Origin of the sequence: Acinetobacter brisouii CIP 110357, from assembly GCF_000488275.1 — a bacterium.
Classification (GTDB): domain Bacteria; phylum Pseudomonadota; class Gammaproteobacteria; order Pseudomonadales; family Moraxellaceae; genus Acinetobacter; species Acinetobacter brisouii.
Window position 1 is genome coordinate 223317 of the sequence record NZ_KI530762.1, and the last position, 44119, is coordinate 267435.

General features: G+C 41.2%; 42 protein-coding genes, 1 tRNA gene and 1 pseudogene. 22 read left to right on the top strand and 22 right to left on the bottom strand.

All coding sequences use genetic code 11. The features are described from left to right. The 12 genes and pseudogenes from P255_RS01015 to P255_RS01070 all read left to right on the top strand — a co-directional run. Window positions 1–394: pseudogene (locus tag P255_RS01015) on the top strand (hypothetical protein); the annotation flags it as partial. A 1-nt stretch (window position 395) separates the two neighbouring features. Next, window positions 396–1289 (top strand): prepilin-type N-terminal cleavage/methylation domain-containing protein, encoded by an 894-nt coding sequence (locus tag P255_RS01020; RefSeq protein ID WP_004899139.1) that lies wholly within the window; start codon window positions 396–398, stop codon window positions 1287–1289. Next, window positions 1289–1990 carry a pilus assembly PilX family protein gene (locus P255_RS01025; RefSeq protein ID WP_004899140.1) on the top strand — a complete coding sequence of 234 codons (702 nt, stop codon included), beginning with the start codon at window positions 1289–1291 and terminating at the stop codon, window positions 1988–1990. The genes P255_RS01020 and P255_RS01025 overlap by 1 nt, the downstream gene beginning before the upstream one ends. A gap of 18 nt (window positions 1991–2008) precedes the next feature. Then, window positions 2009–6058: a pilus assembly protein gene (locus P255_RS01030; protein ID WP_004899143.1), complete on the top strand. Its 4050-nt coding sequence runs from the start codon at window positions 2009–2011 to the stop codon at window positions 6056–6058. An 11-nt stretch (window positions 6059–6069) separates the two neighbouring features. Beyond that, the gene (locus tag P255_RS01035; protein WP_004899145.1) at window positions 6070–6534 is read left to right on the top strand and encodes a type IV pilin protein; all 465 of its coding nucleotides are present in this window, start codon (window positions 6070–6072) and stop codon (window positions 6532–6534) included. Beyond that, window positions 6534–6971 carry a type IV pilin protein gene (locus P255_RS01040; RefSeq protein WP_004899146.1) on the top strand — a complete coding sequence of 146 codons (438 nt, stop codon included), beginning with the start codon at window positions 6534–6536 and terminating at the stop codon, window positions 6969–6971. Before P255_RS01035 ends, P255_RS01040 begins: the two co-directional genes overlap by 1 nt. Window positions 6972–7118: 147 nt before the next feature. Beyond that, the gene (gene rpsP / locus P255_RS01045) at window positions 7119–7376 is read left to right on the top strand and encodes a 30S ribosomal protein S16 (RefSeq protein ID WP_004899148.1); all 258 of its coding nucleotides are present in this window, start codon (window positions 7119–7121) and stop codon (window positions 7374–7376) included. A gap of 19 nt (window positions 7377–7395) precedes the next feature. After that, complete coding sequence (rimM, locus tag P255_RS01050) at window positions 7396–7944, top strand: ribosome maturation factor RimM (protein WP_004899150.1); 549 nt, start codon at window positions 7396–7398, stop codon at window positions 7942–7944. A 46-nt stretch (window positions 7945–7990) separates the two neighbouring features. Then, window positions 7991–8731, top strand: a complete 741-nt coding sequence (trmD, locus tag P255_RS01055) for a tRNA (guanosine(37)-N1)-methyltransferase TrmD (protein ID WP_004899152.1) — start codon at window positions 7991–7993, stop codon at window positions 8729–8731. Between the two features lie 208 nt (window positions 8732–8939). Beyond that, window positions 8940–9308 carry a 50S ribosomal protein L19 gene (rplS, locus tag P255_RS01060; RefSeq protein WP_004899156.1) on the top strand — a complete coding sequence of 123 codons (369 nt, stop codon included), beginning with the start codon at window positions 8940–8942 and terminating at the stop codon, window positions 9306–9308. Window positions 9309–9475: 167 nt separating this feature from the next. Further along, entirely contained in the window at window positions 9476–10387 is a 912-nt protein-coding gene (truB, locus tag P255_RS01065; protein ID WP_004899159.1) for a tRNA pseudouridine(55) synthase TruB, read from the top strand. Between the two features lie 10 nt (window positions 10388–10397). Beyond that, window positions 10398–11168 (top strand): sulfite exporter TauE/SafE family protein, encoded by a 771-nt coding sequence (locus tag P255_RS01070; protein WP_004899160.1) that lies wholly within the window; start codon window positions 10398–10400, stop codon window positions 11166–11168. A gap of 180 nt (window positions 11169–11348) precedes the next feature. Here P255_RS01070 and P255_RS01075 read toward each other — a convergent pair whose 3' ends face one another. Continuing rightward, window positions 11349–12257, bottom strand: coding sequence for an EamA family transporter (locus P255_RS01075; protein WP_004899161.1), 909 nt, complete (start codon window positions 12255–12257; stop codon window positions 11349–11351). A gap of 83 nt (window positions 12258–12340) precedes the next feature. Beyond that, window positions 12341–13573 carry a phosphoglycerate dehydrogenase gene (serA, locus tag P255_RS01080; RefSeq protein WP_004899162.1) on the bottom strand — a complete coding sequence of 411 codons (1233 nt, stop codon included), beginning with the start codon at window positions 13571–13573 and terminating at the stop codon, window positions 12341–12343. 89 nt (window positions 13574–13662) lie between these two features. On the opposite strand from serA, the gene P255_RS01085 reads away from it, so the two are divergent. Together P255_RS01085 and P255_RS01090 are read left to right on the top strand one after the other, a co-directional pair. Further along, a complete protein-coding gene (locus P255_RS01085; RefSeq protein ID WP_004899163.1) occupies window positions 13663–15072 on the top strand; it encodes an FAD-binding oxidoreductase in 1410 nt (469 codons plus the stop codon). 75 nt (window positions 15073–15147) lie between these two features. Further along, the gene (locus P255_RS01090) at window positions 15148–15912 is read left to right on the top strand and encodes a nucleotidyltransferase domain-containing protein (RefSeq protein WP_004899164.1); all 765 of its coding nucleotides are present in this window, start codon (window positions 15148–15150) and stop codon (window positions 15910–15912) included. Window positions 15913–16012: 100 nt separating this feature from the next. Here P255_RS01090 and pstB read toward each other — a convergent pair whose 3' ends face one another. The 4 genes from pstB to pstS form a co-directional block, all read right to left on the bottom strand. Next, window positions 16013–16891, bottom strand: a complete 879-nt coding sequence (gene pstB, locus P255_RS01095; RefSeq protein WP_004899167.1) for a phosphate ABC transporter ATP-binding protein PstB — start codon at window positions 16889–16891, stop codon at window positions 16013–16015. A 1-nt stretch (window position 16892) separates the two neighbouring features. Continuing rightward, entirely contained in the window at window positions 16893–17735 is an 843-nt protein-coding gene (gene pstA / locus P255_RS01100; RefSeq protein WP_004899168.1) for a phosphate ABC transporter permease PstA, read from the bottom strand. A 2-nt stretch (window positions 17736–17737) separates the two neighbouring features. Continuing rightward, the gene (gene pstC / locus P255_RS01105) at window positions 17738–18688 is read right to left on the bottom strand and encodes a phosphate ABC transporter permease subunit PstC (RefSeq protein WP_004754413.1); all 951 of its coding nucleotides are present in this window, start codon (window positions 18686–18688) and stop codon (window positions 17738–17740) included. Window positions 18689–18789: 101 nt separating this feature from the next. Beyond that, window positions 18790–19815 carry a phosphate ABC transporter substrate-binding protein PstS gene (pstS, locus tag P255_RS01110; RefSeq protein ID WP_004899170.1) on the bottom strand — a complete coding sequence of 342 codons (1026 nt, stop codon included), beginning with the start codon at window positions 19813–19815 and terminating at the stop codon, window positions 18790–18792. 615 nt (window positions 19816–20430) lie between these two features. Here pstS and craA point away from each other — a divergent pair. Beyond that, window positions 20431–21657: a chloramphenicol efflux MFS transporter CraA gene (gene craA / locus P255_RS01115; RefSeq protein WP_035364916.1), complete on the top strand. Its 1227-nt coding sequence runs from the start codon at window positions 20431–20433 to the stop codon at window positions 21655–21657. Window positions 21658–21735: 78 nt separating this feature from the next. On the opposite strand, the gene yccS is transcribed toward craA, so the two are convergent. The 4 genes from yccS to P255_RS01135 all read right to left on the bottom strand — a co-directional run bounded on the left by yccS (window position 21736) and on the right by P255_RS01135 (window position 26430). Further along, entirely contained in the window at window positions 21736–23874 is a 2139-nt protein-coding gene (gene yccS / locus P255_RS01120; protein WP_081401993.1) for a YccS family putative transporter, read from the bottom strand. Between the two features lie 76 nt (window positions 23875–23950). Next, window positions 23951–24499 (bottom strand): superoxide dismutase family protein, encoded by a 549-nt coding sequence (gene sodC, locus P255_RS01125; RefSeq protein ID WP_004899175.1) that lies wholly within the window; start codon window positions 24497–24499, stop codon window positions 23951–23953. Between the two features lie 123 nt (window positions 24500–24622). Next, window positions 24623–25708, bottom strand: coding sequence for an AI-2E family transporter (locus P255_RS01130; protein WP_004899178.1), 1086 nt, complete (start codon window positions 25706–25708; stop codon window positions 24623–24625). Window positions 25709–25785: 77 nt separating this feature from the next. Next, complete coding sequence (locus tag P255_RS01135; RefSeq protein WP_004899184.1) at window positions 25786–26430, bottom strand: AAA family ATPase; 645 nt, start codon at window positions 26428–26430, stop codon at window positions 25786–25788. A 121-nt stretch (window positions 26431–26551) separates the two neighbouring features. Here P255_RS01135 and P255_RS01140 point away from each other — a divergent pair, with 121 nt between their 5' ends. Beyond that, entirely contained in the window at window positions 26552–27019 is a 468-nt protein-coding gene (locus tag P255_RS01140; RefSeq protein WP_004899186.1) for a Holliday junction resolvase-like protein, read from the top strand. 124 nt (window positions 27020–27143) lie between these two features. Further along, window positions 27144–27713: a hypothetical protein gene (locus tag P255_RS01145; protein WP_004899187.1), complete on the top strand. Its 570-nt coding sequence runs from the start codon at window positions 27144–27146 to the stop codon at window positions 27711–27713. A 47-nt stretch (window positions 27714–27760) separates the two neighbouring features. Here the strand turns inward: P255_RS01145 and P255_RS01150 are convergent, their stop codons facing one another. Both P255_RS01150 and P255_RS01155 read right to left on the bottom strand, forming a co-directional pair. Continuing rightward, window positions 27761–28291, bottom strand: a complete 531-nt coding sequence (locus P255_RS01150; RefSeq protein WP_004899188.1) for a hypothetical protein — start codon at window positions 28289–28291, stop codon at window positions 27761–27763. 32 nt (window positions 28292–28323) lie between these two features. Then, window positions 28324–29097: a class I SAM-dependent methyltransferase gene (locus P255_RS01155; RefSeq protein WP_171063615.1), complete on the bottom strand. Its 774-nt coding sequence runs from the start codon at window positions 29095–29097 to the stop codon at window positions 28324–28326. A gap of 142 nt (window positions 29098–29239) precedes the next feature. Here P255_RS01155 and P255_RS01160 point away from each other — a divergent pair, with 142 nt between their 5' ends. Further along, window positions 29240–30088 (top strand): aldo/keto reductase, encoded by an 849-nt coding sequence (locus P255_RS01160; RefSeq protein WP_004899190.1) that lies wholly within the window; start codon window positions 29240–29242, stop codon window positions 30086–30088. On the opposite strand, the gene P255_RS01165 is transcribed toward P255_RS01160, so the two are convergent. Together P255_RS01165 and P255_RS01170 are read right to left on the bottom strand one after the other, a co-directional pair. Then, window positions 30085–30369 (bottom strand): hypothetical protein, encoded by a 285-nt coding sequence (locus P255_RS01165; protein ID WP_004899191.1) that lies wholly within the window; start codon window positions 30367–30369, stop codon window positions 30085–30087. The two genes, P255_RS01160 and P255_RS01165, sit on opposite strands and share 4 nt — an antisense overlap. A 60-nt stretch (window positions 30370–30429) precedes the next feature. Next, window positions 30430–31101: a hypothetical protein gene (locus tag P255_RS01170; protein WP_004899192.1), complete on the bottom strand. Its 672-nt coding sequence runs from the start codon at window positions 31099–31101 to the stop codon at window positions 30430–30432. A gap of 310 nt (window positions 31102–31411) precedes the next feature. On the opposite strand from P255_RS01170, the gene P255_RS01175 reads away from it, so the two are divergent. After that, the gene (locus tag P255_RS01175; protein WP_004899194.1) at window positions 31412–32677 is read left to right on the top strand and encodes a hypothetical protein; all 1266 of its coding nucleotides are present in this window, start codon (window positions 31412–31414) and stop codon (window positions 32675–32677) included. A gap of 165 nt (window positions 32678–32842) precedes the next feature. After that, window positions 32843–33802 carry a 2-hydroxyacid dehydrogenase gene (locus tag P255_RS01180; RefSeq protein WP_004899195.1) on the top strand — a complete coding sequence of 320 codons (960 nt, stop codon included), beginning with the start codon at window positions 32843–32845 and terminating at the stop codon, window positions 33800–33802. Here P255_RS01180 and P255_RS01185 read toward each other — a convergent pair. The 5 genes from P255_RS01185 to glyQ all read right to left on the bottom strand — a co-directional run bounded on the left by P255_RS01185 (window position 33799) and on the right by glyQ (window position 39203). Then, window positions 33799–34206, bottom strand: coding sequence for a hypothetical protein (locus P255_RS01185; RefSeq protein ID WP_004899203.1), 408 nt, complete (start codon window positions 34204–34206; stop codon window positions 33799–33801). The genes P255_RS01180 and P255_RS01185 overlap by 4 nt on opposite strands. Window positions 34207–34462: 256 nt before the next feature. After that, on the bottom strand, window positions 34463–35521 hold the full coding sequence (locus P255_RS01190) for a sensor histidine kinase (RefSeq protein ID WP_004899205.1): 1059 nt from the start codon (window positions 35519–35521) through the stop codon (window positions 34463–34465). 2 nt (window positions 35522–35523) lie between these two features. Next, the gene (locus P255_RS01195) at window positions 35524–35937 is read right to left on the bottom strand and encodes a hypothetical protein (protein ID WP_155756900.1); all 414 of its coding nucleotides are present in this window, start codon (window positions 35935–35937) and stop codon (window positions 35524–35526) included. A gap of 219 nt (window positions 35938–36156) precedes the next feature. After that, a complete protein-coding gene (gene glyS, locus P255_RS01200) occupies window positions 36157–38226 on the bottom strand; it encodes a glycine--tRNA ligase subunit beta (protein WP_004899209.1) in 2070 nt (689 codons plus the stop codon). Next, the gene (gene glyQ, locus P255_RS01205) at window positions 38226–39203 is read right to left on the bottom strand and encodes a glycine--tRNA ligase subunit alpha (protein WP_004754373.1); all 978 of its coding nucleotides are present in this window, start codon (window positions 39201–39203) and stop codon (window positions 38226–38228) included. Before glyQ ends, glyS begins: the two co-directional genes overlap by 1 nt. 249 nt (window positions 39204–39452) lie before the next feature. Here glyQ and P255_RS01210 point away from each other — a divergent pair, with 249 nt between their 5' ends. Beyond that, complete coding sequence (locus tag P255_RS01210) at window positions 39453–40544, top strand: HPP family protein (RefSeq protein ID WP_004899212.1); 1092 nt, start codon at window positions 39453–39455, stop codon at window positions 40542–40544. Window positions 40545–40590: 46 nt separating this feature from the next. Here the strand turns inward: P255_RS01210 and P255_RS01215 are convergent, their stop codons facing one another. Continuing rightward, window positions 40591–40851, bottom strand: a complete 261-nt coding sequence (locus P255_RS01215; RefSeq protein WP_004899216.1) for a PspC domain-containing protein — start codon at window positions 40849–40851, stop codon at window positions 40591–40593. Window positions 40852–41275: 424 nt separating this feature from the next. On the opposite strand from P255_RS01215, the gene P255_RS01220 reads away from it, so the two are divergent. Then, complete coding sequence (locus P255_RS01220) at window positions 41276–41719, top strand: hypothetical protein (protein ID WP_228127501.1); 444 nt, start codon at window positions 41276–41278, stop codon at window positions 41717–41719. A 95-nt stretch (window positions 41720–41814) separates the two neighbouring features. On the opposite strand, the gene P255_RS01225 is transcribed toward P255_RS01220, so the two are convergent. Both P255_RS01225 and P255_RS01230 read right to left on the bottom strand, forming a co-directional pair. Continuing rightward, window positions 41815–41890 (bottom strand) — tRNA-Lys (locus P255_RS01225). Between the two features lie 120 nt (window positions 41891–42010). Beyond that, window positions 42011–43849, bottom strand: a complete 1839-nt coding sequence (locus P255_RS01230) for a long-chain-acyl-CoA synthetase (RefSeq protein WP_171063616.1) — start codon at window positions 43847–43849, stop codon at window positions 42011–42013. Window positions 43850–44119: the final 270 nt, after the last annotated feature.

Genomic DNA, 44119 nt, shown 5'->3' on the forward strand with positions numbered 1-44119 from the left:
CAATAACGGCAATAACGGCAATAACGGCAATAACGGCAATAATGGCAATAATGGCAATAACGGCAATAACGGCAATAACGGTAATAACGGCAATAACGACAACCAGACTACTTCAGGTAACAAGTGTTATAGAGGTTTTTGTACGCCAACAGAAAAAGCGGAATTTGATGTTGATGAAGCTTCTGTACAGGCAACCAATGCAGGTATGACTTTGAATATGATCACTTGTCCAGGTACAGCAAATGGCCGTCGTTGTATTTATGTTGCTTGGGGTAAAACAGACCCCGTAGATACAACTGCGACAACGACAGGGCATATTGCATGTACCAAGAGTACAAGTTCAGGGTTTTCTTACAATGAGCATTCGACCTGTATTGTGATGGAGGCATATTAAGATGCGATATTCACAACGAGGGTTTACGCTTATTGAACTCATGGTGTCATTGGTTTTGGGCTTAATTATTGTGGCAGCAGCGGTTATGCTTTTTATTGCAGGGCAAAAAAGTTTTGCGCTACAACAAGGTGCTGCTGATATTCAGGATAATGCCAATTTTGCCTTAAATTACATGACCAAAGATATTCGGATGGCAAATTTAAATGCTGTAACCGCAACCATGACCGCGAGTTCTGCAAATGGTGGCATTGTTTTTAGCACGGCAAACTTGGCAGATGTCGCATCTTCTGCTGTCAGTCAAAGTGAGGTCAGCAATACATCGAATGTGAATGTTGGTAGTGACCAACTGGTTATTCAATATTTGCCAACACAAGCCCAAATTGACAGTGGTTTATTCGATTGTGAAGGAACACAAGTGACAGATACCTCTGTTTATGTGATTGAGCGTTATTTTGTGCGTCAGGATGCCAATATCAATAACAATGAAACGTCCGCGACAGCATTAGCGTTAGCATGTGCTGCTGGTCGCTCAAATAATTTGACAGCCTTTAATAGGGATAATGGTCAAATCATTATGAAGCGTGTGGATTATTTTCATGTCTTGCTAACCGTTCAAAATAGCTCGGGTAATTTTAGAGACATGACGATTGCTCAATACACAACCAATGCACCAACTGCTCGGATTGTGGGGGTTAAGTTGGGTATTTTGGCACGTTCGAATCAGTCTGTAGGTGTAGATTCAAATATTAACTTAGCTAAACCATTTGCTATTTTAGATCAGTCACCAGATCAGTCAGTGACTTTAAATAGCACAATACAATCTGCCCAGACTAAAAATTTACGTCAGGTAATTACACAAACCGTTGCAATTCGTAATGCTTTAGGAGGACGTTAATGATGAATCAGCGTTCTCAACAAGGTGCAACTTTAATCGTTGTATTAATCATCTTGTTATTTATGACGATTATTGGAACATTAGCTATTCGTCAAAGTTTGGTGTCATTAAATATTGCAACCAATGGCCAAGCACAGCAGTTAATGTTTGAAAATTCAGATGCCGCATTATTTAAAATTGAAGACCCTACTCAAGTCGAAAACCAACTTGCAACGAATGGTATGTTTGCTTATTTTGACTCGGATGATCATAAAACAGATGAGTTAGTTTTTTGTTATAAGGGGGCAAACTCAACATTTTTTAATTTGCAAAATGCGAGTGTGATTTCATCAGATGGAACTACAACAAAAAATGGAGTAGCAGGCTATTGTCAATCTACTTGGTTTTCAACAGGGCGATCAGCGATTTTGACGCAAGTTTATTTGACACAAGTTGCTAGTAACTCTAAGCCATTAGCTAATTTTACATTAGGTACAAGTGCTGGACAAAGCACGAATGTATCAAATACAACAAAAAGTATTTCTGTGACAGTGATTTCAGTGTTGCCAAGTTTTTCTAGTGCATCTTCAAGTGATATAGAAGATTGTTTTAAAAAGAATAAAGATGAGGTTGGTACGTGTTTTGGTGACCTTAATATTCCCTACAATGTCCAGCGCGCAGATTATACAGTTGGCGCCATACCAACATTGAAAACATCGTAAGAGATTGAGGATTTAAATATGAATAAATTATATCAGAAAATGCTTACTTTTACGGTGTCAGCATTTGTATCTTGCATGGTTTGTCAAAGTGTATCCGTGCAAGCAAGTGATATTGAAGTTTATGCCAATGCTGCAGCTGGGAAAACCTCAATTTTATTGATGCTAGATACTTCAGGGAGTATGGGAATTAGTTCGTTAGTTTTACCTAAAACGAACTTATATGGTAGTCCTGGAGATGTAGATAACTCATTGTGTGATCGTGTCAGTGTTTCAGAATATCAAAGCAATAGATCATCAGCATCAAATTTTTATGAGTGGGCATATAATTTAAAAGATACCAATGCGAGTAGCCCAACCTATAATAAAACCTCGATTTATAAATCAGTTACAATTGGTACGACTACTATTCCTTATTATGTTCGTGGGTGCACAAGTGGGGGAGTTACACAATATGATAGGTTGTCACGGTTAAAAGATGCAATTTTACCTTTACTGGCAGACACATCAAGTGCGGGACTATCTAATGACACCATTATGGGGCTGGGGCAGTTTTCTTCTAAAACAGAGCTTATTGTTGGTACAGCGAGTAATCGTTTAACAGATGGTCATTCTGGTCGGATTTTAGTACCAAATGGTGCATTAACTAGCACTCAACGGATTAATATTGCTCAGCAGATTGCAGCCATTAAGTCCCTAGATACTACGACAAATGAAGATGGGACTCCAAATTCTGATTTAAAATTATCGAGTAATAGCTATCCTAATGTAACAAAAGCATCCAGTGGTACGCCCACTGCTCAAGCCTATGCTGAAGCTGGTGCTTATATGATGGGAACAGGTACAGGTACAGGTGGTACAAATAGTGGTCAAGTTTCCACTATTTATGATGGTTATATGGTGATGCAAAATGGTTCAGAACAAGTTTATTTTGTTTGTATGGGATTAGGGAGTGGGACCACAAGTGCTTTAGGGGCGACAGTTAAGCAATGTAATAATAATTGGCCTTCCTATGATAGTGCAAATAAAACAATTGGAACGGGTACGATTTCTGGAGGGGTATATAAACCAGATGGGAGTGGCGGTTGGACTCAAATCACTTCACAGAGTAATTTCAAGACACAGTCTGGCATTACCATGGCTAATGGCTGGGAGACCTTTAGTAAACTACCAGTTGGATGGCGTTATGGTGGCTGGATGAAAGTTGCGAATGAGCCGATGGATATTGAGCCGATAGTTGGCACAGTCTGGACAGGATATGCTGGTAAAAATGGAAACGATACAATCGGTCTTGTATCCTATCGCACAAATCCATTTTTAGTTGGGGGGACAACGGACAGCTTAATTGGTGGTTTTGCTTTTTCTGCTGATGCATCTAAAAATGGAAATGTTTATAGAGCAGGTGGAAGTGCATCTTCTTGTGATGGTAATGGTATTTACTTTTTAACAGATGGTGCACCAAATTCAACTAAAGACACAATGGCACAAACCATTATGAATCTTACATTGAATAATAATAGCAATTATACATTTACCGCTAAACCATCTGGTACCAATGTATTGGTTTCCCCAACATTACAATCAGGGTTATTTACTGGTGAAACAGGTGGTTGGGAATATATTGGTGAGTACTCTAAGAAATTGTTAGACAGAACTAAAAACCCAGCAAATATGTCAATTAAAACTGCAGTAGTCGGGTTCGGTTCATCTTTTTCAGGGATTCCAAAAAATGCAGATGGTACATATAACTGTGCCTCAGTACAAACAACAAATCAGGATGCTTATAATGCATGTAAGTGGGGTGGAGCTGATTTTGGTAAAGGAGGATTCTATTATGCTGAGAACTCTAATGATATTAAAAATAGTATCACAAACTTTGTAAAAAATGTTACACCTACATTTCAATCAGTTACTACAGGTTCTCCGACTTTACCACAAGATGCTTTAAATCCATTGCGTATTCAACCGTATGGTTATTATGCTTCATTTGTTCCGACTCCGCAGGATTCTACGCAACTTTGGGTAGGAAATTTAAATAAATATAATTTACTTAATGGTCAGCTATATGGTGCAGATAAAACCACTAAATTATTTAATACAGATGGTTCTTTGAACTCCAGTGTTTCAGGTATTTGGACGGATGGTGTAAAAGGTCAATTACCTTTAGGGATTGTTACTGGTTCTAAAGTAAATCGTACCATTTATACCAATCGAAAAATTACAAATAGCGTAGCATCGGAAGATAAAACCTTAAATCAAATTACTTTTACAAGTGATTACTTGAATTCAGATCCACAACGTAATTATTGGTTAAATCTACTCGGTTATAATGTGGCGGCCAATGATCAGTCAGACTTAAGTACTTATATTGGAAAAACACCAGATTTACGTCAGCTTGGTGCTACCATGCATTCTACCCCAATATTACTGACACAAAGTGGGACAATTACAAGCACGTTAGATACAACAACACGTCAAGATTATTTGCTTTTTGGAAGTACGCAAGGTTTACTCCATGTTGTAGACAAAGATGGTAAAGAGGTCTTTGCATTTGTACCGAATGAGATGATGAATAATACTAATCAGCGCAATGCATTTTTGAGTACAACTTCTAGCACGGCTGGTAGCAGTAATTTATTTTATGGTATAGATGCACCTTGGGCAGCATATACTCAATATGTTGCAAATGCAGATGGCTCCTTGACTGTTGGTAGCTCTGATCGAAGCACGACTGCTAATCCGATTAAAGGCAAGCAATGGGTGTACGGTGGCTTACGTATGGGAGGGCGTAGCTATTATTCGCTAAATCTCACCAATATCTCTAGCCCAAGTTTAAAATTCCATATTAGCCCTGATGACTCCAGTATTACCAATTCGACAGAAACAACATCGAATGTCTCTGCACTAAGTTTTATGGGGCAAAGCTGGTCTAAACCAACGATTGCACGCGTGAAATTTGCAGGTCAGTCAAAATTAGTGATGATCGTTGGTGGTGGATATGATGCTGGTTATGAGTCGCCAAATTATGATCAAACCAATCAAAAAGGTGCGGGCATTTATATGTTCGATGCAGATAATGGTCAGTTACTATGGTGGGCAAGTGCCAATGCATCAAGTGCGACTGATGTGCAGGGTGCACAAGCAGTTACGGTAAATTCTAACTTAAAATATAGTGTTGTCAGTCAAATTAATGCAATTGACCGAGATGGTGATGGCTATGTCGATAACTTGTATTTTGGCGATTTGGGGGGACAGGCTTTTCGGATTGACTTAAATAATGCTACTTCAACAACAACACAAAAAATTGATGCTCGTGTTGTACGTCTTACTAATCAGCATGTGACAGGTGGAGCAAGTCCTCGCTTTTATGAAATGCCAAGTTTTTCTGCCCAAAATGATTCTTCTTTAGGTTTATTTGGTGTGGTGGCTTTTAGTTCTGGTAATCGTAGTTCCCCATTATCTGGTGTAACAGGTACAAATAATTTAACGGCTACAACTAGTGCAAATGACGGCGTATTTGTAATTTATGACAAAGATATTAGTAAGAGTGATTTATATAAATCGACTTATTCGTTACTGACTCAAGATGTAACATTGCAGTCATTAAATACAAATTATAGCAATGGTGTTGCTGTAACAAATGGTGGCTGGGTCTATCGATATGGAAATGGTGCTGGTGTTGGAATATGGAAGGGTATGAATAGCCTTTATGCAGTGGATAGTATCTTATATACCAATGTTTATTATCGTGATGGTGTTGGTATAGGTGGCTCTTGTGGAGCAGGTGTAAAAGGAGATTCCTATCTATACCGTTTCTGTTTGCCTACAGGAAAGTGTGATCGATTTACTTCATCAGTTAATACAGATGGTACTCCAGATCGTGTGAAGCTTGGTGCTGGGATATTGGGAGCAGGTTTAGGTGCATCTAATGCGACAGGTAATGAGGTAAAAAGCACCATTACAACATCAACGGATTGTACGCAAGCTGCTAATAAAAATAAGATTGAATGTCAAAGTTTTAGCAATGCAGGCACCATTCGAACTTTACGTTGGTACGAAGCCAATCAATAAAGGAGTTGACTATGCAAAAAGCTCCTTTATTTTTAAAAAATCGAGGATTTACTCTTATTGAAATGATGGTTGTTGTTGTAATAGTTGCTATTTTGGCGGCTATTGCGATACCCAGTTATCAGGAATATGCGCGGCGCTCACGTGCAGCTCAAGCACAACAGGAAATGCAGCGTTTGGCGGTATTACTTGATCGCTGGAAAGCACGTAATTTTAATTACAAAGGCTTTTCAACCGCCAGCACAACTGTTGCATCTACAACAAGTTATCCCTATACCGTTACGATTGTAGATCCCGATGCGAGCAATGCTGCTTTAACAGATAACTCGGCAGTGGGTCGCAATTGGGCGATTAAAGCAACCACAACGGATCCGAAAAATTATAATTTTTTGCTGACCAGCAGAGGTCTGCACTGTAAAAATAAAACAAGTTTTGATTCATACGGTGACTGTGGTTCAAGCGGTTCAGAGAATTGGTAATGAAAATAACAAAACGCGGTTTTACTTTAATTGAACTGATGATAGTGGTTGCGATTATTGGAATTTTGGCGGCAATAGCTTATCCAAGTTATAAACAGTATAGAGTCAAGACCAATCGTGTTGATGTCCAGACAGAACTGATGCGCGTGGCAGGGCGTTTGCAAAGTTATAAACTGATCAATAACAGCTATGCAAGTGCAACTCTAACAGGTGTTGGCGGTACTGCAAATTATCCTAGTACAGGAACGGCTTATTATACGGTTGCCCTAACACTTGATGATGATAATCAAGGGTATAAGTTATCAGCTACACCCGTAAATACAACTGTGCAGAAAGGCAATGGTGTTGTGTGTTTAAATCAAGACGGGCAAAAGTATTGGTCAGAAGGTTCAGTAAGCTGTGTTTTAAGTAGTTCTTCAACGTGGGACAGTAACTAAAAATAAATTTTAAACGGTGGATAACTTAAATTTTGATCTTTCATTTGGGGTGAATATCACGTAAAATACCGCCCTCTATGAAAGGGGTTTGAAGTGTTGCCGATGGTCGGCGCAGGGATAATCCGTAAGAATTATAAGGCTTTTATCATGGTAGTTATTCGTTTAGCGCGCGGTGGTGCAAAAAAACGTCCATTTTATCAAATCGTTGTGACTGATAGCCGCAATGCACGTGATGGTCGTTTCATCGAACGTATCGGTTTCTTTAACCCAACTGCTCAAGGTCAAGCGGAAAAACTTCGTTTAGATACAGACCGTTTTGCACATTGGGTTGCTCAAGGCGCTCAAGCTTCTGAACGTGTTGCTTCTTTAGCTGCTCAAGCTAAAAAAGCTGCAGCCGCTGCATAATTTTTGTAGTAGGTAGCCCATGACACCAACACAGAATGTACCCGAAGATCGTATTCAGATTGGACAGTTACGTTCAGCTTATGGATTGAATGGGTGGCTCTGGGTCTATTCCAATACAGAACCCATGAGCAATATCTTTGACTACCTGCCTTGGTACATTGAAACCAAAGCAGGTTGGCAAACAGTCGATGTAAAACGCTGGAAACCACATGGTAAAGGCTTGGTTGTTGCGCTTAAAAGTGTGAGTGATCGCACGGCAGCCGACAGCTTGGTTGGTGCTAATATCTGGATTTCAAAATCGCAATTACCTCAACCAGGCGTGGATGAGTATTACTGGTCAGATTTGAAAGGCTTAACTGTGTTGGGTCTGGATGATAATGAACAGGAAGTCAATCTCGGTCAAATTCACGAGCTGTTTGAAACAGGTGCTAACGATGTCATGGTGGTTCGTGCCACAGCTGACAGTGTTGATGCCGAAGAGCGAATGATTCCATGGCATAAAGATGTGGTACAGCGCGTTGATCTTGAAGCTGGTCGAATTTACGTGAATTGGGGCGTAGATTACTGATCCTTTTTGCGAAGGACGAACGCAGCAGGAAATAGAGGAATCTGTAGTGTTTTTTGCAGTGATTACGCTTTTTCCTGAAATGTTTGAAGCGATTACAGCTTACGGGATTAGCGGACGTGCAGCAAAGCGCGATATTGTACAAGTCACTTGTATTAACCCGCGTGATTTTGCTGAGGGCAACTACAAACGAGTGGATGAACGTCCATTTGGTGGTGGTCCGGGTATGGTGATGATGGCTGAGCCGTTGGCAAAAGCAATCTCTCATGCCAAACAGCTTGCAGAGCAAGCGGGAGCAGTTCATGTACCTGTGGTGTATATGTCACCACAAGGTAAAACCTTAAATGAACAGGCAGTACAGCAGTTTGTTGAATATGACGGATTGATTGTATTGTGTGGACGTTATGAAGGGGTTGATGAGCGGTTACTCCAAAAATATGTCGATCAAGAATGGTCGATTGGAGATTACGTTTTATCAGGTGGTGAACTTCCTGCGATGGTTTTGCTTGATAGCATCATTCGTCGTTTGCCGAATACGATGTCAGATGAGCAATCTGCGATACAAGATTCTTTTGTGGATGGTCTTTTAGATTGTCCACAATATACCAAGCCAGATCATTTTGAAGGATTGGACGTCCCAGAGGTCTTAAAATCTGGGCATCATGCCAATATTGAAAAATGGCGGTTTTTGCAGCGTTATCAACGCACACTTGAACGTCGTCCCGAGTTGGTCGAGCAGGTGGAGTTGACCAAGCAGCAAAAAAAATGGCTAAAAGATGAGCGAGGATAAACAGACATTAATCATGTTTGTCTGAGCACAAGATAGAAGCAATGCTTCGAGTTGAGATTTAAACTTATGTTTAAGTCTTCTTTAATAGGCTCTTTATGCATTGAAGTGGTCAAACATAAAGAGAAAGATAATCGGGTCTATGCGCTTTAGCCTCTATACCCAGTGGATATCAGACCTCTTCTGACCCACACATCATTGGAGATACCCCATGAGCGGTAAGCATCCTTTAGTTCAAGCTGTTGAAAATGCACAGTTAAAATCTGACATCCCTGCTTTTGCACCAGGCGACACTGTTATTGTCCAAGTAAAAGTAAAAGAAGGTGATCGTGAACGTCTTCAGGCTTTTGAAGGTGTTGTCATTGCTAAGAAAAACCGTGGTTTGAACTCTGCGTTCACAGTACGTAAAATTTCTAGCGGTGTTGGTGTTGAGCGTGTTTTCCAAACTCACTCTCCAATCGTTGCTAAAATCGAAGTGAAACGTCGTGGTGACGTTCGTCGTGCTAAACTTTACTATCTTCGTGACTTGTCTGGTAAAGCTGCACGTATTCGTGAAAAATTGCCAGCTCGTAAAGCTTAATTCGCTTTATTTGAGTCAAAAAAATGCGCCGAATCAGGCGCATTTTTTATGCCTGTGATTATTCCAAGAGATAAAAATTCGACTGTTGAGAATAAGTACACAATCCTGCTGAAGATTGTTTAGGCTTTTGTTAAGATGGCGTGTCATTTTTTTTGATTACTGCATGTATGTCTGTTGCTAAGCCTAAAATTCAGCGTCGTCCAATTAGCGGTGTTTTTTTACTGAATAAACCGCTGGATATTAGTTCTAATGCCGCATTACAAAAGGTGCGCTGGTTATATCGGGCAGAAAAAGCAGGGCATACTGGTGCACTTGACCCCTTGGCAACAGGTTTATTGCCAATTTGCTTGGGCGAGGCCACCAAATTTTCGCATTATTTGCTTGAGTCGGTGAAACGCTATCAAACGACTGTGAAGCTTGGGCAAACCACCACCACAGGCGATGTGGAAGGGGAAGTTTTACAGCAGCGTCCTGTACCTGAACTGACTCCAGAAAAAATTGAACAAATCCTTGAGCAGTTTCGTGGTGATATTCAGCAAGTTCCACCGATGTATTCAGCCTTAAAAAAACACGGCAAACCATTATATGAGTTGGCACGCCAAGGAATCGTGGTTGAGCGAGAAGCACGTCCGATTACGATTTATCAATTACAATTAATTGAATTTACTCAAGATAGTTTAACTTTAGATGTGATTTGTTCTAAAGGCACATACATTCGTGTATTAGGGGAAGATATTGGTGAAGCACTGGGCTGTGGGGGGCATTTAAGTGCATTGCATCGAACGGCAACAGGTCATTTTGATTTAATTCCAAGCTATACCTTGTCCTATCTGGAAAGTTTAACCGAGGCTGAGCGCGAGGCATTGTTATTGCCTGCGTATGCACCTGTTGAGCATTTGCCACAGGTTCAAGTTCCTGAGGGGCGTAGCAAGTATTTCTGTAATGGTTTGGAAAGTAACATTGATCATGCTGCCGCAGAGCAAGTTTTGGTATTTGATGGTGAACGCTGTTTAGGTTTGGCACAAATTACCGATAAAAAGCGCTTAGTTCCTAAGCGAGTCCTTCATTTAGAAAAGTGATGATTACTGCATGGATACAATAACGATCTTAAGTCTGCTTGGGTTTGCATTTACCGCAGGAGCCATCGATGCTGCTGTAGGTGGCGGTGGACTGATTCAGATTCCAGGGTTGATGAGCACTTTCCCCTCAATGTCAACTGCTACGGTCATCGGAACCAATAAGGTTTCTTCTATTTTTGGTACAGCATCGGCAGCCTATACATTTGCACGTAAGGTCAAGTTGCAGTGGAAATTACTGCTGGTGATTGCAATTTGTGCCTTGATCAGCTCTTTTGCTGGTGCAGCATGTTTATCTCTCATTCCCCAATCTGTTTTACGCCCTTTTGTGTTGGTCATGCTGATCATCATTGCCATTTACACATTTATGAAAAAAAGTTTTGGGCAAGTGGCAGTCGATTTGCACATTACCCCAAAATTGCTGGTGTTGGCTGCTATCGGCAGTTTGGCAATTGGTTTTTATGATGGGGTTTTTGGTCCAGGAACGGGAAGCTTTTTTATTTTCTTCTTTATCCGTTTTTTGGGTGTGGATTTTCTACATGCTTCAGCCTTGTCGAAAATTGGCAATTTTATGACGAACCTTGCCGCATTAAGCTTTTTGATTCCAACAGGACATGCAATCTTACATATCGGTTTAATGATGGCTGCTGCCAATGTAGTCGGGTCTGTGGTTGGTGTACGAGCGGCCATGAAGTATGGTAGTGGCTTTGTGCGTAAGATTTTCTTGGTGTTGGTGACGATTTTGATTTGTCGAATTAGTTATCAGACTTTTACAGCGAGCTAACTTCGTCGCATATTGTTTTTGGATCATTAGACTTCTTTTATAAGTCCTTTTTATTTCTCCCTATGGGAGGAAAATAAAGAGTGTGTAGGCAATTATGAAAGAAGTCTATTGTTTAAAAATGCTGGTCTGAATCCAAATATTTGGCAGGTTTTGAAAAAGTGGCAGAGATTGCCACTTTTTTTATGCTTGGTTTTGCTTGAGAGAGTTGAGTTGTTGCTCTATCTTCTGTTTGCCGAGTTGAGTGGTAAATGTACAGCCAATTGATGCAGTCATAATGGTAGCGAGTGCGAACCACTGTGTCCAAAGTAAATGCTCCGATAAAAACAGCGCGCCAGAGAGTGCTGCAAAAGCGGGCTCCAAACTGGTCAGCGTACCAAATAGCAACGGACTTAAATGGCGCAATGCCACCATTTCTAAAGAAAAAGGCAAAGCGCTGGCGAGGAAAGCCAAGCCAATAAAATACAGTAGATAAGGCAGTTCTAAGACTTTGATTGGTGTTCCAATCCATAGTGCTATCGGGAGCAACACACAAGAGCCGATCAACATGCCTAAACACACGGTATGATTGCCTGAAATTCCTGAAGGACGATTGCCTGTTAAAATATAAACGGCCCAACAGGCACCAGCACCAATCGCCAGAAAAATTCCAACAGGATCGAGAGCCTGCTGGGTTTGATTCCACGGAAATAACAGTAACAAGCCTACAATTGCCAAGCCGACCCAGATCAGGTCGTAACGATGTTTGGCATGCAGTAATGCGACACTCAAAGGCCCAATAAACTCAAAAGATACCGCTATACCCAACGGTAGGCGATTTAAAGATAAGTAAAATAAGGCATTCATACCTGCAAGTGCCAAGCCATAACCGAGAATGGATACCCAGCGAATCTGTTGCCATGCCACACGCCAAATTTGAAAAAATACAGCAAGAAGGGCAAAACCCAAAAATAACCTTAATGCGGAAATACTGAGCACAGGAAATGAAGCAAATAAAATTTTGGCGAGAGAGGCGCTGGCTTGTACACTGACAATCGCAATCATGAGTAGGGCAATTGACTGGACAGTATGATTATTTCTGAAAAAGCCCATGTTGTAATTATTGATCAAATGGTAAAAATATAACGATAAAAAAGCCACAACACAAGGTTGTGGCTTTTAAAGTCTGTTGAGGCTTAGAACAATACGCGAACGCGGATTGTGCCTTCAACGTGGTTCAACATCTCAAGTGCTTCGTGAGATGCAGAAGCGTCAACGTCCATGACCAAGTAACCAACATCACCTTTGGTCATTAAAGTCTGACCAGAGATGTTAATGCCTTGTTCAGCAAACAAGTTATTGATTTTTGACAATACACCCGGAATGTTTTTGTGGATGTGTAGTAAACGGTGTTTACCTTCAGTCAATGGTAATGCGATTTCTGGGAAGTTCACCGCAGAAAGTGTCATACCTTTGTCAGAGTAAGCCACAAATTTCTCAGCAACTTCTAAACCGATGTTGGCTTGCGCTTCCATGGTTGAACCACCAACGTGAGGTGTTAAGATCACGTTGTCTAAACCACGAAGTGGAGAAACGAATTCTTCACCATTGGCTTTAGGCTCTTTCGGGAATACGTCAACCGCAGCACCTGCAAGGTGACCTGATTTGATCGCATCTGCCAAATCTTCAATGATCACACATGTACCACGTGCAGCATTTAAGAAGATTGCACCTTCTTTCATTTTGCTGAATTGTGCTTTACCGAAGAAGTTACGTGTCGATGGAACATCTGGTACATGTAGTGTTACAACGTCAGCAGTTTCAAGTAATTCGTCTAAAGAACCGACTTGGCGTGCATTACCCATTGGTAATTTAGTCACTGCATCATAATAAATCACGTGCATACCCAAGCTTTCTGCAAGTACAGAAAGTTGCGAGCCAATTGAACCGTAACCAACAATACCTAAAGTTTTTCCGCGAGTTTCAAAAGAACCTGCTGCAGATTTGTTCCAGCCACCACGGTGACAGCTTGCTGATTTTTCTGGCACGCCACGAAGTAACAGGATGGTTTCTGCAAGAACAAGTTCAGCAACTGAACGGGTATTTGAATATGGTGCGTTAAATACTGGAATACCACGAAGCATTGCTGCTTTAAGATCGACTTGGTTTGTTCCAATACAGAAGCAACCGACTGCGATAAGTTTGTTTGCAGCAGCAAACACTTCTTCAGTCAATTGAGTACGAGAACGAATACCAATAAAATGCGCATCTTGAACGGCTTCTTTCAAAGCTTCGCCTTCAAGCGCAGTTTTACGATAGTCGATGTTGGTATAACCCGCAGCATTTAAAGTGTCGATGGCATTTTGATGCACACCTTCTAACAATAAGAAACGAATTTTATCTTTAGGTAGTGATAGATGTTGGCTCATTACCGCTCCGCTACATAAGGCCAAATTTGGTCGCAATATGATAACATAGTGAGCAACAACTTGTTTATTTCTTGCTAGGCGTGTACACGATGAATGCTTCTGTCACTTTATCACCTGAATTACTGAATCAACTGACGGCAATTGTAGGTGAAAATCGCATCAAAACTGATGCCGATAGCTTAGGAAACTGGGGGAAAGACCATACTAAGCACTTTGACCCAAACCCTTCGGTGATTGTATTCCCATCGAGTACTGAACAAGTCCAGGCGATTGTTCAGCTTGCCAACCAATATAAGGTTGCCGTGACACCATCGGGCGGTCGTACAGGCTTGTCTGCGGGTGCTGTTGCAGCCAATGGTGAAATCGTGGTGAGCATGGACAAGATGAACCAGATTCTGGAATTCTTGCCCGCAGATCGTATGGTGCGTGTTCAGGCAGGCGTAGTGACAGAGCAGCTGCAAAACTATGCAGAAGAACAAGGCATGTATTACCCAGTCGATTTTGCATCGTCAGGCTCAAGTCAGATTGGCGGTAACATTGGTACCAATGCTGGCGGTATCAAAGTGATTAAATACGGCATGACCCGTAACTGGGTGTTGGGCCTCACTGTCGTGACAGGAAAAGGCGATATATTGCACCTGAACAAAGGCATGATTAAAAATGCAACAGGTTATGCATTGCAACATTTGTTTATTGGTAGCGAAGGCACATTGGGCTTGGTGACTGAAGCTGAAATCAAGCTTGAGCGCAAACCACAAGACTTGCAAGTGATGGTGCTGGGTGTACCCGATTTTGATGCGATCATGCCATTGTTACATGCATTCCAAAGCAAGATTGACCTGACTGCATTTGAGTTCTTTGGCGAACTTGCCATGCAAAAAGTGTTAGATCATGGTCATGTACAACGCCCATTTGAAACGCCATGCCCATTTTATGTGTTGCTTGAGTTTGAAGCGCCATACGAGCCAATCATGGAAAAAGCCATGGAAATCTTCGAGCACTGCATGGAACAAGGTTGGGTGCTTGATGGTGTGATGAGCCAAAGCCTCGAACAAGTACAAAACTTATGGCGTTTACGTGAAGATATTTCGGAATCGATTGCACCGTTTATTCCGTACAAAAACGACATTTCAGTGCTAATCACGCATGTACCTGCATTTATTAGAGAAATTGATGCGATTGTGACTGAAAACTACCCAGACTTTGAAATCTGCTGGTTTGGTCATATTGGTGATGGCAACTTACACTTGAATATCTTAAAACCTGCGGATTTGACCAAAGATGAATTCTTTGCCAAATGTCAGGTGGTGAACAAGTATGTGTTCGATACCGTGAAAAAATACAACGGTTCAATTTCGGCTGAACATGGTGTGGGTATGACCAAAAAACCATATTTGGAATACAGCCGTTCTGCTGAAGAAATTGAATATATGAAAGCCTTGAAGAAAGTATTTGACCCGAATGGTTTAATGAACCCAGGGAAACTATTTGATCTTTAAGACTTGATTGAATAGAAAAATTTCTGCTAAAAGCGTATCGAAAGATACGCTTTTTTTATATTGAGAATAGATAACATGAACATCGAAAAAAATATTCAACAACTTTTTGAACAGCGTCAGGACATTCCACTGTTTTATATTGAAAGTGGCAGTCGCTTATGGGGTATGGCAAGCCCTGACAGCGATTATGATGTACGTGGTTTTCACTTGCCCAGCAAAGCACAATATTTTGATTATAAGAAACATCGTGATCTGATTGAAATCATGGACGGTGATTTTGACTTTGTATCCTATGACCTCGACAAAATGTTTGGACTCTTAGCAAAAAGCAATCCAACTGTTTTGGAGTGGGTACGAGCGCATATCGAATATCTCAATGCTGTTCCTGAATGGGATGAGTTTAGACAGGGATTGCTTGAACGCATTGACTATAGTGCCTTGTATTATCATTATTTGTCTTTGGCTGAAAATGGCATGAAAGTCATGCAAGTCGCAGATAACTTTACTTATAAAAAAGTATTTTACTCGATTCGTGGGTTGTTGTCGGCTGAGCTAGCATTGCAAGAAAATATGCCTGCATTGCTGATTACCGATTTGTTTGCCCAAATTGATCCAAATGATCCTTTACGAAATTGGGCTGAAAATTATTTAGAAATTAAAAAACAACAGAAAGAAAAAGCATTGCTATCTGAAAATGAGCAGTGTGAAATTTTAAAGCAGCTAGAGTTAAAACAAACACAATTGGCAGCGCAAAATATACAAAAAGCCAATCGGCGTGAGCAGCTAGATCAGTATTTGACTGATTATAGCCAGTATTTAAAACAGCATTTTTATGGTTGATTAGGATGCTAAGTATCAAGACCTCCCATAAGCTCCTCAAATAAAAAAAGACGATATTTAAATCGTCTTTTTTTCGGAACTTTAAAAAACAGAGAAAAACTTAACCGAAACGTCCAGTAATATAGTCTTCTGTTTGCTGTTGTTTTGGATTGGTGAAGATATTGTTAGATGTATCTAACTCAATCAACTTACCTAAAAACATAAAGCCTGTATAGTCAGAAATACGCGCTGCCTGCTGCATGTTATGCGTTACGATCAGAACAGTGTATTTTGATTTCAATTGTTCAATCAGTTGCTCAACTTTTGCAGTAGAAATAGGATCTAGCGCAGAGGTTGGCTCATCAAGCAATAACACTTCAGGTTTCAACGCCACAGCACGAGCAATACATAAACGCTGTTGCTGACCACCCGATAAACCCAATGCGCTTTGGTGCAGTTTGTCTTTAACTTCATCCCACAAAGCCACGTCACGCAGAACTTTTTCTACGCGATTGTTCATCTCGGCTTTAGACAGTTTTTCATAATGACGGATTGCATAAGCAATGTTTTCATAAATGGTCATTGGGAAAGGGACTGGTTTTTGGAAAACCATGCCGATTTTAGCGCGGAGTTCGTTTACAGAAATATTGTCGCTTAAGATATTTTGACCATCAAACAAAACCTCACCTTCAGCACGAAGTTTTGGGTAAATATCATAAATACGGTTAAACACACGCAATAACGTAGATTTACCGCAACCTGAAGGTCCGATCAGCGCTGTGATTCGGTTTTCAGGAATAATCATATTAATATTTTTAAGTGCCTGTGCTTGGCCATAATAGAAATTTAGATTGCGTATATCTAGTTTAGCCGTTTCAGGTGTTAACAGCGGCGAAGTATGGGTTACTGAATTAAACATGTGTGTATTATGCGATGATGTATGCTGTGCGCGTTGCGCATCTTGCAAATTGCTCGAGATAGATGGAGAGGTGGTATTCATTTTATTTATCCTTTTTGATTAAGATTGTGCGAGAAACAATGCCAAGCACAAGGACAAAAAAGGTCATAAGGAGTGCGCCAGCCCATGCGAGTGCATGCCAGTCATCATAAGGACTCATCGCATATTGGAAAATCACTACAGGCACGTTTGCCATCGGTTGTAATAGATTGGTTGACCAATATTGGTTGTTGAGCGCAGTAAAGAGTAGAGGTGCTGTTTCACCCAGAATACGGGCAAGTGCCAGCAAGATGCCTGTAACAATCCCTGACATGGCAGCACGATAAAGTACCTGCTGAACAATCTTCCAGCGTGGAATACCTAGAGCCTGTGCAGCTTCACGTAGGGTGTTTGGAACCAGTTGCAGCATCTCGTCAGTGGTACGTACTACAACAGGCAAAACTAAAAATGCCAATGCTACTGCGCCTGCGATGGCAGAGAAATGCCCCATTTGGCGAACCATAAGTTCATACACAAACAGACCAATCACAATCGAAGGTGTTGAAAGCAAAATGTCATTAATAAAACGGATACAAAAACCAAGTTTGGTTTCACGTGCGTATTCAGACAGGTAAGTTCCTGCTGCAATACCAATAGGCGTACCGATTAAAACTGCGATGGCACTCATAAAAATACTGCCAAAAATGGCATTGAGTAATCCACCTGTTTCACCTGGAGGCGGTGTCATTTCGGTAAGTAGGTTTAAATGCAAAGCAGGTAAACCGTTTTTCAAGGTAGTCCACAAAATCCAGACTAACCAGAACAATCCAAATACAGCAGTGAATAAGGACATCGCTTTTGCAAGAGAGTTTTTAACTTGACGAGTTTTCCAAAGCGCATTTGACATGATTACGCTCCTTCACGGCGTGATAGACGCCCTAACATGAAACGTGCAATCGCGAGCACAATAAATGTTACGACAAATAAAATAAAGCCTAGAGCAAGCAGCGAAGACAAGTAAATACTAGAATCTGCTTCGGTAAATTCATTGGCAATGGTTGCCGAAATCGAGTTACCTGGTTCAAGCAATGACAAGCTAAGTTGGTGAGCATTACCTAATACGAATGTCACAGCCATTGTTTCACCTAAGGCGCGACCTAAACCTAGGAAAATACCGCCGAGTACCGCTGAACGGGTATAAGGTAAAACGATATCCCAAATGACTTCCCAAGTGGTATTGCCGACAGCATAAGCAGATTCAATCAGTGGTGTTGGCACGGTTGCAAACACTTCACGCATAATAGAAGAAACAAAAGGAATAATCATGATGCTCAGTACAATACCTGCGGTGAGCATACCTAAACCAATTGGTGGTCCTTGAAACAGTGGACCGATAAGTGGCCATGTACCCATATGGTCATTGACCCAAGGGTAGATGTGATCCGCCATAAATGGCACAAAAACAAATAAACCCCACATACCATAAATGATAGAGGGAATACCTGCGAGTAGCTCAATTGCTGTTGCAATTGGTGTACGGATCCACTTCGGTGCAATGTTGGTAATAAAAATAGCGATACCAAAACTGACAGGAACGGCAATCAACATCGCAATCAGAGAGGTGACTAATGTGCCATAAATGGGAACAAGAGCACCAAAATTTTTCTCAATCGGATCCCAAGAACTGTTCCAGATAAATGAAAATCCAAAGGTTTGAAAAGCTTCTTTGCCACTCCAAATCATGGAAAAAGATGCAGCAAGCATAATCAGAAGCACAAAGATGGCACAGCTTTTGACCACATAGTGAAACAGTCGATCATTACGCTGATCTTTTGAGTCTGTTTGACTATTCAGGTTCATTGTTCTATCTAGTTTCATCATTGAAAATCTTTAATTAAGAAATAGAGATAAATCCAACAAAACGAATTCTGTTGGATTTAAAAAAAGAGGCGATGTCCAGATTACTTAACGTTAATGTTTTTAATCCAGTAACCTTCAATTTGTTTAGTTAGGTTTGCAGGTAAAGGAATGTAGTCCAAAGAACGTGCATTTGCTTGACCGTGCTCAAGTGACCATTTGAAGAAGTCAAGAGCATCTTTGCTTGCTTGAGCAGATTTTGGTTGCTTATGCATGATTACAAATGTAGTTGCAGTGATTGGCCAAGAGTTAGCACCAGATGCATTGGTAATTACATTATAAAAATCAGGTGATTTGCTCCAGCTTGTACCCGCTGCTGCTGCTTGGAAAGTTGCAGTGTTTGGTTGTACAAAGTGACCTGCTTTGTTTTGCATTGCTGTGTAGCTCATACGGTTTTGTAAAGCGTATGCAAGTTCAACGTAACCAATAGAACCTTTGATTTGCTTCACATAAGCAGCAACACCTTCGTTACCTTTGCCGCCAATACCTGTAGGCCAAGAGATAGATGTACCTTCACCAACTTTAGATTTCCAAGTTGGGCTTACTTTAGATAGATAGTTTGCCCAGTTGAAAGTTGTACCTGAACCGTCAGAGCGGTGAACAACAGAAATACGTTGGTCAGGAAGGTGCAAAGAAGGGTTTAAACGTTGGATTGCTGGATCATTCCACTTGGTTACTTTACCCAAGAAAATGTCTGCTAGAACAGGACCAGTCAAACGTAAAGCGCCTGGACGTACACCGTCAACGTTCACAACTGGAACAACACCACCAATAATAATTGGGAATTGTTTTAAACCAGCAGCATTTAACTCAGCAGGAGTTAATGGCATGTCTGATGCACCAAAAGTTACAGTGCCTGCTTTAATTTGAGCAATACCACCACCAGAACCGATAGATTGGTAGTTGATTTTATTGCCTGTTTTAGCGTGATAAGTTGCTGACCATTTTGAAAGTACAGGATATACAAATGTAGAACCTGCACCCGTAATTTCACCTGCATGCGCTACGCTAATAGCAAGCGTCGCAGAGGCTACTAAAGTGCCAAATATTTTTTTAGAGAAGTAAGTCATAGATATTCCCTGTATGGAAGGTATTTCCACCTTAAGTTCATTAAGGATGGAAGATGAGAATGAACTAAATTGAGTGTTAATTTAATGTGACTGTGTGACAGCAAAGTGACTAAAATATGTCACTTTTGTTACAGCGGAAAAGATTAAAAAAGAAACGTGGTTTAATTACTTTGTTGCAAAATAAATTTTTAAAATTAATATTGGTTTAAGTTTTTACTGAAAATTTAATTTTAAATCTGTAAGTTTAAGATCAAGGTCTTGTTAAAAATCAATCATATGCAAAAATACTTTTCCCTTAAATTCTTGCTGTTAATTTTCGCAGAAAGCATGAATGATTGAGTATCTTGAACCTGATAAAGTGTGATCCACGCACCTATAAAATGACAGGTTTTTATTCAACCTAAAAAATATATGACACTGCATTGTATTCGCTGTAATCATTCAGTCATTGCTGTAAAAAGTGTTATGGTATGACGTAATCACATCTAAACTGCTGCTTATTTTATTTTTTGAATGCCTTATACATACCTTGTATTTTTTATTTTGCTTGAAACCTGTCTCTATATTTTGCCTGCTGCTCCAACGTTTGGCGCGGTTCTTTATTGAAGAAAAACGATGCAACGCATCCCAAAAACATTGAATCGTTCAACCCTGATGTTTCCGTTAGCACTCGTACTGTTTGAGTTCTCGGTTTACATTGGAAATGATCTGATTCAGCCAGCCATGCTGGCAATCACCCAAGATTTTTCTGTCAGTGCGACTTGGGCACCTTCATCCATGTCGTTTTATTTACTGGGGGGAGGGTGTGTGGCTTGGCTGCTTGGCCCACTTTCTGATCGACTTGGGCGCAGGCGAGTGCTGCTGACAGGTGTATTATTTTTTGGTGTGTGCTGTCTGCTGATTTTATTGACTCAAAATATACAGCAGTTTTTAGCCCTGCGTTTTCTACAAGGTATTGGCCTCACGGTGATTTCGGCAGTGGGTTATGCAGCGATTCAGGAAAATTTTGCTGAGCGCGATGCAATTAAAGTCATGGCACTCATGGCCAATATTTCTTTACTTGCTCCTTTGCTTGGACCTGTGCTGGGGGCATTTTTGATTGATTATGTGTCATGGCATTGGGGATTTATAGCCATTGCCGTTTTGGCTGCACTGAGCTGGTTTGGTTTAAATAGCCAAATGCCGCGACAACAGCAGAGCATTACACGCCAGCCTTTTGTGTATTTGTTCGATGATTTTAAGCGTGTATATCGCAACTCACAATTTCTAGGGCTAAGTCTGGCTTTGCCTTTGGTGAATATTCCGTTGATGTTATGGATTGCACTGTCACCTGTAATGTTGGTTGATGAGCTTAAACTGAGCAGTCTGGCTTATGGATTATCACAATTTCCCGTGTTTTTAGGGCTGATCGCAGGAAATGCGCTCTTAATTAAAGTGATTGATCGTTTTGCATTGGGGCGAACGGTTTTTATAGGTGTACCGATCATGCTATGTGGGGCTTTATTTTTGCTGAGCGCCGTTTGGTTGTCGCAATATGCGCTTGCATTACTCCTGATTGGTATGACCTTAATCAGTTTTGGTGAAGGCATCAGCTTTTCAGTCATGTATCGTTTTGCCTTAATGTCTTCCAGTGTATCGAAAGGTACAGTTGCCGCAGCAGTTTCTATGCTGCTGATGCTGAGCTTTTTTGTGGTGATTGAGGCTGTACGCTGGCTGTATACCCAATTCCATCTGATTGCATTTTCTGGAAGTTGTGTGCTGTTGCTGATTCTATGGTTTTGTTATCCGAGGAAAGTGTTTAAACAATTACTGGATCAAAGGCAGCAGGCAGGTCTGTTTTAGTAGCATCTTGCAGTTTATTGATTAAAAAAATATTGAAGTCAGGCGTGGCATTGTGTTCAAGCACACGCCTGAGAGGTCTTACTTAATCTCTTGTCTAAGTAACTGCTGGCGTAAGTGGAGTAACTCAGGCAGAGTTTCTAATAATAAACTGATCTGTTTCAAGATTAATAATAAATGATCTGACAAGTTTGCTTGCTGACTAAGTATTTTAATTTCTTTCAGTTTTTCCTGAATTTGAATGTCGGCTAAAGGCTGTTGTTGGAGCAGTACAGCATTTAAAGTCTGCTGACACCAATGCATCAATTCTAGAATCTGTGGATCTTGCACCTGTTCGCGGTGACTCCCCAGCGCTGAAATATAACTGAGCTGACTATGGCTATAGACCAGATAACGAAAAGCATGATGAATTAGGGTCGGATTGGGATGTGGTTCAGCACTCAGACTGGAAATCATGGCAGACAGCTCAATCTGTTTATTATGTGCAAAACGCCGAGCCCGACGATAATGCATACTGTTACTTTTACCTTGCTGATACTGCTCGACTACGGCATCCAGATAAGCCAATGTCGCTTGGGTTGAGTTTTTGATATTGTTAGAAATATTTCGGAAATTCCAGTCGGGCCAAATCAGGCTGACTGCTAACCATGCAATCCCGCAGCCGAGCAGGGTATCAATAATTCGCGGTAAAATAATTTCATAGCCTGACCCTTTAATATTAAAAATCAGTAGCACCATCAAGGTTGCCATGAGGGTTGCCATCGAATATTTTTTGACCCGTAAATAGAAAAACAGCACGCCACAAATGACAGTCAGCAGCAGTTGCCCTTCAATACTCGGAACAAAATATAAAATGGGAATACCACATAACACACCTAGTAGTGTGCCCAGAGTCCGCATTTTGAGGCGTGACTTGGTAGCAAAGTAGCTGATTTGGCAGACAAATAAGCTGGTGAGTAAAATCCAGTAACCATTTCGGGCAAAAGGCAGCAGAGAAATGGCATAACCCACCAGAAATACGACCGCGATGCGCACAGCATGGCGAAACAAGGCAGATTGGGGACTCAGATGTTGCTTAAGTTTTAAGACGAGATCATGCCAGCCTTGAATATCATCATCGAGTAAATTCAGATTGTCATCGAGTGTGGTCGTGTGTTGTGGCAAATGATTCAGTGCCAAAAGTTGCTGATGTAGATTATGCAAATTATTTAAAATGAGCTGTAAATTTTTCACTTCCAGATTTTCTGGATTGAGTTGTACCCAGTCGTGCATAGATTGTTCTAAATGCTGAAGCGCCAAACTATGCTCAGGATTGACCACATACGGTTGCCGATTCAGTACACACTGCGCAATTTGCTCACAGGCGAGCGCATTCATGCGGATATTTTTTTGAATGCGAAAAATTAAATCGCTACGGCTAAAATTGGCTTGAATCTGTTCGTAATGTAAATAATTGGAGGTTGCCTGTTCGTGAATATCTTGCGCCAAAAAGTAGAGATGTAGCCAGTAAATGGTATTTTTATTGGCACGTGAGGCTTTCAGGCGTGTCAGCAGAGCGGTTTTGGTCTGATTTAAACTTTGCACTACAGCCGAATTTTGCACGGATAAATCAAACAGCAATTGCTCAACCAAGTGCTGATGGTCGGGGTCGAAGAGCTTGGATTTGATTTGAAGTAACCGAGCAATCTGTTGAAAACTGGTCGAGAGATAATCCTGTACCACCAGTGTCGGTTTTAGCAGGTAAAAAATAATCGCTGCACAACTGTACCAGATCGCACCCAAAACAAAACAGCTAGGTTGCCAGTACCAGACGTGTGCTTCGCCCAAACCAAACATGGTATAAATCGACAGTAACACTGTTCCAAAGGAAATGGTCGCGTAGCGTTGCCCCAAGCCGCCCAGTAAAATAAAACCCGCACTGGACAACGATAAATACAAAATAAAGAAAATAGGATAGGGGTGTAACAACTCTAAAATGGTGCTGGTGATAAAAAACAGCACACAAACATAGAGTAAATTACGCAAGCGAATACTGAGCCGATCATCGAAATCGGTTAGGGCTGCCGCAATAGTTCCAAGAGTCACAGGGACAATAAATTGCCCCAAGTGCAAATAATATAAACCGAGTGTGGTGCCAGTCAGCACAATACACATTTGTAAGCAATACATGATCAATGCATTGCTCAGGTAACGCTGAAGCAGGGTATAAAAGCTATTCACGTTATTGATTTTTAGGTGATTATGTCAGTATTTAGACTGGACTTTTTTCAAGTTCTTGTCAATTACACTGCACGCTTTATGGAATTAGCCCGCATGCAATCCGTTCACCGCCACCGCCAAATGGTTTTGGCGAGTCCGAATAGTTGTCACCACCTGCATGAACCATGATTGCCAAACCATGGACATCACTGAGTTTTAGGCGAGGTGCAAGTAGCTTTTGATTGGCATTTCCATTTGCATCGACCTGAAGTACAGGTAAATCACCCAAATGTCCTGTGAGGGGTGTGCCATGATGAGCGACTTGTTGAGGGTTAAAATGCGCGCCTGCAGCAAGAGCAGCAGCCATCTTGCCATCTTTCATCGCAGGGTCACATGATCCTTTTTCATGAACATGAAAACCATGCATGCCTGAAGGCAGTTTGGATAAATGGGTGGTAATGACTAAACCTTGAGCAGAATCCTGTAACGTCACAGTTCCGATTTTCTCGGCAATTCCCTGTGCAGTCACAGCATTCATGGTCACTTGCTGCTGTGAGGTATGTTTTGAATGCGACCAAGACTGGCAACCGGTAAGTAGCATGGAACCGAGAAGGCACAAGCCTGTGAGCTGAATAAAATGACGCATGTGATTATTATCCTGTTTTATTTTTTTACGTCTTTTATTCAAGCAAACAAAAATTGAGGCATTGTTCGTAATCGGTTAGCGCATGTATGAATTTGTTATACCGATATCAGTAAATGCATTGTATCACTCTGATGTTGAAGTTGAATTCTCCAGTTGTTGTTCATGAATCCATTCCCGCCAGATTGCCAGTAAAATCGCCAGAACGACAGGGCCAATAAATAGCCCGATTAGGCCAAAACTGGCAATGCCCCCCAAAACGCCAAACATAATCAATAAAAACGGAACTTGGGTCGCTCCTGAAATCACCAGAGGGCGAATCACATTGTCAGACGTACTGACAATACAAACACCCCAAGTTAATACGCCAATCGCTGCAAAAATCTGCCCTTGTGAAAATAACCACAAACTGACGGCGATATAAGAAATTGGTGTACCAAATGGAATCAGTGCCAACACAAAAGTGATAATGGTTAAGAACATCGGGTTGGGAACACCCGCGATAAAATAGCTCAGACCTGCCAAAATGGCTTGTGCAATTGCAGTTAAACCAATGCCGTACACTACAGCGCGCGTGGTTTGGGAAATCGTTTTTAAATAATGATGAATACGGGGGCCAACGACTTTTTCCAAGGCATGCTTAAACTGATTGAGTAAGGTAATGCCATCACGATAAAAGAAAAACAGCGAAAACAGTGCAAAAAATAATTTCACCAGATTACGGCTAATTTCACCTAAGACAAGGCGGCCATAATTTACGTGGCTTTGTAACCACAGCATAATATTTTGTCGTAAAGCGTGCGGATCGCTATTTAACTCGTCCAGTATGCGTTGAATGTCATGACCAATAATTGGAAGACCTGTAATAAATGCAGGTAAGTTCAGATGCCCAGAAAATAATTGTTGTTGGACTGCATTAAATAACTGCTGCCCTTCATTTTGCAAAATAAAAATTGCAAATACAAAGGGCACGCCAATCACCAAAATAATCAGCAATAACATGAGGGTTGCACTGAGATTGGTACGTTGCTCACCGCATTTTTTCAAGATCCAGCGGTAAATTGGCCAAGTCATATACGCAATAATGATGGCCCAAACCACAGGGACAATAAAATACTTAAGAACACTGAAACTTAAATACAGCAGGATAAAAAACAATCCGAACAATAAAATACGATGTAATAAAATAGGAGCAGATTTTTGCACGTGCATCTCAAAATTAAGGTTTTTTTAATATTCGTATATTAACTGAAAAACACGTGGTGGCAAATTGATCTACTTTGGAGGCTTTAAAACCATGCTGTCGAGTCGTCAATAATCACGTTGAGTAGTGGTTGCCATTGTTTTTGAATGGTCTGATAGATTTTCTGTTGTTTATCAAAAATACTCAAACCTTGCATGGCAAGTTGCCCATAAGCGCTACGCTCAGAAATCCATGCAATCGGTTCTTGTTCAATTTTGCTAAAAAAATCCTGAATATCTTTCGAGCTGGCACTGTTGGCTTTGACACGGTTTGCCAGTAAAAGCAACTCGACTTTACCTTTGCGTACGCGTTTAATCTCTTGTAAATGCTTGAGAAAACGGCGTGTACTGTCAATATCAAAAAATGATGGCTGTATGGGGATAATAATTGCATGACTTTCGCTGATCAGTTGTTCAGCATGCTCACCTGACAATGCACCTGGTGCATCAATAATTAAATATTCAAGATTTTTGGGTACATCGCCAATTGATTTTTCATTGCGCCAGTCCAGCGATTGAATCGCGACGTTATGTTCAGGACGTTGTTTTAACCATTGCAGGCTCGATTTTTGATTGTCAGCATCGGCGAGTGCAACGCGGTAGTTTTTTGCTGCAAGGGCACTGGCAAGCGTAATGGCTGTATTGGTTTTTCCGCATCCGCCTTTTTGGTTAGCAATTAATATCGTTTTCATGTCTTTTATATAAAAAATATAGGCTTGATTACTTTAGCACTTTTTCCTTCATTACGCTTATGACATGACAAAAAGTCCTAAGCCTGTTTAAATGCGTCAATTTAGACACAGGAAACATCGTATGCCCATTTGGATTGCTATGGTCATTGGTTTAGGCATTGGCGTTATTTTGACTTATGCATTATTGTCGAACCTGAGGAATGGCAAAATTCAAGCGGAATATGAAGTTCAGATTTCAGAGCTAAAACGTAAACATCAGAAAGAATTACGCTTAGCTCAATCACGTAGTGTCAACAGTAGCCGTGCGATTTTAAAGGGAAGAATGGCGGAGCAGTTCGCCCCGATTTTTCCTGAATTTGAGTATTTACCCAGCGATGCCAAATTTCTGGGAGATCCAGTCGACTATATCGTATTTAATGGTTATAACGCCTTTCGCGATGGAGATGGGCGTGCCGATGAGATTGAAGTCGTGCTGATTGATATTAAAAGTGGCAATGCACGTCTGACCAAAGGACAACAGGCGATTGCCGATGCAATTAGAAAAGGGCGAATTCGGTTTGAAACCATTCGGGTCGAATTTGAGGACTAGAAAACGAGATGACAAAATTACTACGCTTTTGTGTGTAGTCGTTACCATTTAGCTGCATTTGATCAAGATGAACATTCTAAAATTCCAGAATGAGATTGATTTTTTGATGAGATGAGGAGTCGCTATGCAAGCCCTAAAATATTTCGCGTGTGGTTTAGGATTGGCGCTGCTTACAAGTCATAGTTTTGCTTCAAATTCAGGTGCAGAATACAACATTGCCAATGGTTTGGCACCTGAAGTGACATGGCAGTCCATTTCGCCGCTGAAAGCTTTTCGGGGTGACTTTCGAATTTTAAGCACCAAAAGCTATAGTCAGGATGAACAGGCAAAATTTTCCCCGATTGATTATGCAGTGAGTTGGGGCATGTTTGCTGATCCGTATTTCGCTAAACAAATTAGCGTGCGCCAGTATGACCGCTTTCTTAACTGGAAAATGAAAACCTTACCTGTGTCAGCAGAGCAAGCCATGCAAATGGTGTCCAATATGCACATTATTCCTGCGAACCCTGACATTGCCAAACAGATCAAGCAAGTCCAGCGGGGTGATTTGGTACGTTTACAAGGTGAGCTGGTTGAGGTGAAAGACCGCAATCTGGTCTGGCGTTCTTCACTGACCAATACTGATGTGGGCGATGGAGCTTGTGAGTTGTTTCGTGTACATTCAATTCAGTGGATTGAGCATAAAGCATTGTAAAATATAGCTCTAGAAATAAAAAAAGCATGGCGTTTGCCATGCTTTTTTTATGATGCAGGATTGGTATTGGCTGTATGGGCTTTCCAGTATTCAAGTTGTTGAGTAGCTTGAATGACTGGGGTTTTATCGACTTTCTCGCCGGCTTTTTTATGCTGTAACTGATCCCAGTAATCGTACATCATGCCTTGAATGTAGCGACCCTGTTCAGTCTTCAGATCCAAGTCCTTGAGCATGTTTAATGCCGAATGAATCTGATCCTGTTTGCGCTGTTCGACAAATTCTGGGGTAAGTTGATTGTATTGTTTGAGTTGTTCCAGTTCGGTACGCATATCTTGCGTCATGTCATGAAAAGTACGGTTAAAGTTGTCGAGTTGCTGAATGTCATGCGCATCATCAGGTGTTGTCGTAAACGGTCTAATATTTTGTGGAATACTGACTTCACTGGCCGTATGCATTGCTGCTGAGGATGTAGTTGTTGCGGAACTGATATGCTCAGGCTGTTTCTGACAGGCCACAAGGCTCAGGCTACCTGCAAGCATGAATGCGGGCAGGAGGATACGAGAAAAGCATTGCATCATAAAGTTACCAAAATTCAAACCGTATGCTTTTATTATATTTTAATAAAATCATACGCATAAGTTAAATATGGGAAATCAATTTCATCGTCAGGGCGTTTGCCCAAATAGTCAAAAACCACCTGTTCAAACTGTTGTTTGAGTTGCTGCTGTTGCTCGGCTGGCATCATGGCAATAAAACTGGTGGAAAGTAAACGTTTACTGACCACTTGCTCGACTGTGCCATGATGCAAATGGATAAAATGCTGCTCGCTACCCAGTTTAAACCACGACTGATTTTGAAAGGCTTTTTTCCATTCACCACTATGATAGCGTGGCGTATTGTTTTCTAGTGGTAATAAAATATCCGCAATCGCTTTGACCCACGGCACACTGGTATCGCGCTGGTTCCACACCAACCCAAAATGCCCATGTGGTTTGAGCAGGCGGTGAACTTCAGCAAGGGTTTCATGGTTGGCAAACCAGTGAAAGGCCTGTGCAGCCAAAACGGCGTCATATTGTGCCGACTCTAGTGGAATCTGGTCGCTGTAGGCAGTCAAGGTGGTAACGTCAGGATAAGCTGCCTTGAGTTGTTGCTGCATTTCGGTAACGGGTTCAACAGCAACAATATGCGGGGTGACCTGTTTGAGATATTGGGTAAATTTCCCTGTACCTGCGGCAAGGTCAATCACCTGCGACTGGCTGGTCAGCTCTAGCTCGCTGCGTAGCCAAGAGACAATTTGTAAAGGATAACTTGGTCGGGTTTGCTGATATAAAGCTGCGCCAGAACTAAAGCCCTGAGCCGCAGTTGGATGAATAGTTGACATGATCTCATTCCTTGAATTTATTTGGTTTATTATAAAAACTTCCCGCTCTGTCGACGTAAAAATAGCATTATTTATACAATTTAAACGATTTCGACAACGGTGCTGCGCCATAATGCTTAGAGCATAGCCAGAGAGAAAACAGCACATGAATCGATCTGAACATATTCCGAATTTGACCTTGCATGACGGTTATGCAATTCCTGCCTTGGGTTTTGGAACCTATCGTCTGAATGGACATCTAGGCGTTCAAACCATGCAACGTGCTTTGGCACATGGTTACCGTATGCTGGATTCGGCATTTAACTATGAAAATGAAGGAGCAGTGGGGCAGGCGGCTCGTCTTTCGGGACTTCAGCGTGATGAACTGTTTATTACCTCCAAATTACCAGGTCGTCATCATGCATATGACAAGGCGATAGTCACCATCGAAGAGTCACTGTATCGGGCGCAGCTTAACTATTTTGATTTATATTTAATTCACTGGCCGAACCCGAATCAGGGCTTATATGTGGAAGCTTGGCAAGCCTTGATTGATGCTCAGAAAAAAGGGCAGATCAAGTCGATTGGCGTGAGCAATTTCTTGCCTGAACATATCGAAGTGTTAAAAAAGGAAACAGGGATTATCCCTGTGATTAACCAAATTGAGTTACATCCGTATTTTAACCAAGCCGAGCAATGTGCGTATCATCAGCAACATGGCATTTTAACCATGGCGTGGAGTCCGTTGGGACGCGCACGCGATGTATTTCAAGATGCAGTGTTGCAAGAAATTGCCCAGCAAATTGGGAAATCTGTAGCACAGGTGATTTTAAGATGGCAAATTCAGCTTGGCGTGATTCCTATACCCAAAGCCAGTAGCGATGAAAACCAGCTTGCCAACAAAGCGATTTTTCAGTTTGAACTCAGTGACGAGCAAATGCAGCAGATCAACGCCTTGACGCGCAGCAATGGTCGCCTGAAAAATCAGGATCCTGCGGTGTACGAGGAGTTTTAATCGCAGACCATCGGGATCGGGCCCATAGACCGTCCATTGGATTGTAAATGGCAGTTTGGCGGCACGTGATATTCTGGATGATGCGGTCGATAATCATAGTCGGGGTTTTGTAGAATAATGACTTGCGGACGACTGATTTCAACCTGTGTGTCGTGGGCATTGCTATCTACAAAAACCCGTGTGGTAGATTCGACCTGTCGGGTATGTTCAGGCACAACAAGGCAGCCATGCAAACACACGCTACAGTACAGCACACTGCCTAACTTTACCCAGCCTCGCATCGCGTCACCTAGCAGATCTTAATTTTATTTTACTGTAAATGACTTTGTGTACATGCTCAACTACTGGTTAGTTTCTGTTTCATGCAAATGATAAAATTTCTGTAAGTGTTTTACTAGGCTATGTAGTTGCTTGGCAGGCAAACGGGTTTCTTGCAATAGTGTCAACCATGCCATATGGCAGCGTTTGAGTTCACTGGTATTTTCACACTTGTCGATTTTCTCAGTTAAGCCTCTTGCCAACAGCCCACCGTGTTGTCGTAGAGTATCAATCATCAAGCCTTTAATGGCAGGAAAGTTGAGTTCAGTATCCAGATCAGGTGGAGGCGTCGTATCGAGCTTAAACGCTGCCTGCTGCTCTTCTTCGGCAATTTCTTCGGCTAATGTCGGTTTAGCTCGGGGTTGAGAATAACGCTGCAAGACTTGGGAAAGCACATTGACAGTAGGGGACGCTGAAGCAATGGTTTCTGTTTCTGTTTCTGTTTCTGTTTCTGTTTCTGTTTCTGTTTCTGTTTCTGTTTCTGTTTCTGTTTCTGGTGCTGAATTGGTAATAAAACCCAGCTCCAGCAAATGATCAATCACTTCTGGCTGAAACAGGCGTTGGCGACTGGTTGCGGGTAATTTATCAAAATCATCCGTACCCATAAGAAACAATAACTGACGTTGTTTGGCTGAAAGTTGTTTAGAGCGTTGTTGTAATGCTTCTTGCCCTGCTGCTGTTTTTACATAATGCATTGCCCAATTTCCCCTCAATTGGAATAATCCGATATTCAAGCGCAGCATTGTGACAACTTAATTAATTTCGTTAAATTTATATGAATTGTGTTGCAAAATAGTGTTAAAACATGAATTTAATGACTTTTCGACGAAATCCATTTTCGGATGTAGCAGATTGGTTTTAAAATACAAAAATCTGACAGCGGCGTGGCAAGATGTCATATTTTGCCCTGTTTAATCTCTCTTGCCTTTATACAATAGGCATTCGCCAGCCCCTTCTTTTTTGATTGCATTTTGGCAGTCGCTAATTTTTATTTTCGGTGCGTGAATGGATAAGCAAATTATTTTTGAAGACGAACAAATCCGGGTTATTTTTCTAAAAGGAAATTCCAAAGAACTGATTTTTTCGTTTGGAGATTTAATTACTCGCGCCAAAGGCTTAACGATTAATGCAGAAAAGTCGTTGGCGAAGTATGAATATAACGTGATTGGCGTGATGCCAAAAATCAAGTCATGGTTTCCTGCGGCGAGCATGCAGGCGATGATGAGCGCTGTGCAACCTATTCTAGACCAGTTTGAGACAGTGGTCGGGTATGGTGGTTCAATGGGGGGCTATGCGGCAATTAAATATTCTAAATTACTGAAAATGAATCGCGTGATTGCCTTTGTGCCGCAGTACAGTATTGACCCGCAGGAAATTGAAGATCGCCGTTATACCGAATTTTTTGATGAAAGTTTGCATCAGGACATGCACATCACCACGCAAGATGTTTGTGCAGGCAGTGAATATATCGTGGTGTATGACCCATACTATGCCAATGACCGCGAACATTATTTAAAAATCAAACATATCTTGCCACAGCTACATACCTTGCACTTACCATTTACTGGGCATGAAGCGCTTTCAGTTTTGGCGAGTTCAAGTTTGCTGAATGATTTTATTCGTCATCCGTGGAATAAAAACTATTTTTACCAGCAAATGCGCACGGTCAAGAAAAAGAGCAAATTCTACTACCGCACGGTGATTAACAATTTATTGTCGCGCCATAGTGCCGCGCTCGGACGAATTTTACGTAGTAATGATTTGCAGCTTGAGGATCAATACCTCGATGCCAACTTAAAGCAACTCATTACCCGAATTATGTTGAGCCGCCGTCAGGTCACTGAGCAAGATTTGCAAAAACTCGGGATCAAGGTCAATCTGCCACAAGACAACCATCCAACTCAGTTGCAAGACTGCTATGGTAATTTTCTGGTGTTTAATATTATTAGCAACAAGATTGAAAGTTATCCTGAAGAAGCAATTCACCTGAATTATAAATATTTGATTCCATTGCTGATTAAGTCGAGCTGTATTGTCAAAATTGAACTGAACAATGAGCGTTATATTGTCGGGATGAATGATCGCCGTGTCATGAAATTGTTCAAAGAAGATGATGCCTTGTCGACGGATATGAGTCCAATCGTGGTGAAGAAATACCCTGAGTATTATGTGTTGAGCTATAAAGAGCAAAATATGCGCTGTGATAGTTTGGGGATTTGTTCTTTTGTTGAGCCGCCTTTGCTCGATGAAGAGAAATTTATCTTGGCGTAGTCTTGAATATGTAAATTCATTCGGCAGAAAAACCACCCGTTTTTCTGCTTTTTTTATGTGAAATCAATTGGTCAAGATCACTGAAAGGGTTAAGGTTGAGTAAAAACTTTCACCGAATTCAGGTGAGGTTATTAATTTTCTAAAAAACACAATAAAGGATGACACATGACAGGTTTAAAAGCCGTATTTTTAGATTATGCCAGTTTAGATCAAAATGATTTGGACTCTACTCCCTTAGATGCTGCTTTTGCAGAGTTGCAATTATATGATGCAACTACCTCTGAGCAGGTCTTGCCGCGTCTTGCCGATGCTGAAGTTGCAATCGTGAATAAAGTGGTACTCAATGCTGAAAGTATTGCTCAACTTCCAAAACTGAAACTGATTTTAATTTCTGCCACGGGCACCAACAATGTCGATTTAAAGGCAGCGCGGGCGCAGGGCATTGTGGTATGTAACTGTCAGGGCTATGGTACTGCATCGGTGGCACAGCATGCGTTGACACTGATGTTGGCATTGGCCACCAATGTGGTGAAATACAATCAGGCAGTACAGCAAGGGCGTTGGCAACAGGCAGAGCAGTTTTGCTTTTTAGATTTTCCGATTGTGGAGTTGTCGGGTAAAACCTTAGGTGTGCTTGGCTATGGTGAACTGGGACAAGAAGTTGCGCGATTGGCACAGGCGTTGGGAATGCAGATCTTGGTCGGGAATCTGCCGAATCGTCAACATGCAGGACGTTTGTCACTCGAAGAGCTTTTACCGCAAGTCGATGTGCTTACCTTGCATTGCCCACTGAATGACAGCACTAAAGATTTAATTGCTGAAAAAGAATTGGCATTAATGAAACCGACTGCATTTTTGATCAATACTGCGCGTGGTGGCATTGTCAATGAAGCAGCATTGGCACACGCTCTACAGCACCGCAAACTGGCGGGTGCTGCAACCGATGTTCTGACTGTCGAGCCACCCAAGCAGGGCAATATCTTGCTTGACTCTACAATTCCAAATTTGATTATTACCCCACATTCGGCATGGGGCAGTGTGCAAGCCCGTCAGCGCATTGTGCAGCAACTCACTGAAAATACGCAGGGCTTTATCTCTGGAAAAATCATTCGCCAAGTCAATTAGTTACTGGTGGGTTGGCTTAAAGATCCATGCTCAATCGGAACAGGTGGTGTATCGGTACGATTACCTGTCACCACGTCTTTGGCTTGTTGCCATTTTTTCTCGGCAGTTTGTTGTACATCATTGGCTTTTTCCTGCACAGCTTGGGTTTTTTCTGCACCAAATTCTTTGGTGTTGTCCCATTTTTGCTGAATTTTATCTGAGGCTTTGTCTGCACCGCGCTGTGTGGCATTGCCTATACGCTGTAGGGTTTGCCCTGTTTTATATAAAATCACGCGTCCCAAACTTGGATTGTCAGGCAGTGGCGCATTGGGCGTGCTGGGTTGAGTTTCGGTCATTGCAAAAACTGACGGTGCTGCAACAAGGCAACTACTCAATAAAAATAGTTTGATTGGGCTTAAACGCATCGCAAGATCTCATCCAGTTGATACTCAGCATTTTAGGATGAGATTGCATAAATAGGTGGGAAAGAGAAGAAATTCATACGAATTGGTAACGATTGGGAAAAATATAAAAATTTAGAAGGGATCTAAAATATGGAATAACTTATTTTTAAAATAAATTATTCCTAGTTAAGATATTTTTTCTATATTAAAATTCATTGCTTTGATAAATATTTTCTATTAATTAAGGTTTAAATAATATTTAATTTTTCTATCAATATTATTTAGGTTGATTTTTATTTAGAGAAATTACAATTTTATTTTTCTGAAAATAAATTTCTAATCCATTGCTTCCGTATTTTGATAAAGTATTTGGGATCGCTTCGAATGATATATTTCCGTTGTTAAGCTCTACTAATCTCTTGACAATATACATACCTAATCCGTTTCCTGACTTTCCAGTCTCCTTTGAGATATTGCTCGACCATCCTTCCGTGAAAATTAAAGGAATTTCAGAACTATCTATTGCTAAGCTTTCCATATTAAAAGTAATCAAAGTTGAAGATAAATCTTCACTAATCATTATATTAATAGAGCTATTGGGTTTTGAGTATTTGTATGCATTTTCAAATAAGTGAAAAAAAGCCACATGAAGCGTGTCATAGTCAAAAATACTTTTAAGTTCAGATGGATATATATTTACGAGTACACCTTTTTCTTGAAAATCACTGAAAAAAGGATAATAAACATTCATGAGAACACGATGAATTTTATGTTTCTTCTTACTTAAAAATGGATTTTTTGTATAGAGTTTTTCAAATACTTCAAACTCAGTTTTAATTGCTAAATGATTTTTGTGTAGCTTTAATAATAAATTTGGAATATCTAAGTGATTTTCCTTGGTTATTTTCTCTATTTTTGTTTGAATTTTATTGTCTTTGCTACTTAACTCTTCTTGAGGAAAGAAACTAAAGAATGAAGTAAGACAATTAGCATTTATACTCCTAATATTGTGTGAAAGTCTTTGAGTTTTTTGTAGTTGGAAATCAATTTGTTGTTGGCAAATGTGAGTTAAGAAATTATCAATTAATGAGGTTAAATGTAATACATCTGATTTAAATCTACTGGAGCTTTGTATATAATCTTTAGAGTTTGAAATAAAAAAGATCTTATTTTTTTCTGTATCAACCAAACCACATCTAATTTTTCCAAGGTTTCCACTATTAATAATTTCAGAAGGAAGGCTAATTCTTGGAAGTAGAAATTTGAATTCTTCTTTTAAGTTACAAAATGTTGTTTCCTGAGTTATTTTATCAATTACTCTAAATTTTAGTTCCATTGTTAATCCAGTAATAAGTTTTCAATTGTATTTTCAAATTGATATGTATCAGCATCTTTTGGTAGTCGATCATCTATTAAGCTCCATGCTTTATGGAATGAATCCCATTTTCGCTCAGCAGAGTAAATTACAACTTTTTTATCAGGATATTTCTGTTTTAAAGCAGCAGCTAAGCCCAATCCATGGTCAGAAAATCCAAGTTCAACTCCAACACCATGTACATCAACAAAAAAGATATCTGTATTTATAATTTCTGGAGAATTTAAATTCTTACAATCTTTTATTATATTAATATTTTCCCAACCTGAATTTTTTAACATTCGAGCTGTTTGAAATTTTGTATCATCATCAATGAATAAGATGTGTATTCTTTTTCGTAATTCATAAATATTTTGAGCTTCTTTGTGATTATTCACAGATGTATTCTCCAATGCTATGGACTCGTCATCTATCTTTTTGTTAAAGAAATAGTGTTTAATTAGAAATCCTATACCAGTTAAAATAGCAGGAATTATTACTAACAAATATGAATTTATAGTTTCAATCATTATAGAAAAGTATTGTTAATTTTAATGATTTAAAATTTTATATATAAAAACTCGCTATTACTAGCGAGTTTTTATTGAAAAATCTAATTAATGCTGCAACACACTCACATCAGCCACAGCAGTAAACAGGTGACGCAACTGCGCCAATAAACGTAAACGGTTGGCTTTGAGTTCAGCATCATCTGCCATCACCATAACACCATCAAAGAAGGAATCAATTGGCGCACGAAGTGCTGCCAGCTTAGACAATGCTTCGGTGTAGTCTTTCGCTGCAAGTAATGGTTCAACCACAGGAGTAACCGCTTGAAGCTCAGCAAATAATGCTTTTTCAGCATCTTCAACCAGTTTTGCTTCAACCACAGCCCCTTCAGGTGTCGCTTCTTTGGCAAGAATGTTTGCAACACGCTTGTTGGCAGCAGCCAGTGCCGCAGCTTCAGGTAGTGCGCGGAAGTGGTTGACTGCATTGACACGCTTGTCAAAATCTAACGGTGATTTTGGTGATAACGCTTGAACCGCTTGCAATACATCTACCGCAACGCCTTGGTCTTCGTATTTGGCACGGTAACGACCTTCAAGGAAAGCAACTGCATCAGCCAAAGTCTTGCCGTGATCTTTGACAATCTCGCCATAACCTTGAAGTGCAAGGTTGACCAATTCTTCGATGGTTACGTCCAATTCATTTTCAATGATTAAACGTAAGATACCAATCGCTGAACGACGGAGTGCAAACGGGTCTTTTGAACCTGTCGGTGCTTGTCCGATACCAAAAATACCCACCAAGGTATCTAAACGGTCAGCAAGGGCAATCGTTGTACCTGTTTTGGTTTTTGGTAAAACATCGCCTGCGAATTTTGGCAAATACTGTTCGCCTAGCGCTTCTGCAACTTCATCATTTTCGCCTTCAAGACGGGCATAGTAAGTGCCTGCAATCCCTTGAAGCTCAGGGAATTCACCCACCAGTTCAGAAGTTAAGTCACATTTTGCAAGCAGCGCAGCTTTTTCAGCATCTTGAGCATTTGCACCAGTGATTGCTGTCAGTGCTACGGCTAACTTTGCGATACGCTCCGATTTGTCCCAAAGTGTACCCAACTCCGCCTGGAATACCATGTTGGCTAATTTGGTTTTACGGCTTGCTAAAGGCTGTTTTTGATCTTGCAAGAAGAAGAATTCAGCATCGCTCAAACGTGGGCGAACTACTTTTTCATTGCCTTCAATGATTTGAGTCGGATCTTTAGACTCAATGTTTGAGACAGTAATGAAGTAAGGTTGTAATTTACCGTCAGCATTGATCAAACAGAAATACTTCTGGTTGTCCTGCATGGTGGTAATTAAGGCTTCTTGAGGCACGGCAAGGAAGCGTTCTTCGAAGCTTGCACGAAGTGCAACAGGCCATTCCACCAACGCAGTGACTTCATCACGAAGATCAGCAGGTACAATCGCAATCGCATTGACCTCATCTGCAAGTGCTTTGACTTGTTGATCGATCATTGCTTGGCGTTCTTCAAAAGAAGCCACAACATGCGCTGCTTTTAATTTTGGTAAATATTCGTCTGCATTTGCCAAAGTAATGGCTTCAGGTGCATGGAAGCGGTGACCATAACTCAAGTTGCCTGCTTGGTGATCTTGGATGGTCGCAGGAATAACCTGATCATCTTTGAGCAATACCACCCATTTTACAGGGCGAACAAATTCGGTACGGCTTGCTGCTGAACGCATACGTTTGGCAATCGGTAAGCGATCTAAAGCAGTTTGCAAGATTTGCGGTAAAAGTACATCCAGACTTTGGCCTTGAATGTCTTTGTAATAGCACACTTTTTCAACTTTACCTGCTTGGAAAGTTGATACTTGCTCAGCGCTAATGCCTTGACCACGCATAAAGCCTTCAAGGGCTTTGGTTGGTTTGCCTTCCGCATCATAAGCCGCTTGTACAGCAGGGCCATCAAAGCGTTTTTGTGAGTCGGCTTGAGCGCCATCGACATCGACAATTTTTAAAGCCAAACGACGTGGTGCTGCATAGGCTTCAATTGAAGCAAAGTTTAAGCCTGCTTCTTGTAGGCCTTTAACCGTTTCAGCCTGTAAGGCATCACGCAAAGTTTTTAAACTTTTTGGTGGAAGTTCTTCACAGCCGAGTTCAAATAAAACAGTATGTTGAGTCATTATTTGTTCTCCGTTTTTGCAGCTTCTGCTTCGGCTTGTGCTTGTAACTGTGCCAAGACTTCATCACGTAAATGTGGTTCCGCCATTGGGAAGCCCAACTTGGCACGCGCTTGGACATAACTTTGTGCAATGGCACGCGCCAACGCACGCACACGTAAAATATAACGCTGACGTTCAGTCACCGAAATTGCGCCACGTGCGTCCAGCAAGTTGAAGGTATGTGATGCTTTCATGACCTGTTCATAGGCAGGTAATGGCAACTCAGCTTCAATCAGACGGTTGGCTTCGGACTCGTAAAAATCGAAGAATTCAAACAGTTTTTCAACAGGTGCGTATTCAAAGTTATAGGTTGATTGTTCCACTTCGTTCTGATGGAACACATCACCATAAGTCACTGTGCCAAATGGGCCTTTGGTCCAAACCAAGTCATAAACCGAGTCAACCCCTTGCAAATACATGGCAAGACGTTCCAGACCATAAGTGATTTCGCCTGTCACAGGGTAACATTCAATCCCGCCGACTTGCTGGAAGTAAGTAAACTGAGTCACTTCCATACCGTTGAGCCAGACTTCCCAACCTAAGCCCCAAGCGCCAAGCGTTGGTGATTCCCAGTTGTCTTCGACAAAGCGAATATCGTGGGTGAGGGTGTCAATGCCAATCGCTTTGAGCGAGTCCAGATACAACTGCTGAATGTTGTCTGGGTTTGGCTTCAAGACCACTTGGAACTGATAATAATGTTGTAAGCGGTTCGGGTTTTCACCGTAGCGACCATCTTTAGGACGACGGGAAGGCTGTACGTAAGCCGCGTTCCAGGTTTCAGGGCCTAAGGCACGTAAGAAGGTTGCCGTGTGGAATGTCCCTGCGCCAACTTCCATGTCATAAGGTTGTAAAACAACACAGCCTTGCTCGGCCCAGTAATTTTGTAAGGCAAGAATTAAGCCTTGAAAAGTATCAATATGCGAGATGGCGCGACTCATGTAGCATCCACGAATTATGAGAAAAATTGTCCCTAAGTATAAGGATTTTGTGGGTGAGTGGCAAAGACTTCTATGCAAAATTGCCTATGCTCAGTGAAATGATCAATATGATAAATGACTGCTAAACGACGTTATATTTCCCTCGGCCAATCAACAGATTTACTGATATTTATAAAATATAAAATAAATACATCTTTAAGTTTGGGCTTCTATAATATGGGACTCATGCAAGTTCGTGGATAGAAAAATATGCATTTCAATCTGGAGTGGCTCAAACCGAATTTTAAACTCTTGCCTGTCAAAGAGCGTATGTTCTGTGCGCTTGGCGCATTGCTGGGATTAGCCGTCTCTTCATGGCTGAGCTGGTTGATACTGGGCGAATTTAACGCATGGTATATCGCACCTATGGGAGCATCGTCGGTATTGTTGTTTGCCGTACCTTCCAGCCCATTGGCACAGCCATGGAATATTGTCGTTGGGAATACATTCGCAGCCTTGATTGGAGTGTTGTGTGCACAATACATTCCTGAAACAACAGTGGCATTTAGTCTGGCAGTTGCTTTGGCAATCTTTGTGATGATGAGTACAGATTCATTACATCCACCGAGTGGTGCTGTTGCCATGACTGCTGTACTTGGCGGAGCATCTGTACATCACTTGGGATTTAAATTTATTGCTTATCCTGTTTTATTAAACTCTTTGTTGTTGCTGGGTATTGCAATCATCTTTAACCGTGGTATCGGACGTCACTATCCACAGACCGCACAGCTCAATACCCGAAGCAAAGATCCGACACCCACACAAAAAGTCGGTATTCAACCACAAGATATTCAAGATGTTTTGGCACATCAGACAGAATTGCTGGATATCAGTCAGTATCAGTTAGAAGACATCATTTTGCAGGCACAACAGCATGCCCAGCAGCGCTCACCGCAGGCGTATCTCTGTCGCGATATCATGAGTCGTGACCTGATTACCCTACATGCACAAGATGCCATTCAGCAGGCACTTGCTAAATTCAAGCAAGTCAATCTCATGAGTTTACCTGTGGTGGATGAAACTGGGAAATTACTGGGAACTTTGGCGCTATATGAAGTGATGGAATGGTTTCAGCGTGCAGCAGATCCACGCGCACCGTGGGAGGATTTCGTTTATCAGATTATGCAGCGTCAAGTGGTCACTGTGCAGCCTGAGCAACCCCTGATTGACTTGATTCCGTATTTTGTTGAGCGTTCATTCAATTATATTCCTGTAGTTGAACAGCAGCACTTGGTTGGAATGATTAGCCGTGCGGATATGATTGCAGCCTTACAGCAGCAGTTGCTCAAACAGCAAGCATAAAAAAACCACGATTTTCGGGGGAAAAATCGTGGTGAAACTTTAAAATTTAACGGTATTTTTCTTCGTGTATGGTGCGAATAGGTTGCTGGTAACGCATAGATGGATTAAATATCTTTTTCTGCTTTGGGATGAGAATCCATAAAATAATATAGATCAATATCCCAGGAAATGCTGCGCTCATTACAGAAACTAAAACAAATAGCACGCGCAGTACATTGGCATTCCAGCCAAAACGTTCAGCAATACCTCCCATAACACCAGCAATGATTTGTTGTTTGCTTGAACGGTATAGCCCTGAGCTGCTCATGCTAGTCTCCTGTTTATATTTATGCAGTAAAATTTCACAATATTAGCAAAAACTGTTAATAAAGTCTTATTTTATATATGGAGATTGATTGCACATTTTCCAACTCGCAGGCTTAAAAAAGGTTAATTTCTGTAATTTTTTACAGAATGGATGCGAGTTCTGATTACAATGCCTGAGGTTGTTTTATCGTCTCACAGCTCTTTACTCTTCCTAAGGCAAGCTTATGTTGAAACAGCTAAATAATTATATAAAACCAATAACGTATTTAGCATGTATCCTTGAATGCGCTTGGCAACTGGTTGCTTGTAGCCCTCATTCTCCATCTGATGGATTGACACACTCATACCAGACGAGGGGAGCAAGTTTACCTTTACAGCATAATGTTGAAGGACAAAAACTTGTAGATGTGGCGGGGAAGAGTGTAATGCCTGAGCAAACTCCACTGCCTGAAGAGCGTGATGTCTTGACTAACCAAGAAAAAGTCATGGTTGGGCGCTATATGGCGACCATCTCTTGCCAAGATCCAATTGCCCATTGTGATGTCGGACAGCAGGGTTCGGTAGAATACATTATTAACTTAATGGATGATGGATCTGTTTTTCGATTGATTAAAAGTTTTGGCAAAGTTTATGCCGATACTCGCATAACTCAGAATTATCAGCATGCTCGTTGGAAAGTCATCACCGAAGATCAGAAAAAATATGTTGTGGTGTATTTAAATGAACATTTATGTTTGTATTATCTAATTGATCATAAAAGAAATATTGTGATGGATAGTCAGCGTAATTATGAAATCAACAGAGATTTCTTTGAGCATGGGCATCCGTATACGTTAAAGAATTATTATTTGCTACGAGTCAGTAATTGATCTCAAATTTCAATTTGGATTAAAGGGATAAAAATAGATTTAAAGAATTTTAGGCAAAAAAAATCCTTTCATAAAGAAAGGATTTTTTAGAATCTTGGTGGGTCGTCCGCGACTCGAACGCGGGACCAACGGATTAAAAGTCCGCTGCTCTACCAACTGAGCTAACGACCCATATCGTCTTGATGGAGCGTATTGTAGCAAGATCTTGAACGATGGCAAGAGGATTTTGCAAGAAAATGAATCAATTGTTTACAAAACCCTCAAAATTGCACGTTTTAGCTAAAAAATAAGCTAAAACCGATAGTGATATTGTTGAATGTTGGCAAAAATTTCAGGGGTGAGCACACAGTAGGTCTGACTATTTGGCAAGTTCACTAGAATCGGATCATGAGATTGCTGTAAATCAAAGCCTTGGTTCTTTAATTTTTGTTTCGGATATTTGAAGGTGCTGGTCGTTTCAAGCTGTTCATGAATGCGTAAAAAAACAGGCACAGCATAAGCAGGCAAAACCTGTTTAAAATCCTGCCAAAGTTTAGCCAAATCAACTTCTGCCAAAACCGTTCCTGCATTCAAGGTAATACTTGCCATACCTGCACGCCCATTGGTTTGAGGAATTTCAACCCCATACACCACAGCATCATGAATCAATGGGTGTTCACATAAGATCCCTTCGACTTCTGCAGTTGAGACATTTTCACCTTTCCAGCGGAACGTATCGCCCAGGCGGTCAACAAACTGAGCATGGCGAAAGCCTAAATTGCGCATCAAATCACCTGTATTAAAATACGCATCACCTGTTTTAAATACATTTTGCAAGATCACAGCATGGTTTTTGTCAGCGTCGGTATAACCATCAAATGGAGAGCGCTTGGTAATTTTTCCAATCAATAAACCGACTTCACCCTTTTGCACAGATTGGCAAAAACCTTGAGCGTTGCGCACCAGTTGATTCTTTTCTTGATCATATTGCACAATCGCAAAGGGAGTCGGGGAGAAACCTACCGTGTTGTCAAAGTTAAACAGATTGCTAAATCCGACGTTACCCTCACTAGACGCATACATTTCCATAATTTCGCTAATGCCAAAGCGCTGTTTAAACTCATACCAGATATTCGGACGCATACCGTTACCAATCATTTTACTGACTCGATGTTGACGATCTTGCTCAGAAACAGGGGCATCAAGTAAATACCGACAGATTTCTCCGACATAACCCAGTGCAGAGGCATTAAATTTTGCAACATCTTGCCAAAAATGACTGGTGGAATATTTGCGTCGAGTTGCCAGTGCTGCACCGCCAGCAATCACACAACACCAGCACACCACAATACCTGTGGCATGGTACATGGGTAATGGCGCATAGAGAACATCATTGCAATTTAGATTGAGCATATGTCCATAAGTTCCATAAGCCAGTGCCCAGCGCCCATGGTTAAAAATCACCGCTTTGGGCAAGCCTGTAGTGCCAGAGGTATAAATATAAAATAGCCCGTCTTTGGCATAGACATGTTTGGTTGTGGTCGTATTGAATTCAGGAAAAGCATCGGCACAGCGTGCTAAATTGAGATAACCTTCAGGTGCTATGCCTGATTGTTTGCGAGTTTCTGTATCTGCAAACCAATATAGAACAGCGTCGCTATGTAGCTCATGGCGAATAGCATTAAACACTTGCTGATATTCATCTCCTACGATCACGGCTTTGGGTTGTACCAGCCGAATACTATGGCTAAGAACTTTGCCTGATTGCGAGGTATTGACTAGAGCGGCAATTGCTCCAATTTTTGCCAGTGCCAAAATGCTGACGAAAAATTCTGGACGGTTACTCAACATTAAGGCAATAACATCGCCCTTTTGAATACCTTGTGCAAGAAAATAATGCCCGATCTGGTTTGCCCACTGGTTGAGTTGCTGATAACTCAAGGATTGTTGTTCAAATAATACAGCAGGGCGCTCGGGGTAATGTTGTGCCATTTTTTCAAAGGCAACCGCCAGACCTATTGGTGTTTTTTGACCATGTAGATAAGCCTGTTTTAACCCAGAAAGAATATGTGGCAATTTAGGGGCGATTTGAGGAATTTTGTGGAAGATGTCACGCAACCCGATCATATCTGTAGAAGATTGTTTCATAATGTTCCTACGTTTGATGCAGATGGAAAGGAGCGTACAGTCGACGCCTTAACGTAAAAACCGCTTCTCGAAGGAAGCGGTTTAAACAATAAAAACTTATTCTGTCGGTGTAGTTGGAGTCACTTTTTTCGGTGGACGACCACGTGGGCGACGTGGGCGAGCTGCCGCTTTGTCTTTACTTTGTTTGGTTGCGTTTTCTTCTGTTTCGGCATCAGCTTTAGCTTCAACAGCTTCAACAGCTTCAACAGCTTCAACAGCTTCAACAGCTTCAAC

What these genes read in the sequence shown, in the direction of transcription:
- P255_RS01085 (WP_004899163.1), top strand. Translation starts at nt 13,663, where the DNA reads ATGAATGCTTCTGTCACTTTATCACCTGAATTACTGAATCAACTGACG.
- pstC (WP_004754413.1), bottom strand. Translation starts at nt 18,688, where the DNA reads ATGAACCTGAATAGTCAAACAGACTCAAAAGATCAGCGTAATGATCGA.
- pstS (WP_004899170.1), bottom strand. Translation starts at nt 19,815, where the DNA reads ATGACTTACTTCTCTAAAAAAATATTTGGCACTTTAGTAGCCTCTGCG.
- P255_RS01190 (WP_004899205.1), bottom strand. Translation starts at nt 35,521, where the DNA reads ATGGAACTAAAATTTAGAGTAATTGATAAAATAACTCAGGAAACAACA.
- P255_RS01020 (WP_004899139.1), top strand. Translation starts at nt 396, where the DNA reads ATGCGATATTCACAACGAGGGTTTACGCTTATTGAACTCATGGTGTCA.
- P255_RS01170 (WP_004899192.1), bottom strand. Translation starts at nt 31,101, where the DNA reads ATGCATTATGTAAAAACAGCAGCAGGGCAAGAAGCATTACAACAACGC.
- P255_RS01025 (WP_004899140.1), top strand. Translation starts at nt 1,289, where the DNA reads ATGATGAATCAGCGTTCTCAACAAGGTGCAACTTTAATCGTTGTATTA.
- pstA (WP_004899168.1), bottom strand. Translation starts at nt 17,735, where the DNA reads ATGTCAAATGCGCTTTGGAAAACTCGTCAAGTTAAAAACTCTCTTGCA.
- P255_RS01030 (WP_004899143.1), top strand. Translation starts at nt 2,009, where the DNA reads ATGAATAAATTATATCAGAAAATGCTTACTTTTACGGTGTCAGCATTT.
- P255_RS01160 (WP_004899190.1), top strand. Translation starts at nt 29,240, where the DNA reads ATGAATCGATCTGAACATATTCCGAATTTGACCTTGCATGACGGTTAT.
- P255_RS01035 (WP_004899145.1), top strand. Translation starts at nt 6,070, where the DNA reads ATGCAAAAAGCTCCTTTATTTTTAAAAAATCGAGGATTTACTCTTATT.
- rpsP (WP_004899148.1), top strand. Translation starts at nt 7,119, where the DNA reads ATGGTAGTTATTCGTTTAGCGCGCGGTGGTGCAAAAAAACGTCCATTT.
- rimM (WP_004899150.1), top strand. Translation starts at nt 7,396, where the DNA reads ATGACACCAACACAGAATGTACCCGAAGATCGTATTCAGATTGGACAG.
- sodC (WP_004899175.1), bottom strand. Translation starts at nt 24,499, where the DNA reads ATGCGTCATTTTATTCAGCTCACAGGCTTGTGCCTTCTCGGTTCCATG.
- P255_RS01075 (WP_004899161.1), bottom strand. Translation starts at nt 12,257, where the DNA reads ATGGGCTTTTTCAGAAATAATCATACTGTCCAGTCAATTGCCCTACTC.
- P255_RS01090 (WP_004899164.1), top strand. Translation starts at nt 15,148, where the DNA reads ATGAACATCGAAAAAAATATTCAACAACTTTTTGAACAGCGTCAGGAC.
- P255_RS01135 (WP_004899184.1), bottom strand. Translation starts at nt 26,430, where the DNA reads ATGAAAACGATATTAATTGCTAACCAAAAAGGCGGATGCGGAAAAACC.
- P255_RS01215 (WP_004899216.1), bottom strand. Translation starts at nt 40,851, where the DNA reads ATGAGCAGCTCAGGGCTATACCGTTCAAGCAAACAACAAATCATTGCT.
- P255_RS01185 (WP_004899203.1), bottom strand. Translation starts at nt 34,206, where the DNA reads ATGCGTTTAAGCCCAATCAAACTATTTTTATTGAGTAGTTGCCTTGTT.
- P255_RS01140 (WP_004899186.1), top strand. Translation starts at nt 26,552, where the DNA reads ATGCCCATTTGGATTGCTATGGTCATTGGTTTAGGCATTGGCGTTATT.
- P255_RS01070 (WP_004899160.1), top strand. Translation starts at nt 10,398, where the DNA reads ATGGATACAATAACGATCTTAAGTCTGCTTGGGTTTGCATTTACCGCA.
- craA (WP_035364916.1), top strand. Translation starts at nt 20,431, where the DNA reads ATGCAACGCATCCCAAAAACATTGAATCGTTCAACCCTGATGTTTCCG.
- P255_RS01145 (WP_004899187.1), top strand. Translation starts at nt 27,144, where the DNA reads ATGCAAGCCCTAAAATATTTCGCGTGTGGTTTAGGATTGGCGCTGCTT.
- serA (WP_004899162.1), bottom strand. Translation starts at nt 13,573, where the DNA reads ATGAGCCAACATCTATCACTACCTAAAGATAAAATTCGTTTCTTATTG.
- P255_RS01220 (WP_228127501.1), top strand. Translation starts at nt 41,276, where the DNA reads ATGCCTGAGCAAACTCCACTGCCTGAAGAGCGTGATGTCTTGACTAAC.
- P255_RS01040 (WP_004899146.1), top strand. Translation starts at nt 6,534, where the DNA reads ATGAAAATAACAAAACGCGGTTTTACTTTAATTGAACTGATGATAGTG.
- P255_RS01165 (WP_004899191.1), bottom strand. Translation starts at nt 30,369, where the DNA reads ATGCGAGGCTGGGTAAAGTTAGGCAGTGTGCTGTACTGTAGCGTGTGT.
- P255_RS01175 (WP_004899194.1), top strand. Translation starts at nt 31,412, where the DNA reads ATGGATAAGCAAATTATTTTTGAAGACGAACAAATCCGGGTTATTTTT.
- P255_RS01150 (WP_004899188.1), bottom strand. Translation starts at nt 28,291, where the DNA reads ATGATGCAATGCTTTTCTCGTATCCTCCTGCCCGCATTCATGCTTGCA.
- truB (WP_004899159.1), top strand. Translation starts at nt 9,476, where the DNA reads ATGTCTGTTGCTAAGCCTAAAATTCAGCGTCGTCCAATTAGCGGTGTT.
- pstB (WP_004899167.1), bottom strand. Translation starts at nt 16,891, where the DNA reads ATGAATACCACCTCTCCATCTATCTCGAGCAATTTGCAAGATGCGCAA.
- P255_RS01210 (WP_004899212.1), top strand. Translation starts at nt 39,453, where the DNA reads ATGCATTTCAATCTGGAGTGGCTCAAACCGAATTTTAAACTCTTGCCT.
- P255_RS01180 (WP_004899195.1), top strand. Translation starts at nt 32,843, where the DNA reads ATGACAGGTTTAAAAGCCGTATTTTTAGATTATGCCAGTTTAGATCAA.
- glyS (WP_004899209.1), bottom strand. Translation starts at nt 38,226, where the DNA reads ATGACTCAACATACTGTTTTATTTGAACTCGGCTGTGAAGAACTTCCA.
- P255_RS01130 (WP_004899178.1), bottom strand. Translation starts at nt 25,708, where the DNA reads ATGCACGTGCAAAAATCTGCTCCTATTTTATTACATCGTATTTTATTG.
- rplS (WP_004899156.1), top strand. Translation starts at nt 8,940, where the DNA reads ATGAGCGGTAAGCATCCTTTAGTTCAAGCTGTTGAAAATGCACAGTTA.
- glyQ (WP_004754373.1), bottom strand. Translation starts at nt 39,203, where the DNA reads ATGAGTCGCGCCATCTCGCATATTGATACTTTTCAAGGCTTAATTCTT.